General features: G+C 43.5%; 77 protein-coding genes and 6 pseudogenes (2 of these 83 only partly in view). 35 read left to right on the forward strand and 48 right to left on the reverse strand.

The features are described from left to right. On the reverse strand, nt 1–289 hold the 5' portion of the coding sequence (locus K6984_RS07135; protein WP_221894890.1) for an Ig-like domain-containing protein. The gene continues 212 nt to the left of window position 1, outside the view; the window shows 289 of its 501 coding nt (coding positions 1–289); the start codon lies at nt 287–289; the stop codon falls past the left edge of the window. Between the two features lie 373 nt (nt 290–662). Between K6984_RS07135 and K6984_RS07140 the strand changes: the two genes are divergently transcribed. After that, nucleotides 663–1,109: a hypothetical protein gene (locus tag K6984_RS07140; protein ID WP_221894891.1), complete on the forward strand. Its 447-nt coding sequence runs from the start codon at nt 663–665 to the stop codon at nt 1,107–1,109. On the opposite strand, the pseudogene K6984_RS07145 reads toward K6984_RS07140, so the two are convergent. Next, a pseudogene (locus K6984_RS07145) lies at nt 1,103–1,590 on the reverse strand (nucleoside deaminase). The gene K6984_RS07140 and the pseudogene K6984_RS07145 overlap by 7 nt on opposite strands. A 48-nt stretch (nt 1,591–1,638) precedes the next feature. Between K6984_RS07145 and K6984_RS32825 the strand changes: the two are divergent. Then, nucleotides 1,639–1,767 carry a hypothetical protein gene (locus tag K6984_RS32825; RefSeq protein ID WP_263458673.1) on the forward strand — a complete coding sequence of 43 codons (129 nt, stop codon included), beginning with the start codon at nt 1,639–1,641 and terminating at the stop codon, nt 1,765–1,767. A 201-nt stretch (nt 1,768–1,968) separates the two neighbouring features. On the opposite strand, the gene metA is transcribed toward K6984_RS32825, so the two are convergent. The 6 genes from metA to K6984_RS32835 all read right to left on the reverse strand — a co-directional run bounded on the left by metA (nt 1,969) and on the right by K6984_RS32835 (nt 5,273). Further along, entirely contained in the window at nt 1,969–3,033 is a 1,065-nt protein-coding gene (gene metA, locus K6984_RS07150) for a homoserine O-succinyltransferase MetA (RefSeq protein WP_221894892.1), read from the reverse strand. A gap of 7 nt (nt 3,034–3,040) precedes the next feature. After that, the gene (locus K6984_RS07155; RefSeq protein WP_221894893.1) at nt 3,041–3,889 is read right to left on the reverse strand and encodes an ATPase; all 849 of its coding nucleotides are present in this window, start codon (nt 3,887–3,889) and stop codon (nt 3,041–3,043) included. Between the two features lie 131 nt (nt 3,890–4,020). Then, a complete protein-coding gene (locus K6984_RS07160) occupies nt 4,021–4,311 on the reverse strand; it encodes a DUF6763 family protein (RefSeq protein WP_221894894.1) in 291 nt (96 codons plus the stop codon). A gap of 325 nt (nt 4,312–4,636) precedes the next feature. Beyond that, nucleotides 4,637–4,834: a hypothetical protein gene (locus K6984_RS07165; protein ID WP_221894617.1), complete on the reverse strand. Its 198-nt coding sequence runs from the start codon at nt 4,832–4,834 to the stop codon at nt 4,637–4,639. Between the two features lie 162 nt (nt 4,835–4,996). Then, the gene (locus K6984_RS32830) at nt 4,997–5,122 is read right to left on the reverse strand and encodes a hypothetical protein (protein WP_263458605.1); all 126 of its coding nucleotides are present in this window, start codon (nt 5,120–5,122) and stop codon (nt 4,997–4,999) included. Between the two features lie 16 nt (nt 5,123–5,138). Further along, complete coding sequence (locus tag K6984_RS32835; RefSeq protein ID WP_263458674.1) at nt 5,139–5,273, reverse strand: hypothetical protein; 135 nt, start codon at nt 5,271–5,273, stop codon at nt 5,139–5,141. Between the two features lie 371 nt (nt 5,274–5,644). Here K6984_RS32835 and K6984_RS07170 point away from each other — a divergent pair, with 371 nt between their 5' ends. After that, nucleotides 5,645–6,763, forward strand: coding sequence for an IS630 family transposase (locus K6984_RS07170; RefSeq protein WP_221894895.1), 1,119 nt, complete (start codon nt 5,645–5,647; stop codon nt 6,761–6,763). A gap of 42 nt (nt 6,764–6,805) precedes the next feature. After that, nucleotides 6,806–8,107, forward strand: a pseudogene (tnpC, locus tag K6984_RS07175) (IS66 family transposase); the annotation flags it as partial. Between the two features lie 356 nt (nt 8,108–8,463). Here the strand turns inward: tnpC and K6984_RS07180 are convergent. Further along, a complete protein-coding gene (locus K6984_RS07180) occupies nt 8,464–8,715 on the reverse strand; it encodes a hypothetical protein (RefSeq protein WP_221894896.1) in 252 nt (83 codons plus the stop codon). On the opposite strand from K6984_RS07180, the gene K6984_RS07185 reads away from it, so the two are divergent. Further along, entirely contained in the window at nt 8,672–8,830 is a 159-nt protein-coding gene (locus K6984_RS07185) for a hypothetical protein (RefSeq protein ID WP_221894897.1), read from the forward strand. The two genes, K6984_RS07180 and K6984_RS07185, sit on opposite strands and share 44 nt — an antisense overlap. On the opposite strand, the gene lpxA is transcribed toward K6984_RS07185, so the two are convergent. From lpxA to pap, 4 genes are all read right to left on the reverse strand, one after another. Beyond that, entirely contained in the window at nt 8,808–9,584 is a 777-nt protein-coding gene (gene lpxA, locus K6984_RS07190) for an acyl-ACP--UDP-N-acetylglucosamine O-acyltransferase (RefSeq protein WP_221894898.1), read from the reverse strand. The two genes, K6984_RS07185 and lpxA, sit on opposite strands and share 23 nt — an antisense overlap. A 9-nt stretch (nt 9,585–9,593) precedes the next feature. After that, nucleotides 9,594–10,478 (reverse strand): site-specific tyrosine recombinase XerD, encoded by an 885-nt coding sequence (xerD, locus tag K6984_RS07195; protein WP_221894899.1) that lies wholly within the window; start codon nt 10,476–10,478, stop codon nt 9,594–9,596. After that, nucleotides 10,468–10,890: a methylated-DNA--[protein]-cysteine S-methyltransferase gene (locus tag K6984_RS07200; protein WP_221894900.1), complete on the reverse strand. Its 423-nt coding sequence runs from the start codon at nt 10,888–10,890 to the stop codon at nt 10,468–10,470. Before K6984_RS07200 ends, xerD begins: the two co-directional genes overlap by 11 nt. Nucleotides 10,891–11,201: 311 nt before the next feature. Beyond that, nucleotides 11,202–12,686, reverse strand: coding sequence for a polyphosphate:AMP phosphotransferase (gene pap, locus K6984_RS07205; protein ID WP_221894901.1), 1,485 nt, complete (start codon nt 12,684–12,686; stop codon nt 11,202–11,204). Nucleotides 12,687–12,795: 109 nt separating this feature from the next. On the opposite strand from pap, the gene K6984_RS07210 reads away from it, so the two are divergent. The 4 genes from K6984_RS07210 (at nt 12,796) to fdxA (ending at nt 14,977) form a co-directional block, all read left to right on the forward strand. Beyond that, nucleotides 12,796–13,224, forward strand: coding sequence for a YeeE/YedE family protein (locus K6984_RS07210; protein WP_221894902.1), 429 nt, complete (start codon nt 12,796–12,798; stop codon nt 13,222–13,224). Further along, complete coding sequence (locus tag K6984_RS07215; RefSeq protein WP_221894903.1) at nt 13,224–13,637, forward strand: DUF6691 family protein; 414 nt, start codon at nt 13,224–13,226, stop codon at nt 13,635–13,637. The genes K6984_RS07210 and K6984_RS07215 overlap by 1 nt, the downstream gene beginning before the upstream one ends. A gap of 7 nt (nt 13,638–13,644) precedes the next feature. After that, nucleotides 13,645–14,469, forward strand: coding sequence for a sulfite exporter TauE/SafE family protein (locus K6984_RS07220; RefSeq protein ID WP_221894904.1), 825 nt, complete (start codon nt 13,645–13,647; stop codon nt 14,467–14,469). A gap of 184 nt (nt 14,470–14,653) precedes the next feature. Then, a complete protein-coding gene (gene fdxA, locus K6984_RS07225) occupies nt 14,654–14,977 on the forward strand; it encodes a ferredoxin FdxA (RefSeq protein WP_221894905.1) in 324 nt (107 codons plus the stop codon). A 36-nt stretch (nt 14,978–15,013) separates the two neighbouring features. On the opposite strand, the gene K6984_RS07230 is transcribed toward fdxA, so the two are convergent. The 5 genes from K6984_RS07230 to K6984_RS07245 form a co-directional block, all read right to left on the reverse strand. Beyond that, nucleotides 15,014–15,544: a gamma carbonic anhydrase family protein gene (locus tag K6984_RS07230; RefSeq protein WP_221894906.1), complete on the reverse strand. Its 531-nt coding sequence runs from the start codon at nt 15,542–15,544 to the stop codon at nt 15,014–15,016. 492 nt (nt 15,545–16,036) lie between these two features. After that, nucleotides 16,037–16,870 carry a transposase gene (locus K6984_RS07235; RefSeq protein ID WP_221894907.1) on the reverse strand — a complete coding sequence of 278 codons (834 nt, stop codon included), beginning with the start codon at nt 16,868–16,870 and terminating at the stop codon, nt 16,037–16,039. After that, the gene (locus K6984_RS07240; protein WP_221894908.1) at nt 16,867–17,082 is read right to left on the reverse strand and encodes a hypothetical protein; all 216 of its coding nucleotides are present in this window, start codon (nt 17,080–17,082) and stop codon (nt 16,867–16,869) included. The genes K6984_RS07235 and K6984_RS07240 overlap by 4 nt, the downstream gene beginning before the upstream one ends. Before the next feature lie 27 nt (nt 17,083–17,109). After that, a complete protein-coding gene (locus K6984_RS32840; RefSeq protein ID WP_263458596.1) occupies nt 17,110–17,238 on the reverse strand; it encodes a hypothetical protein in 129 nt (42 codons plus the stop codon). Then, entirely contained in the window at nt 17,187–17,630 is a 444-nt protein-coding gene (locus tag K6984_RS07245) for a hypothetical protein (RefSeq protein ID WP_221894909.1), read from the reverse strand. The genes K6984_RS32840 and K6984_RS07245 overlap by 52 nt, the downstream gene beginning before the upstream one ends. A gap of 218 nt (nt 17,631–17,848) precedes the next feature. On the opposite strand from K6984_RS07245, the gene K6984_RS07250 reads away from it, so the two are divergent. Continuing rightward, entirely contained in the window at nt 17,849–18,370 is a 522-nt protein-coding gene (locus K6984_RS07250; RefSeq protein ID WP_221894910.1) for a zf-TFIIB domain-containing protein, read from the forward strand. Nucleotides 18,371–18,403: 33 nt separating this feature from the next. Here K6984_RS07250 and K6984_RS07255 read toward each other — a convergent pair whose 3' ends face one another. The 3 genes from K6984_RS07255 to K6984_RS07265 form a co-directional block, all read right to left on the reverse strand. Then, nucleotides 18,404–18,994: a hypothetical protein gene (locus K6984_RS07255; protein ID WP_221894911.1), complete on the reverse strand. Its 591-nt coding sequence runs from the start codon at nt 18,992–18,994 to the stop codon at nt 18,404–18,406. Nucleotides 18,995–19,132: 138 nt separating this feature from the next. Continuing rightward, nucleotides 19,133–19,444, reverse strand: a complete 312-nt coding sequence (locus K6984_RS07260; protein WP_221894912.1) for a hypothetical protein — start codon at nt 19,442–19,444, stop codon at nt 19,133–19,135. 69 nt (nt 19,445–19,513) lie between these two features. Further along, nucleotides 19,514–19,756 carry a hypothetical protein gene (locus K6984_RS07265; protein WP_221894913.1) on the reverse strand — a complete coding sequence of 81 codons (243 nt, stop codon included), beginning with the start codon at nt 19,754–19,756 and terminating at the stop codon, nt 19,514–19,516. A gap of 77 nt (nt 19,757–19,833) precedes the next feature. On the opposite strand from K6984_RS07265, the gene K6984_RS07270 reads away from it, so the two are divergent. The 4 genes from K6984_RS07270 to K6984_RS07280 are packed head-to-tail and all read left to right on the forward strand — an operon-like array spanning nt 19,834 to nt 21,635. After that, nucleotides 19,834–20,988 (forward strand): transposase, encoded by a 1,155-nt coding sequence (locus K6984_RS07270; protein WP_221894914.1) that lies wholly within the window; start codon nt 19,834–19,836, stop codon nt 20,986–20,988. Between the two features lie 51 nt (nt 20,989–21,039). Then, on the forward strand, nt 21,040–21,168 hold the full coding sequence (locus tag K6984_RS32845) for a hypothetical protein (RefSeq protein ID WP_263458596.1): 129 nt from the start codon (nt 21,040–21,042) through the stop codon (nt 21,166–21,168). Nucleotides 21,169–21,195: 27 nt separating this feature from the next. Then, entirely contained in the window at nt 21,196–21,339 is a 144-nt protein-coding gene (locus tag K6984_RS07275; RefSeq protein WP_221894915.1) for a hypothetical protein, read from the forward strand. A gap of 11 nt (nt 21,340–21,350) precedes the next feature. Then, entirely contained in the window at nt 21,351–21,635 is a 285-nt protein-coding gene (locus K6984_RS07280) for a hypothetical protein (protein WP_221894916.1), read from the forward strand. A gap of 81 nt (nt 21,636–21,716) precedes the next feature. On the opposite strand, the gene ubiD is transcribed toward K6984_RS07280, so the two are convergent. Together ubiD and prlC are read right to left on the reverse strand one after the other, a co-directional pair. Further along, on the reverse strand, nt 21,717–23,183 hold the full coding sequence (ubiD, locus tag K6984_RS07285) for a 4-hydroxy-3-polyprenylbenzoate decarboxylase (protein WP_221894917.1): 1,467 nt from the start codon (nt 23,181–23,183) through the stop codon (nt 21,717–21,719). Next, nucleotides 23,180–25,216, reverse strand: coding sequence for an oligopeptidase A (gene prlC / locus K6984_RS07290; RefSeq protein ID WP_221894918.1), 2,037 nt, complete (start codon nt 25,214–25,216; stop codon nt 23,180–23,182). Before prlC ends, ubiD begins: the two co-directional genes overlap by 4 nt. 344 nt (nt 25,217–25,560) lie before the next feature. Between prlC and K6984_RS07295 the strand changes: the two genes are divergently transcribed. After that, complete coding sequence (locus K6984_RS07295) at nt 25,561–25,836, forward strand: hypothetical protein (RefSeq protein ID WP_221894919.1); 276 nt, start codon at nt 25,561–25,563, stop codon at nt 25,834–25,836. A 146-nt stretch (nt 25,837–25,982) separates the two neighbouring features. Here K6984_RS07295 and K6984_RS07300 read toward each other — a convergent pair whose 3' ends face one another. After that, complete coding sequence (locus K6984_RS07300; RefSeq protein ID WP_221894920.1) at nt 25,983–26,126, reverse strand: hypothetical protein; 144 nt, start codon at nt 26,124–26,126, stop codon at nt 25,983–25,985. A 12-nt stretch (nt 26,127–26,138) separates the two neighbouring features. Here K6984_RS07300 and K6984_RS07305 point away from each other — a divergent pair, with 12 nt between their 5' ends. Continuing rightward, a complete protein-coding gene (locus tag K6984_RS07305) occupies nt 26,139–26,306 on the forward strand; it encodes a hypothetical protein (protein WP_221894921.1) in 168 nt (55 codons plus the stop codon). 132 nt (nt 26,307–26,438) lie between these two features. Here K6984_RS07305 and K6984_RS07310 read toward each other — a convergent pair whose 3' ends face one another. Then, entirely contained in the window at nt 26,439–26,765 is a 327-nt protein-coding gene (locus tag K6984_RS07310; RefSeq protein ID WP_221894922.1) for a hypothetical protein, read from the reverse strand. Between K6984_RS07310 and K6984_RS07315 the strand changes: the two genes are divergently transcribed. Further along, nucleotides 26,722–26,922 (forward strand): hypothetical protein, encoded by a 201-nt coding sequence (locus K6984_RS07315; RefSeq protein ID WP_221894923.1) that lies wholly within the window; start codon nt 26,722–26,724, stop codon nt 26,920–26,922. The two genes, K6984_RS07310 and K6984_RS07315, sit on opposite strands and share 44 nt — an antisense overlap. A gap of 87 nt (nt 26,923–27,009) precedes the next feature. On the opposite strand, the gene K6984_RS07320 is transcribed toward K6984_RS07315, so the two are convergent. The 7 genes from K6984_RS07320 to purE form a co-directional block, all read right to left on the reverse strand. Continuing rightward, nucleotides 27,010–27,159 carry a hypothetical protein gene (locus K6984_RS07320; RefSeq protein WP_221894924.1) on the reverse strand — a complete coding sequence of 50 codons (150 nt, stop codon included), beginning with the start codon at nt 27,157–27,159 and terminating at the stop codon, nt 27,010–27,012. A 27-nt stretch (nt 27,160–27,186) separates the two neighbouring features. After that, nucleotides 27,187–27,315 (reverse strand): hypothetical protein, encoded by a 129-nt coding sequence (locus tag K6984_RS32850; protein ID WP_263458596.1) that lies wholly within the window; start codon nt 27,313–27,315, stop codon nt 27,187–27,189. After that, complete coding sequence (locus tag K6984_RS07325) at nt 27,264–28,037, reverse strand: transposase (protein WP_221894925.1); 774 nt, start codon at nt 28,035–28,037, stop codon at nt 27,264–27,266. The genes K6984_RS32850 and K6984_RS07325 overlap by 52 nt, the downstream gene beginning before the upstream one ends. A 109-nt stretch (nt 28,038–28,146) precedes the next feature. Further along, nucleotides 28,147–28,617 (reverse strand): NUDIX domain-containing protein, encoded by a 471-nt coding sequence (locus tag K6984_RS07330; RefSeq protein WP_221894926.1) that lies wholly within the window; start codon nt 28,615–28,617, stop codon nt 28,147–28,149. A gap of 77 nt (nt 28,618–28,694) precedes the next feature. After that, nucleotides 28,695–29,174, reverse strand: coding sequence for an FKBP-type peptidyl-prolyl cis-trans isomerase (locus K6984_RS07335; protein WP_221894927.1), 480 nt, complete (start codon nt 29,172–29,174; stop codon nt 28,695–28,697). 192 nt (nt 29,175–29,366) lie between these two features. Next, nucleotides 29,367–30,461, reverse strand: a complete 1,095-nt coding sequence (locus K6984_RS07340) for a 5-(carboxyamino)imidazole ribonucleotide synthase (RefSeq protein WP_221894928.1) — start codon at nt 30,459–30,461, stop codon at nt 29,367–29,369. Continuing rightward, complete coding sequence (gene purE / locus K6984_RS07345; protein WP_221894929.1) at nt 30,461–30,955, reverse strand: 5-(carboxyamino)imidazole ribonucleotide mutase; 495 nt, start codon at nt 30,953–30,955, stop codon at nt 30,461–30,463. Before purE ends, K6984_RS07340 begins: the two co-directional genes overlap by 1 nt. A gap of 311 nt (nt 30,956–31,266) precedes the next feature. Between purE and K6984_RS07350 the strand changes: the two genes are divergently transcribed. Beyond that, complete coding sequence (locus K6984_RS07350) at nt 31,267–31,647, forward strand: hypothetical protein (protein ID WP_221894930.1); 381 nt, start codon at nt 31,267–31,269, stop codon at nt 31,645–31,647. A 64-nt stretch (nt 31,648–31,711) separates the two neighbouring features. Here K6984_RS07350 and K6984_RS07355 read toward each other — a convergent pair whose 3' ends face one another. From K6984_RS07355 to K6984_RS32855, 4 genes are all read right to left on the reverse strand, one after another. Continuing rightward, entirely contained in the window at nt 31,712–33,010 is a 1,299-nt protein-coding gene (locus K6984_RS07355) for a transposase (RefSeq protein ID WP_221894931.1), read from the reverse strand. A gap of 438 nt (nt 33,011–33,448) precedes the next feature. Next, the gene (tsaC, locus tag K6984_RS07360; RefSeq protein ID WP_221894932.1) at nt 33,449–34,012 is read right to left on the reverse strand and encodes an L-threonylcarbamoyladenylate synthase type 1 TsaC; all 564 of its coding nucleotides are present in this window, start codon (nt 34,010–34,012) and stop codon (nt 33,449–33,451) included. Further along, entirely contained in the window at nt 34,009–34,782 is a 774-nt protein-coding gene (lgt, locus tag K6984_RS07365; protein ID WP_221894933.1) for a prolipoprotein diacylglyceryl transferase, read from the reverse strand. The genes tsaC and lgt overlap by 4 nt, the downstream gene beginning before the upstream one ends. Nucleotides 34,783–34,891: 109 nt before the next feature. After that, a complete protein-coding gene (locus K6984_RS32855) occupies nt 34,892–35,140 on the reverse strand; it encodes a DUF302 domain-containing protein (RefSeq protein ID WP_338024473.1) in 249 nt (82 codons plus the stop codon). Nucleotides 35,141–35,157: 17 nt separating this feature from the next. Here K6984_RS32855 and K6984_RS07375 point away from each other — a divergent pair, with 17 nt between their 5' ends. Continuing rightward, on the forward strand, nt 35,158–36,579 hold the full coding sequence (locus tag K6984_RS07375) for a transposase (RefSeq protein WP_221894935.1): 1,422 nt from the start codon (nt 35,158–35,160) through the stop codon (nt 36,577–36,579). 112 nt (nt 36,580–36,691) lie between these two features. Here K6984_RS07375 and K6984_RS32860 read toward each other — a convergent pair whose 3' ends face one another. Further along, a complete protein-coding gene (locus tag K6984_RS32860) occupies nt 36,692–36,820 on the reverse strand; it encodes a hypothetical protein (RefSeq protein WP_263458685.1) in 129 nt (42 codons plus the stop codon). An 830-nt stretch (nt 36,821–37,650) separates the two neighbouring features. Here K6984_RS32860 and K6984_RS07380 point away from each other — a divergent pair. The 3 genes from K6984_RS07380 to K6984_RS07390 are packed head-to-tail and all read left to right on the forward strand — an operon-like array spanning nt 37,651 to nt 41,644. Further along, entirely contained in the window at nt 37,651–38,985 is a 1,335-nt protein-coding gene (locus K6984_RS07380) for a cytochrome P450 (RefSeq protein WP_221894936.1), read from the forward strand. A gap of 4 nt (nt 38,986–38,989) precedes the next feature. After that, nucleotides 38,990–40,957, forward strand: a complete 1,968-nt coding sequence (locus K6984_RS07385) for a non-ribosomal peptide synthetase (protein ID WP_221894937.1) — start codon at nt 38,990–38,992, stop codon at nt 40,955–40,957. A 12-nt stretch (nt 40,958–40,969) separates the two neighbouring features. Further along, entirely contained in the window at nt 40,970–41,644 is a 675-nt protein-coding gene (locus K6984_RS07390; protein ID WP_221894938.1) for a lysophospholipid acyltransferase family protein, read from the forward strand. A 144-nt stretch (nt 41,645–41,788) separates the two neighbouring features. Here the strand turns inward: K6984_RS07390 and K6984_RS07395 are convergent, their stop codons facing one another. Beyond that, complete coding sequence (locus K6984_RS07395) at nt 41,789–42,172, reverse strand: hypothetical protein (RefSeq protein ID WP_221894939.1); 384 nt, start codon at nt 42,170–42,172, stop codon at nt 41,789–41,791. A 436-nt stretch (nt 42,173–42,608) separates the two neighbouring features. Here K6984_RS07395 and mobA point away from each other — a divergent pair, with 436 nt between their 5' ends. From mobA to dcd, 3 genes are all read left to right on the forward strand, one after another. After that, nucleotides 42,609–43,199, forward strand: a complete 591-nt coding sequence (gene mobA, locus K6984_RS07400) for a molybdenum cofactor guanylyltransferase MobA (RefSeq protein WP_221894940.1) — start codon at nt 42,609–42,611, stop codon at nt 43,197–43,199. After that, entirely contained in the window at nt 43,196–44,005 is an 810-nt protein-coding gene (locus K6984_RS07405) for a formate dehydrogenase accessory sulfurtransferase FdhD (RefSeq protein WP_221894941.1), read from the forward strand. The genes mobA and K6984_RS07405 overlap by 4 nt, the downstream gene beginning before the upstream one ends. A gap of 93 nt (nt 44,006–44,098) precedes the next feature. Further along, nucleotides 44,099–44,665 (forward strand): dCTP deaminase, encoded by a 567-nt coding sequence (gene dcd / locus K6984_RS07410; RefSeq protein WP_221894942.1) that lies wholly within the window; start codon nt 44,099–44,101, stop codon nt 44,663–44,665. Between the two features lie 28 nt (nt 44,666–44,693). On the opposite strand, the gene K6984_RS07415 is transcribed toward dcd, so the two are convergent. Beyond that, nucleotides 44,694–44,951: a YcgL domain-containing protein gene (locus K6984_RS07415; protein WP_221894943.1), complete on the reverse strand. Its 258-nt coding sequence runs from the start codon at nt 44,949–44,951 to the stop codon at nt 44,694–44,696. Between the two features lie 390 nt (nt 44,952–45,341). Between K6984_RS07415 and K6984_RS07420 the strand changes: the two genes are divergently transcribed. Together K6984_RS07420 and K6984_RS07425 are read left to right on the forward strand one after the other, a co-directional pair. Next, nucleotides 45,342–45,848 carry a CPBP family intramembrane glutamic endopeptidase gene (locus K6984_RS07420; RefSeq protein WP_338024468.1) on the forward strand — a complete coding sequence of 169 codons (507 nt, stop codon included), beginning with the start codon at nt 45,342–45,344 and terminating at the stop codon, nt 45,846–45,848. Beyond that, entirely contained in the window at nt 45,849–46,316 is a 468-nt protein-coding gene (locus K6984_RS07425; protein ID WP_221894945.1) for a hypothetical protein, read from the forward strand. A 143-nt stretch (nt 46,317–46,459) separates the two neighbouring features. Here the strand turns inward: K6984_RS07425 and K6984_RS07430 are convergent, their stop codons facing one another. The 3 genes and pseudogenes from K6984_RS07430 to K6984_RS30760 all read right to left on the reverse strand — a co-directional run bounded on the left by K6984_RS07430 (nt 46,460) and on the right by K6984_RS30760 (nt 47,806). Next, on the reverse strand, nt 46,460–46,849 hold the full coding sequence (locus K6984_RS07430; RefSeq protein ID WP_221894946.1) for a hypothetical protein: 390 nt from the start codon (nt 46,847–46,849) through the stop codon (nt 46,460–46,462). A gap of 313 nt (nt 46,850–47,162) precedes the next feature. Then, nucleotides 47,163–47,597: pseudogene (locus K6984_RS07435) on the reverse strand (IS6 family transposase); the annotation flags it as partial. After that, the gene (locus K6984_RS30760) at nt 47,519–47,806 is read right to left on the reverse strand and encodes a hypothetical protein (protein WP_230987974.1); all 288 of its coding nucleotides are present in this window, start codon (nt 47,804–47,806) and stop codon (nt 47,519–47,521) included. The gene K6984_RS30760 and the pseudogene K6984_RS07435, both read right to left, overlap by 79 nt. Here K6984_RS30760 and K6984_RS32865 point away from each other — a divergent pair. After that, entirely contained in the window at nt 47,763–47,885 is a 123-nt protein-coding gene (locus tag K6984_RS32865; RefSeq protein ID WP_263458675.1) for a hypothetical protein, read from the forward strand. The genes K6984_RS30760 and K6984_RS32865 overlap by 44 nt on opposite strands. Here K6984_RS32865 and K6984_RS07440 read toward each other — a convergent pair. The 3 genes and pseudogenes from K6984_RS07440 to K6984_RS07450 all read right to left on the reverse strand — a co-directional run. Then, nucleotides 47,878–48,021 (reverse strand): annotated as a pseudogene (locus K6984_RS07440) (IS6 family transposase); the annotation flags it as partial. The gene K6984_RS32865 and the pseudogene K6984_RS07440 sit on opposite strands and share 8 nt — an antisense overlap. Continuing rightward, a complete protein-coding gene (locus K6984_RS07445; RefSeq protein ID WP_221895153.1) occupies nt 48,002–48,235 on the reverse strand; it encodes a hypothetical protein in 234 nt (77 codons plus the stop codon). The gene K6984_RS07445 and the pseudogene K6984_RS07440, both read right to left, overlap by 20 nt. A 60-nt stretch (nt 48,236–48,295) precedes the next feature. Continuing rightward, nucleotides 48,296–48,409: pseudogene (locus K6984_RS07450) on the reverse strand (IS6 family transposase); the annotation flags it as partial. 62 nt (nt 48,410–48,471) lie between these two features. Between K6984_RS07450 and K6984_RS07455 the strand changes: the two are divergent. Continuing rightward, nucleotides 48,472–48,783 carry an IS66 family transposase gene (locus K6984_RS07455; protein ID WP_221894948.1) on the forward strand — a complete coding sequence of 104 codons (312 nt, stop codon included), beginning with the start codon at nt 48,472–48,474 and terminating at the stop codon, nt 48,781–48,783. Between the two features lie 144 nt (nt 48,784–48,927). Beyond that, complete coding sequence (locus tag K6984_RS07460; protein WP_221894949.1) at nt 48,928–49,803, forward strand: transposase; 876 nt, start codon at nt 48,928–48,930, stop codon at nt 49,801–49,803. Here the strand turns inward: K6984_RS07460 and K6984_RS07465 are convergent. Continuing rightward, on the reverse strand, nt 49,734–49,961 hold the full coding sequence (locus K6984_RS07465) for a hypothetical protein (protein ID WP_221894950.1): 228 nt from the start codon (nt 49,959–49,961) through the stop codon (nt 49,734–49,736). The genes K6984_RS07460 and K6984_RS07465 overlap by 70 nt on opposite strands. On the opposite strand from K6984_RS07465, the gene K6984_RS32870 reads away from it, so the two are divergent. The 3 genes and pseudogenes from K6984_RS32870 to K6984_RS07475 form a co-directional block, all read left to right on the forward strand. Further along, the gene (locus tag K6984_RS32870; RefSeq protein ID WP_263458676.1) at nt 49,918–50,052 is read left to right on the forward strand and encodes a hypothetical protein; all 135 of its coding nucleotides are present in this window, start codon (nt 49,918–49,920) and stop codon (nt 50,050–50,052) included. The two genes, K6984_RS07465 and K6984_RS32870, sit on opposite strands and share 44 nt — an antisense overlap. 25 nt (nt 50,053–50,077) lie before the next feature. Further along, complete coding sequence (locus tag K6984_RS07470) at nt 50,078–50,527, forward strand: hypothetical protein (RefSeq protein ID WP_221894951.1); 450 nt, start codon at nt 50,078–50,080, stop codon at nt 50,525–50,527. A gap of 38 nt (nt 50,528–50,565) precedes the next feature. After that, a pseudogene (locus K6984_RS07475) lies at nt 50,566–50,893 on the forward strand (IS66 family transposase); the annotation flags it as partial. Here the strand turns inward: K6984_RS07475 and K6984_RS07480 are convergent. Beyond that, nucleotides 50,885–51,109, reverse strand: coding sequence for a hypothetical protein (locus K6984_RS07480; protein WP_221894952.1), 225 nt, complete (start codon nt 51,107–51,109; stop codon nt 50,885–50,887). The pseudogene K6984_RS07475 and the gene K6984_RS07480 sit on opposite strands and share 9 nt — an antisense overlap. Here K6984_RS07480 and K6984_RS32875 point away from each other — a divergent pair. After that, the gene (locus tag K6984_RS32875) at nt 51,087–51,215 is read left to right on the forward strand and encodes a hypothetical protein (protein ID WP_263458596.1); all 129 of its coding nucleotides are present in this window, start codon (nt 51,087–51,089) and stop codon (nt 51,213–51,215) included. The genes K6984_RS07480 and K6984_RS32875 overlap by 23 nt on opposite strands. 27 nt (nt 51,216–51,242) lie before the next feature. Next, nucleotides 51,243–51,371, forward strand: a complete 129-nt coding sequence (locus tag K6984_RS32880) for a hypothetical protein (RefSeq protein WP_263458677.1) — start codon at nt 51,243–51,245, stop codon at nt 51,369–51,371. Nucleotides 51,372–51,764: 393 nt separating this feature from the next. Here K6984_RS32880 and K6984_RS07485 read toward each other — a convergent pair whose 3' ends face one another. Next, a protein-coding gene (locus K6984_RS07485) for an NAD(P)/FAD-dependent oxidoreductase (RefSeq protein ID WP_221894953.1) crosses the window boundary here: on the reverse strand, nt 51,765–52,883 show its 3' portion. The gene runs 72 nt beyond the window's last position; the window shows 1,119 of its 1,191 coding nt (coding positions 73–1,191); its start codon lies off the right edge, out of view; it ends in the stop codon at nt 51,765–51,767.

The raw sequence follows: 52,883 nt of genomic DNA on the forward strand, positions 1-52,883 counted from the left end.
AAAGCTGGTAGGTATATTCGCCATCAGAGTCGAAAGAGGTAATTAGCCCATACTGGCCAACCCATGATTGCTCAAGCGTAGCGATAGTACCATTAATATCATTGCTTATAACATTGCCTTCAGCAACTATATAAACGCCAGCTACTGCAGAAATATGATCATCTCTCGCATTAGGATAGCTATTAGATGGAACAGAGGGAGTAGTCCCGCCCCTAAGTTGTAGGGCAAAGACATTGACTGAGCTGACTAAAAGAAGAGCTGCTAATATGGATGTGTGTTTTATATGCATAAGGGGATATGTGTCTAAGACTGTGCAAGCAATTAGTATTGCTTAGAAGTTTAGTTTGTTTTTTTATATAGTCAAGCGCTACACCTGTGCCTGGGGGTTGTTATATTAAAAAAATATTATGATATCAGTTATATAGATTCTTTCCGCCGCTTGTGCAGCAGCTATTGTAGTATCATGGGGTACGTGACTTAATATTTTTGTTAAATCAGGCGTTTAAAACGCGTTTATCCTTCAAAACAACACGGTGCTGCACGAACTTAATTATTACTCATTTTGCTAAAAAATTAATGATAGAATGCATAATTGCACAATCATCGTTTTGGTAGACTGAAGTCCGCCCTACATTATTGCTTGAAACAAAGAGGACATAATAATGATAAAAAAATCTTTAAAAATAGCTTGTTTATTTGTCAGTATTGGCTTTGCGGGTTCTGCATTTGCTTATAATGCAGGAAATACCGAGCGCAAGTGCCAGGATCCAAAATTTAAAACGTTTGTCCCTGCGCATAAATCAGAAGTCGATCCTGAATCAGAAATTTCATTTACGGTTTCCGGGTATGCTGATCCAACGACGATTAAGGCAACGGCTAAAAATGTGCCATTAGAGCTGACTATCGTTGATAAAAATAGTTTTTATGCTGTTTCGGCGAAGTTGCATGCATCTTTAACCGGGAAATATGCGCGGATTCATGTTAGAGCACATAATTCTGTGGAATGTAAATCTAAGGATGGCTGGTTGATTAAAATCAGGGATAAGCCAGCGAGCGCAGAAGCAGTTGAGACAGGTGCCATTGTAGAAGAGAGTGAGCAGGTTCAATAAGGAATTTTATTTTCCAGTGCCTGCCATGCAATAAAAGGGCTAAGTGATTCGCTTAGTTGTAAATGGTGTATGGGTATTTCTCGTTTTTCAGGTGCTAGGGAAATTTTCTCATAGATAAAACTATCATCAAAACCTGCCTGCGCAGCATCAACGTGACTGCAGGCAAAAAAACCTGTTTAAGCCTTGCCCAGTAAATCGCGCCAAGACACATAGGGCAAGGCTCGCAACTACTGTAAAGTATGCAGTCAGCCAATTGAAAGGTATTTAATTGCTTACATGCTGTACGAATAGCAACTATTTCTGCATGAGCGGTAGGGTCATTACAGCAAGTGACGGTGTTGGTGCAGGCAGAGATGATCTTTCGCTGAAAATCATGGAAACGGAGCTTAGCGAAGTGGTGATTTTTAGTCCCTGATAGGCGACAGGGCAATTCGCTGATTCGACGTGTGCTAGCAGCACGCGAGAGGAGCAAGAATTGCATTCCGAATAGCCGTCCAGCCAGTGAGGTAGTAATGACGAAGCGGCTTTTGTGCGTAGTCGTTGCGGACGCAGGGCGTTCAGGGCATCTCCCATCCGCTGCGTAGGTGAACGAATTATGGCGACAGGAGTCCCGGAATTTCGTGAGGTAGCATGGCGCGCCTGTGATCTAAACAGATAATAGCAGCAAAGGGACCACCTTTTTTTGTGGCAACATTTTCTTTGGCTAAATCGACAGCTTGTTGTAAAAATTCTGTATGCATTGTTTAGTCATCTGAAACACACCAACAAAGCTTTGATGCAATAGTCATACCTTCAAGTCCTTCATGCTTTTCATGGTAAAAAACAATAAAGATTTAGAGCCGGCACGCTACACACTAGGCTATAAATCTAGCGGATTATCGGGATTAACCCCGGGCATAAAAGGTAGGCGCCTATCTTGGTTAGTTATCTGATAGACTTTTCCTAGCCAGTTATTAAACACGGCTTTTGCTGTGTCGCGCCAGGTGTTGTCTAAAAATTCCTCGATTTCCTGTTCCGGGAAAGGCAAAATAGCGTGCTTATTTTTTAGAGCATTTTTTACATGTCTGGCATAAGTGTTGAAAATAGCTTGTACTTCAGTATTAAAATAGTGCTCTGGAAAAGGCGGGTACAGGTTAGTTTCCTGATTAATAAAACGCATGACTTCGCGCTTATATTCCTTCATCAGGCTAATGGCATCATATTCAGGGTGTCCCTGAAAATAGACGATACGAAAGCCGTCAGGGCTAACAGCCAGATGAACCCCTGCTTCGGGGCTGGCAACCAGAATTTTAACCCCCCGTTGCTGTAAGTCTGAGGCAAACACTTCATTAAAGCGTGAGTGTGGTACATCAAACCGGGTATTGATTTCAGCGATAAGTGGATGCGTGCGGTCGATGACTTTATGCGCATAAACTCCCCAGCGCTTGCCCGGTAAACGGGTGCGTTCAATGCCATAGCAAAACTGAATCAAGGCGTGAGTGGCAAGGCAGGAGCAAAGAATGGAGGTCACATTGTGCTTGGCCCATTCAAATACTTCGGTTAACGGCTGCCAGAAATCCTCATCTTGTAGATGCTCATGAGTAACATTAGCGCCACTGATAATGAGTGCATCCAGGCCATCCAGTTTAAGCTGCTCAAAGGTTTCATAGTATTGATCGATATGTGCCTGTGCTGCTGCATCTCTGGGCAAACCTTTAATCGTAAACGGGTGAACATGGAACTGGGCGATTTGATTACATGCGCCAATCAGGCGAAAAAACTGTCTTTCGGTCGCTTCTAGTGCGGCATCCGGCATAATATTGAGAAAGCCGATATGTAATTCGCGGATGTGCTGATGTGTGGCGCGATCCGGGTTAAGAATATCCTCGCCTTCTTCTTGTAGGCGCTGGAATGTAGGTAATTGTGTGTGAGCAACTAAAGGCATGGCATTTCTAGGGTGTTTGCTGGTCTATTGCAGCGGCAATAAGCTGAATAAAATCGGTCTCATTCGTAACTCTCGCAACAGCGCAGGCATCAAGAGTATAACCATATTCATCGGCAATTGCCTGATAGCGCGGCAAGCGGCATGTAAATAAACGGGGGAAAACCCAGTTGACAAACTCATCAGGGGGGATGGTGTCGGGGTCAGTATAATTATTTTCGCGCATAAATACTGCCAATTGCTGGTCTAAAAACTCTTCGCGATAATACAATGGTTTGGGTGAAGTTTTAGAGCGCTCGATAATGGTTGCGTTTAATTCTGGCGAGGTTTTGATATAGATAATCAGTGTGTGTTTTGCCAGGTGTTCTAATACCTTTTCATCATCTAGCTCGCAAACACTTCCCCCCGCATCATTGATAAAATGCTTATAGCCGTAAATACTCTCCGCTTTATGGATAAACTCACTGACATCATACATTGCAGCTATTTCCGCTTTATGATGTAACTTCTGTCTGCGTTTAAATTCATCGAGTGGCAGACCACCTAGCTTGCGGTCACCAATTTTTCCTAAAAAGCTGGAAACAGGTGCAAGATTATCTACCGAGACGTTGTTGCAAATATAAATTGAGTCAGAAAGTAACAGATCCTTTAAAAACGGGACTTCCATGGCCTGTTGTTTGATATTATCCAGTATTGGTTCGCCTAAGTATTTGGTGCCGATGCGGTAATCTCCCGAATAATGAAACCACTTGTCTCGGGGTAATTTGTTTGCCAGTGTGGTTTTTCCTGCGCCAGACATGGCTAACAGCGTGATGCTTTTGGAGCCCCAGTCTAGGAACTCCCGAGAACTCATTTTCATGCAAATTTTTTCCTGGTGCAACAATTGCTTTCCTTTGTTGAAAGGAGCTATGTTTACGTTTGTGTATTAACAAGAGGTTTAGTCGGATGCCAGGTTTATCTGTCTTGTAAATCTGTTATCCGAGTACAGCGTTAGTCGAGAAAGTCCTTGAGTGGCGTGTCGTCCATATCACTACGGCGGGTGTCCGAGTTAGAATAGCCTAAATCATCTGGCTCAAGATCATCAAATGGCGCATTCCAGTCTTCGGGAGCCTCTACAAAGTCAAAAGTTGAGTTATACCAGCTGTCGTTATCAAATTCGGTTATATCGCCATTATGATATTGCACTTCGATGCTGTCGTCACTCTCTTCAATGGCAACGACCTTAAACAATAAATTATCTTTATACCATTGGTCGATTACGGGGTCTGTTATGGTAGTCATGATTAATTCCTTGTTCAGTATGTGCAGGTAAATAATTTAGCCTTGGAAAAAACACAAGTAGCTTGTTTTAATCCTTTTTTATAGCTGTATTTCATATTGCGTAGAAGGTTTATTTGTCTCTAGGGTTAATACGATATTATGCCTATGGGTTGCAGATTGCAAGGTCTGAATATGGATTTGTGTAAATGCAATAAGCAGGTGTTTTTAAGCGCCTGCATTATAAACTGAAGTTTCCCAATTATTGAGTAGCTGAAATACACAATGCTGGTGTATCGAGGTTTATTTGTAACTACTCAGCGTACGCTTAAAATCAGGGAAACGGAGCCTAAGCGGAGTGATGATTTTTAGTCTCTGGTAGGCGACAGGGCAATTCGCTGATCCGAAGTGCGCTAGTAGCGCGCGAGGGAGGCAAGAATTGCATTCCGAATAGCCGTCCAGCCATTTGAGGTAGACTTAACTGAGCAGGGTTTTGTGCGTAGTTGAGTAGTTGAGACGGACGCAGGGCGACCAGGGCATCTCCCATTCGCTGCGTAGGCGAATGAATGTTGGTGACAGGAGTCCCAGAATGTTGTGAGGTAGCATGGCGCGCCTGAATAATTAAAAAAGTTCTTGACAGGGTTTTAGTCTGGTTTTTGTGATTTTTAGTAAACTGCCCAACAGTCGATTAATCCACGCTTTATTGCTTCTATCGCTGAAAATCAGGGAAACGTAGCCTAAGCGAAGTGATGATTTTTAGTCCGCGATAGCCGTAGGGCCGTTGTTTTGTCGGAGTCTGAGCGTTAGCGAAGGTGGAGACAAAATAAAAGGCCATCCGACACGGCGTCAAGTCATTTGGAGCCTATGTTCCGACCCCTTGTCGGGACGAGGTGACGAGGACGAATCGGGGCCGCCGGAGGCATAAGTGGTCGCGTTAAGTTTTTGCTGCTTGCTTGGGCTGGGATGCCCAAAACAAGCTTTCGCAAAAATAGCGACTCCCCGCCGCTATAGTCATCACAAAATGTCCCCTTAAACATCTACGACCTCGAAGAACTTTTTTATTCGCCTTACAATCGCTTAAAACAAGGAAAATTCGGGATTTAAAACCCATGAGATAATAAGCCTGTCCTTAAAGCAATACAGGTTACCCTTTGAAAATAGACTTCATCGATGTTGATTCCGCAATCAGTCATGCCAAACAGTTACTTGAAACTGAGCGTGATATATCGCCTGCGCTAAAATCAGCACTGGAAGTGATTCTATAGACTTTCAGAAGATTAATTTCCGAACAAACAAAAACGACAGAGGGGAAACTGGCTTATAATTTTCGTCCCAACACTAACGGAAACAGTCAAAAATGGTATCCCTCACTTTTTCAAAGTCAATTGTAGACCGACTAAAAAAAAATATGGCGACAGCTCTCAAGCTAAGTAATATTCGTTTATATCGATTAACTCAAGCTCTACTCTGGTTCAGTGAATGCATGGGAATCAAAGAAATAGCACGCCTAATGGGAGTCTGTGAAAAAACCATTATAAATTGGCTGAAAACATTCATGCATAAAGGTGTCGGTTGGTTAATAGGGCAACACTATCAAGGACGTGGTCGGAAGTCAAAGTTAACTAAAGACCAGAAAAATAGATTGGTTGAGTTGATAAAGAAAGGCCCAGAAGACAATGGATTTCATTGTGGAATATGGAATACTGCGATGATTGCCGAGCTTATTTGGTTAAAATTTGAAGTTCGTTATAACTTGAACTATTTATCAAGCCTAATGAAAAAACTGGGCTTCAGTTATCAAAAAGCTCGTTTTGTGACTGATCGCCAAGAAGAAGAAAAGTACGAGCTTGAAAGAAAAACGTGGCTGGAAGAAAAGAGTGTCGTTTTATTCGGTGATGAGGTGTCATTTGCTATGTGGGGTTCATTGGCACGAACCTGGGCTCCAATAGGAGAGCAACCCACAGTGAAAACATCAGGGATTCGAAAAGGGTTGAAAATGTTTGGTACGATCGAACTCGAAGGAGGGAGTTTTCAATACCGAGAATCATTGGCTTATGAGATAAAACCAAAGTCACTTAGACTTTTAAAAGAAGCTGGGCTGCCTCAAGAATTTTTAGCTATTCTTAAAAGCTTAAAAAATGAGAAATATCCAACACAGAAGCTTTTTATGGAAGCGATATATTCTATTGCCGACAACGTCTTAATCGAGAGTTATAAGCCAATGATATTACAACACGCTGAAACATCTGGGCGTTTTAATGGTGAAAGCTATGTTGAGTTTTTAACACAATTGCTGGCTTATTATAAAGGCAAGATTATTCTAATTGAAGATGGTGCCCCTCATATGAAGTATTTTAAAACTTTTGAAGATCTTCATGATTCAGTTGTGCAAGCTTTTAACACTTATATGCATGATGCCAGTAAAGTGATTTGTGTTATGCAAAAATTGCGGGAAGATTTCGTTGTTACCGCCTAAGTTTAAGCGCTCCAAATTTGGAAATTATTTATCTGAGAAACTATATTATTAGTCACGGTATTACTCAATCGAGTGACACTGAACAGCAAAAATAGCAGTAAACCACCTGCAAGTGATCCCAAACGTAAAAAAGGGAATCGAAAAAAATCAGATAAGCCTTCTGGCGGACAAAAATCGCATGTCGGCACGACACTTCAAAAAATAGATGACCCGGATGAAATCGAGATCATTACCATTGATCGCCGTACCTTGCCAAAAGGGCGATACACGGCAGATGGCTTTGAAACACGCCAGGTATTCGATATTGATATCTCAAGGGTAGTGACAGAATACCAGGCGCAACGGTTGATAAATGAAAAAGGGCAGTGTTTTATCGCTCCTTTTCCAGATGAGGTTACTAAGGCTGCGCAATATGGTAATGGGATAAAAGCCCATGTGGTTTATCTTTCGCAATATCAGTTATTGCCCTACAACCGAATACAGGAGTATTTCGCTGATCAATTAGGTATGCCGATTAGTGAAGGCTCTATCTATAATTTCAATGAACTGGCCTATGAGAAGTTGGCTGGGTTTGAAACTATCAGTAAAGAACACTTAGTCGAATCAGCGTGCATTCATGCGGATGAAACAGGCATTAATATTAATGGTAAGCGCCATTGGCTACATGGGGCCTCCAATGTTCAGTGGACACACTTCTTTCCCCATGCGAAACGTGGCACAGAGGCAATGAATGACATTGGTATTTTACCCCATTTTCATGGGATTTTATGTCATGATCATTGGAAGCCCTACTATAAATATGATTGTACTCATTCGCTTTGTAATGCACATCATTTGAGGGAATTAACGCGCGCCTGGGAGCAGGATAAACAGGAGTGGGCGCTTGAAATGAAACGACTACTTGAAAAAATGAATGATGCCGTCAATGAAGCAGGTGGCATGCTACTACATAAAGAAGCAGAAAAATGGAAGGTACAATACAGAGAATTACTTGGCAAAGCGGAGATCGAATGCCCACCACCCGATAAGCCTAAAGAAGTAAAACGGGAGCGAATAAAACGCAGTAAAGCTAGAAACTTACTGGAAAGGCTGATTAATTATGAAGAGGATGTCTTGCGCTTCATGACAAATGCCTGGGTGCCATTTACCAATAATGCCGCAGAAAATTCGATTCGGATGACCAAGGTTCAACAGAAAATATCCGGCTGCTTTCGTAGTACCAAGGGTGCAGAGATATTTTGTCGTGTCAGAGGGTATTTATCAACGTGCCGTAAACAAGGTCTAAGTGCAACTCAGGCAATGACCTTGGTCTTTGAGGGAAAGTTACCTGAATTTGCTTTATAATTTCATTGAACTACTCAGCTTCGCTGAGTAGTTACGTTTATTTTAGGTAGTTTTGCCATGTTTATAGCAAACCCTTACTTAATTCCCCTTAGGCAATAGCATTTGAAACGAATGAAAAGACTATTTTTTTCATATGGTTGTAGCATAGTTTCAATTTTACCATAAATAATTATTGGGAAACTTCAGTTATAAAAAATACGGGATAAAATACCAGCTGATTTGAGCATAACCCTGCGGTTGTATCTAGTTCCAGGGTTGACTCCTAAGGAACCAGAATTAAATAACATATTAGGTAGGGTGTGCTGAGGTACGAAGCGCACCAATGTGTGATGCGCTTCGTGCCTCAGCACATCTTATTAATTTGCGGTTTTTACATAATCCTCAACCCTAAAGCCCTCGCTGAAAATCATGGAAACGGAGCTTAGCGAAGTGGTGATTTTTAGTCCCTGATAGGCGACAGGGCAATTCGCTGATTCGACGTGTGCTAGCAGCACGCGAGAGGAGCAAGAATTGCATTCCGAATAGCCGTCCAGCCAGTGAGGTAGTAATGACGAAGCGGCTTTTGTGCGTAGTCGTTGCGGACGCAGGGCGTTCAGGGCATCTCCCATCCGCTGCGTAGGTGAACGAATTATGGTGACAGGAGTCCCGGAATTTCGTGAGGTAGCATGGCGCGCCTGTAATAGTTACTGCTTTTGTGAGCCTACTTCCGCTCCAGTTCCATAAATCCATGCAGGCCTCGCTTGGACTTAACCGCAAGCCATTGTTTAAGGTATTTGATCTCTTCAGTGTCTTCCAGGTGTTCAATACTTTTGTTTTGCCGAAGTAATCTAAATGCCGTTGAGATAACTTTATAGCGCTCTCCGGTAATGCCAGAACGTTTTATGCCTATGGTGTTCAAACGATAGTGCTTTGCCGGATAACCCGCAATCAGGCAGAATGGCAAAACATCTTTATTTAGTCCGGTAGTGCCCTGAACAATGGCATAAGAGCCAATGCGGCAGAATTGATGCGCTACAACACTGCCGCCCATAAATACACGGTCATCAATTTGCACAAAACCGCCTATCGCAACATTATTGGCAAATATCGTATGGTTGCCAATCTGGCAGTCATGCGCTACATGGCTTTTATTCATAAAAAAGCAGTGAGAGCCGATGCGGGTGATACTGTTTTCCGTGGCGGCTCGGTGCGCAGTAAAGCCCTCTCTAAAGGTATTATTGTCGCCAATCTCCAGCCACGAAATTGTTGCTTCTTTAAAGCTGGTATCTTGCGGTAAATCGCCTAAAACAACATGGGCATGCACAGTATTGCCCGCACCCATTTTTGTGTAGGGACGGATAACAGCATGAGCCCCAATGCGACAGTTATCGCCTATTTGAGTATGCTCTTCGAGCACCGCAAATGGGCCAATTGTGACATTTTTGCCTATATTGGCGTGTGCTGAGATATAGGCGCTAGGATGTATGTTTTGTGTCATGTGGGGGATTTAGCCTCGTGGATGATATTGTGTATGCAGGTCTTTTAAACGCTCGTTGGCGATATGCGTATAAATCTGTGTGGTAGATAGGTCGCTATGACCTAATAGTAATTGCACTACGCGCAAATCTGCACCGTGATTTAATAAGTGTGTGGCAAATGCATGGCGCAGGGTATGTGGCGATAGTTCTTTACTGATGCCTGCCTTTTTTGCATAGCGCTTAATAATATGCCAAAAAGCCTGACGTGTCATGCCAGCGCCCCGATTGGTTACAAAAATAGTATTGCAGGGGCGCCCAGATAGTAGCGCTATACGACTGTGCTGCAGATAAGTTGCCAGGCTATCCATGGCTTGCTCACCCATAGGCGTCAGGCGTTCTTTATTGCCTTTACCGGTGATGCGTAATACCCCCATACGTAGATTAACCTGGCTAATAGTTAAAGCGACCAGCTCGGAAACCCGCAGACCTGTCGCATAGAGTATCTCTAGCATAGCTTGATCACGCGCACCTAGCACAGACGATGGTTCTGGCGCATTAAGCAATCGCTCAACATCGTATTCTGATAAAGAGCTAGGTAAGGGGCGTCCGATACGCGGGGTATCTATTAAAGCAGTAGGGTCGCTGTGAATATGATTTTCGCGTAGTAAATAAGTATAGAAGCGCCGTAGGCTGGACAAAATTCTAGCGGAAGAGCGAGAGCTAACGCCTTGTTCATAGCGCTGGCTCAGAAATAACGCAATATCAGTATTAGTCGCCTGCTGTATAGGTTTTTTTTCCAGGCTTTTGTTGAAAATACGCAAGTCGCTGGCATAGGCGCTGAGCGTATTTTGGCTGAGGCCATTTTCTACCCATAAAGCATCGATAAAAGTGTCGATTAATTGCTTAGAGCTCATGAGCCAGCATTTTTTCATGTTGTAATAAAGCGATTTTTATATCGACCAGTTTTCCAGTTGTTGCGCCTGCATAGCCGCCAAGACCTGTTTTAGAAAGCACTCGATGACAAGGGATTATCAAGGGAAACGGGTTTTTACGGCAGGCATTAGCCAGGGCTCTAGAGCCGGTGTTTAATTCTTTGGCTAATTCGCCATAGGTTTTTGTTTGTCCCACTGGTATCTGACAGAGAGCATGCCAGATTTTTCGCTGAAACTCGGTGCCTTGTTTTAACATGCCTGTGTGCATCGTCATTTTGCCTGTGAGCCAGTACTGGTTAATTTGTTGTTCCAGGGCAGTGGGTAGCTCAGTATGTTGAGTGTCTATTCCTGGTCTAATGACCCACTGGAGTGTGGATAAAAATTCACCCAGCATTTGTACCTCTAGTGTCCCAGTAGCTGAAGTTTCCCAATTATTGAGTAGCTGAAATACACAATGCTGGTGTATCGAGGTTTATTTTAGGTGGTTTTGCCATGTTTATAGCAAACCCCTACTTAATTCCCCTTAGGCAATAGCATTTGAAACGAATGAAAAGACTATTTTTTTCATATAGTTGTAGCATAGTTTCAATTTTACCATAAATAATTATTGGGAAACTTCAGTCCCAGTAGGTGTCTGGTAATAATAGCATTGTATGGCTTGTGGCTTATCAAGAGTCTGCCAGTTAATTTGAGCCTCTGGCATATTTAGTCCAACGCTTTTTCAAGTGCCTTGCAGTATGTTTTAATGACTTTGATCCGCGCATAGCGCTTGTTATTAGCTTCTATCAGGCTCCAGAGTGCTGCCTGTGAACTGGTGCGGGAAACCATGTCATTCACGGCCAGCGAGTACTCAGCCCATTTTTCCCGGTTGCGATAATCTTCTTCGGTAATTTTATGCTGCTTATAACTGATTTGCTCGCGCTCCTGGAAGCGGCGTAATTGTTCATCTGGATCTATATGTAACCAGAATTTTAATAGCACGATGCCGTGCTCGGTTAAAGCCTGTTCAAAATTGACGATTTCAGCGTAGGCGCGAGTCCACTGCTGTTCAGAGGCAAAGCCTTCAACGCGCTCGACCAGCACCCGTCCGTACCAGCTGCGGTCATAAATAGTGATGCGTCCAGCGCGTGGCATATGTCGCCAGAAGCGCCATAAATAATGTTGTACGCGTTCTTCATCTGTGGGTGCTGCAATGGGGGTAACCTGATAGTTTCTCGCATCGAGCGCATGGGTGAGTCGCCTGATTGCGCCGCCTTTGCCACCTGCATCCCAGCCTTCGAAAACCAGAATGCTGGATATTTTTTTCTGTTGTGCTTGGCGTGCCAGTTTATTTAATTTGCCTTGATATAAGTTTAATTGCGTGCTGTATGTCTTTTTATTCAGCTCCAGGCTAAGATCCAGTGAGTCTAAAATTCTGGGCTGATTGCCATGAATAATCTTTGAATGTTGGGTAGGTGCAGGCTGCTGATGTTTTAATTCATGTTTTGTGATATGCGCCTGGATTTTGTCCAGTACACATTGACCAACCGTCAGGCTGCTGTAGCGAATATCTGAGCCATCAATTATGTGCCAGGGATTTTGTGTGCTACTGGTTTCCTGTAGCACGGTTTCCGCAACACGCACAAAATCATCATACAATTTAAGGTGCAGTTTATCGCGCTCTGTGACTTGCCAGGCTGTTTCCGGGGTTTTTTTCAGTTGCTTCAAGCGTTTTTTTTGCTGCTCTTTTTTCAAGTGCAACCAGCATTTGATGATTAACGTGCCGTCATCAGCGAGCTCCTGCTCTAACTCCTTAATTTGCGTCAGTTGATGCTGTAGTTCAGCATCTTTTGTGTCATTGTGCACACGTTGTGCAATAGGTAGACTATACCAGGAGCCCACATAAATACCAATGCTGCCTTTTGCTGGCATAGTACGCCAGAAACGCCAGAATTTTGGGCGCTCACGTTCTTCATCACTAGGCGAATCATACGCATTGGTGAGCATAAAGCGAGGATCTAGCCACTCATTTAATAAGTTAACCACATCGCCTTTACCGCCACCATCAACGCCTGAAATCAGAATAATGACCGAAAAATCATATTTTCTGAGTTGCTGCTGCTGTGTCAGTAAATGCGTGCGTAAACCGGGAATTTTTTCATTATAGTCAGCTTTATTGACTTTGTGCCCTAATTCAGCTATTTCAAACATATTGGTATAAATGGTTAGTTTTTTAAATGCTCAGAGACAGGTGTTTGCTACCAGACCACGCAAGCCCTTATAATGACGCAATTTTACATTAATTTCAATGGGTAAGTCTTTGGAGAATTTTACACCTATTTCTGCGTTGGCAGGCGGTGCATTAATTGGCTTAAGTGTCAGTTTGCTACTTTTGTTCAATGGCCGTATAGCGGGCATTAGCGGTATTATGAACGGTTTGTTTCTTGCGCCTAAAAGGGAAAAAACATGGCGCGGCCTGTTTTTAACAGGCTTGATTCTCGGCGCCTTTATTTTTCAGTTATTAACTAATGATAGTTTGCAATTACGTCAGGACTACCCGCTCTCGCTGATTGTGTTAGGTGGTTTTCTGGTCGGTTTTGGCACTAGAATGGGTGGGGGTTGCACCAGTGGACACGGGATTTGCGGAATAGCACGTTTTTCCATTCGCTCGATCGTTGCAACAATGACCTTTATGTTGAGTGGTATGGTGACCGTTTTTATACTTAAGCATCTGATAGGGGGTGCTTAATGAAAAACAATTTAGTGGCATTAATATCGGGCGTTATTTTTGGCCTGGGTTTAGCATTATCGCAAATGGTAGCCCCCAATAAGGTGATAAACTTTCTTGATGTAAGCGGGAACTGGGATCCAAGTCTGGCGTTTGTGATGATGGGTGCATTAGCAGTGAGCATGCTGAGCTTTCGGGTTATTTTAAAGCGTTCTACTCCGCTGCTAGAGCCTGGCTTTCATGTGTCCAGACAGGCGCGTATTAGCCGACCTTTATTAATAGGCGCAGGGCTTTTTTGTGTGGGCTGGGGAATGACCGGTTATTGCCCGGGACCTGCTGTCGCTAGTTTAGGCCTGTTTTCGCTGGAAGGAATGATTATGGTTGCAGCCATCTACGCTGGTTTTTTTAGTCAGCGCTGGCTAGCTAATAAATAAGACAGAAATGGAATTTTTAGAGACGGTTGTATCCTTTTTTCTGGGGTTTGAGTTAATTCATATTGCTGCAGGGAGTCTGGTTGGCTTTGTAATTGGCTTAACAGGTGTAGGCGGCGGCTCATTGATGACGCCGATTCTGGTGCTGGGCTTCGGTATTGCACCAGCTATCGCGGTAGGGACTGATTTATTGTACGCAGCGCTGACAAAATACAGCGGGGTTTTTTTCCATCATAGAAATAAAACAGTAGACTGGCGGATTGTAGGGTTATTGGCCGCAGGCAGTGTGCCTAGCTCGATAATCACCGTTGCCTTGCTGGAGCAAATTAAAGCGGCGGGCTTTAATTCTGATAAGCTGATGATGCTGACCTTAAGTGTGATGCTGGTGCTGACATCGTTTATTATTTTAATCAAGGGTCGGCTGGTTTCTTATGTGAGTCATCGACACGGTAACTCAAGATTTGTGCGCCTGCTTAAAGCTTATCGATCTCATATTACGGTGCTTTCGGGAGTTGCACTGGGCATACTGGTGACTATTTCTTCGGTGGGCGCCGGAGCAATCGGTTCGGCTATTTTGTTTTTGCTTTATCCGCGTAAAAAGCCTGTGGCTATAGTGGGCACTGATATTGCCCATGCAGTGCCTTTAACAGCGATTGCCGGGATGGGACATATGCATTTTGGCTCGGTAGACTATGATTTGCTATTTGGCTTATTAGCTGGTGGGGTTCCCGCGATTTATTTGGGCAGCCTGGTAGGCAGGTATATTCCGGATCATTGGCTGAGGGTGGCGATTGCTTGCTTATTGTTTGCCATGGGCGTAAAGCTGGCGCTGTAAAGAGTGGTTGATTACTTTTGTAGCTAAAGTAATTTAATAATCTGCATTTTCTGATCTCTTTCTGATAGAATGCCCAGTTAATTCAATTTTGGACTGAGTTTGGGCTTTGTAAGTGTTGTGCGGGCATGCTCAGAGCATAAAATTGAACACATAATTTTTAATAAATTTTAAAAGGTATTTTAGTATGACTTTCGTCGTTACCGAAAACTGCATCAAATGTAAATTTACCGATTGCGTTGATGTATGTCCTGTAGACTGCTTTCATGAAGGCCCTAACTTTCTGGTTATTGACCCTGATGAGTGTATTGATTGCACATTGTGTGAGCCTGAGTGTCCGGCAGAGGCAATTTTCTCGGAAGATGAATTGCCAGAAGGTCAAGAGCAGTTTATCGAAATTAATGCAGAATTAGCACAGACCTGGCCGGTGATTACTGATATCAAGGAGCCTGATGCAGACGCCGAAGAATGGAATGGCAAGCCAGGTAAACTAGACTTGCTAGAAAGATAAAAGCTATAGAAAACCCAGGCAAGTAAGCATGCTTACTTACTTGCCTAAATACTCATCTTTAAGCTGCACATAATGTGCCGCTGAATATTCTAAAAATTCTCTTTCATCTTCACTTAAAGCGCGTGTCTTTTTGGCGGGTACTCCGATATAAAGGAAGCCACTTTCCAGCACCTTTCCTGGCGGCACTAATGCTCCAGCACCGAGCATTACGTAATCTTCCAGCACCGCATTATCCAGAATAATGGCACCGATACCGATTAGGCAATAATCACCCACGGTACAGGCATGTACCACCGCCCGATGTCCTATGGTAACCCCTTTGCCAACATTTAGTGGTGCTTCTTCCGGGGCATAATCGCCTGCATGTGAGACATGCAAAATTGAACCATCCTGAATATTGGTTTCCGCACCTATGCTTATACTGCTGACATCCCCGCGTATTACGACAGTGGGCCAGACAGACACATGATCTGCTATAGTGACATCACCGATAATAACAGCACTTTCGTCTATATACGTTGCCTCGCCTATTTGTGGGAGGATGTTATTAAATGATCGAAGAGGCATAAGGTGTTCCTGTAGTCTGTAAATATTAAATAATATGATACTGCGATTCAGGATATTATTCAGCTCTTTGTATTAGCCCATGATTTTTCCGTGTGTGGGGTTTGCTCAGTGAGTTTAATGATGTAAAAAGCTAAACTTTATGCCTGGGTATTATAGGAGCAAGTCTTATCCTAAAAACCGCAATTGACCGCTAAAATGCTATAAGTTACTGAATATTAAAATATAATGATTGTATATACTTATCATCTGCTGAGCGAATATACCACGCTACACGGTTTTGTGAATAAATTCGTGTCCAACTACGGTTTCTAGCATTATGGCGCAATGTAAAAGTTGCTCTGCACCGCTACTGGCAAATGGCAAATACCAATCGTTGTCAGTATTGCGGTGTGCGCAACGATGTGGATTTGCAGGATAAGCATGCTGTTACAAGCCTTACCCAAGCCTCCGACCGGCAGTGTCCAAATTGTGAAAAGTCTTTGCAATCAATCATCAGTGTTCCCCTATCAATTGAGGCGGTAAAACTAACCTCGCCACAAGAGAGCTCATAAAGCACTGTAAAGACATTCCTGTTATTATTGCGTTTTGAACTGCTCGAATGGTATACGAGCTGATACGAGATATTCTTGCCTGGAAAAATAATGGATTCACAAAACGATCTCGTTTTTGGGCCTGTTGCTGCCTAATCTCCAGAGCCTCGCTATATTTTTTATCCGATGGATGAATCAATTCTGGCTGTTGTGTTTTTGAAATCTCTTCAAACACGCGCATTAAATTATAGCTCATTGCAGTCAGGCGCATTTGATTTTCAAGTGAGCGGGTATTGGAAGACCAAGCTTTAGTTTCCTTGAAATTACTTTTAGTGTTATTGAATGTCTTTTCAATCGTCCATCGCTTGAAATACAGCATGGCAATGGTTCCAGGGTTAATAGTCATTGGCAAGGTTGTCACAAACCGGTGAAGTTTTCCGGTTTCTGGATCACGGTAATCCACCACGTTAAATTTGATGCCCTTGTTTTCGTACACACTGTATGCTTCAACCCCTGTATTGATCTCATGGAGGGAGTCAAAAGGGATAGACTCAACCAGAGTCGCAATTGAATTTTCTTTTAGCATTGAAATCATGTGATTAGCATGTCGTTTCTGCCGATCCCACCAGACAAAGCCGGTGACGGCTTTATCGTAGACATAGAGATGTTTCTGAGAGCTGTTATTTCCATTGTTTTGCTTTTCAATATGATCTCGTAACACAGGTATTTCTTGATGTCTCTGAGTTCCGTTTGTCACCAGACAAAGAAATCTGAGCAACCCACTTCTGAGATTCAACGCGTAAATCCCCCCGGCCGCATAAACTTTCCCCTTGCTGTTTTTTTCAGTATGGCAGGCATGATCAATAAAATGTCCATCCGCTGCTTCCGCTGAAAATCCTGGAAACGGAGCTTTAGCGAAGTGATGATTTTTAGTCCGCGATAGCCGTAGGGCCGTTGTTTTGTCGGAGTCTGAGCGTTAGGGAAGGTGGAGACAAAATAAAAGGCCATCCGACACGGCGTCAAGTCATTTGGAGCCTATGTTCCGACCCCTTGTTGGGTCGGGACGAGGTGACGAGGACGAATCGGGGCCGCCGGAGGCATAAGTGGTCGCGTTAAGTTTTTGCTGCTTGCTTGGGCTGGGATGCCCAAAACAAGCTTTCGCAAAAATAGCGACTCCCCGACATGGTGTATTCGTCAAGTTCCGGGAATGATTTAAGATAATCAATGCCTTGCGATAGCAGTGTTTCAGCGTGAAGATGATAGCTCTGCTGTTCAAATGCCTCAAGCATACTTGTTCGTCTATGCGACTTCAGTGATTTAAAATACGTTGAGTGGGGAAGCAGCTGGCCATAAATCTGTTCATTGGTTTGGAGGAAATGGCGACCACTATCGACTACACTGATACAGCGTAATAACCCAAGGCGAATAAAGTCGATATCCTTCAACTCTGGGCATGAGCGAGCCCACAAAGGATGACGCTCTGCTAACAGGGCACGTTCCATACTTTCATTGCAGTGTTGGTGAATATGTTCAGAGAGTGGTAGGTCTTTAAGCATGGGTGATATCCGTTTATGAGGTGATTAAAACGGAAATTTTTAGAAAAATTTTTTCGGCAATTGCAAGCTTTATTTGAAATTATTTGTTGTTTTTTTACGGTGCCTACAGAGTGTTTATTTGCTGTTATAAGTGATTAAAATCAAAAAGATGGAAATATTCAAGTGGTGCTACCTTCAGGTAGGTCATAGGCTGCTTTGTTTAGGTACTTCTTCTTTCAATGGGAACACTGATGCAATCAATACAAATACAGTTAGATGCCCCACTTTCTATCGAGCGTTGTCCAGATTGTTTTGGTATGTTTTTTGACAAGGGAGAACTAGAGGTCTTGTTAAATCATGCTGTGCAACATGTAGCATTTATAAATCTGGCGCATCTGAATAATATAAATGCGGATCGATTTCGTGTCGAACAGCGGGTTAAATATATTAAGTGCCCGGTTTGTTTAAAGTTTATGCACCGCAGCAATTTTGCGCTAAAAAGTGGTGTTATTGTGGGCATTTGCCGCGTTCATGGTCTGTGGTTAGATAATGGTGAAGTAACTCATCTGATGGAATGGAAAAAGGCGGGTGGGCAGTTGTTGTATCGGCAGGAACAACAGAAAAAACAGCCTAAACTGAGAAAAACGCAAGCGGGTCGTTCTGATAGGCTGTGGGGCGATGCACTACAAAAAGATACACTTAGCCTGGAAACAGATTTACTTGAGCTGTTAGCATCTGTCGTGGGAAAAATATTTTTGTGAAGGGCTAGCTAGTGCAGCACTAGGCGCTTTATGTTATTGCATAACTTTGGAATTAAACAGTTCAATATGCGTCGCGGCTGAACTTAGATGTAACAACTTGTTTAAACGGCAGGCAACAGGCTCGATATTAGCACGGTGCAGGTTAACAAATTCACTCGGCTGAAACTTACTATCATTAAAAAGTAGACTGTCTGCGGAATCCAGCGCTTTTATACCCGGCAGGAAAATTGCCCATGCATAAATGGAGTCATGATTAGGGAGAGAGATATAGGATAGTTCAGACTCCAGTGCTAACAGCTTGATGCCCAATTCCAGCTTATGCCCGGTCAACTGCGATATTCTGCAAATAATACCGATTTCCTGGGTATTGTTATTAGCGATCGCAATAATATCGCCAATCTGTACGGTAGATTGATTGACCTTGGTATCAGAAATAATTTTGTAGCCTTTGATACTGCTGTCGATGATATTAAATTTATCCGGATTATCAGGTCGGTCTTGCAATAACTTGTTCTCAGGATTTGCCCAGATATTTTTACTCTGTGAGTTTTTCAGCGCCTGATCAATTCTGCTCTGTTCTTCTCTTAACTGAAGTTTCCCAATTATTGAGTAGCTGAAATACACAATGCTGGTGTATCGAGGTTTATTTTAGGTGGTTTTGCCATGTTTATAGCAAGCCCCTACTTAATTCCCCTTAGGCAATAGCATTTGAAACGAATGAAAAGACTATTTTTTTCATATAGTTGTAGCATAGTTTCAATTTTACCATAAATAATTATTGGGAAACTTCAGTTCTCTTAATAGTCCCATATGCTGGCGACTTTTATTCATGGCATCTAGTGACTCATAACCCTCTGTGACTAATTCGATGTTGGGTACTATCCTCCCACCAGCAACCCTAGGGTCTATTGGGTCTATGCCTTGCTTGCCTAGTGCTTCAGTATTTAAAGGGCTGCTGTTATGTAGTTGTTGAATGATAGCACAAAAGCCGATTAAGCCATGGTGTTGGTTTTTCTCGTTAAAGCGGGTGAATTTACGTTTTTGCGATAAGCTTAGCGTTTTTGCTGCCAACAATATATTTTCGCGATTTATTGATTTGATAATCCCGGTTCCAGGTGCATCGTGAGCGGCATTTTTATTGATTTATAATGCAGATGAATAAGCAGAAAAAAACCGTATGGCACTTTTTTCGGATTGTTTCAGGCGGTTTAAATTACTAGGTGGCTTATCCACGGTTAAGTCAAAGCCAGAGTAGCGGGCAGTTTTTGCAACAAGAAATTTTTTGCCCAGTAGCATGGTTGAAGTGTATTTTTCTACACAGTCAGAAACAGTCAGCATATCGCGTGGGCGAAATTGTTCCAGGTTACAGTGGAAGAGTGCTAACACTCGATGTTCAAGTTTTTGATATTGAGAAGGTAAAATCAGGTATTCTGAGGTTGTTGTAATTTTATCGGTGTAATCCCATGTTAATGAATGCCCCAGCCACCTTTATCCAAAGCTATATTGACGATTTAAATGATGCGCTCAATCAGCTAAAACCCGGAGCGGCTTTGACACGTATTCAAGCCGCTTGGTTGGGCGCTTGTTTAACGTGCATACTGCTAATGAACTCTGTTTGCTGGGCTAAGTTTGAGCGAGCAAGCCTTGGAGATTGCAAAGTAGCCGCATTATCCTGGGTGTTTCGTAAAGCAAGTATACCCTGGGACTGGTTGCTACGGGTGAGTGTGGTCTTAATTTTAAAACGTTATGGCATTACTGAAGGTGTGTTGGCCTTTGATGAATCAGACCGAGCACGATCTAAGTCTACAAAACGTATTTATAAGGTTTACAAGCAGAAACACAAAGGCTCCGGCGGGTATGTTAATGGACAAACGATAGTATTATTGCTGCTAGTTACCTCATCCATTACAGTGCCTGTCGGTTTTTTCTTTTATATGCCGGATCCAGCCTTAAAGCAGTGGGATAAAGAAGATAAACGGTTGAAAAAGAGCGGTATAGCAAAAAAAGATCGGCCTATTAAGCCTGAACGTGACAGTGCCTACCCGACCAAAACAGAGATTGCATTAGGCTTATTAAAAGAGTTTAAAGTTGCGCATAGCCTGATTAAAATTAAAGGCGTACTGGCTGATGCGCTGTATGGTGAAAAAGCCTTTATGGACGAAGCCGCTAAAGAATCTGGAGGCTCGCAGGTGATTAGCCAATTACGTAAAAACCAAAATATTGAATATAGAGGTAGAATAAGGTCAGTCGAGAGCTACTTTAATTCGATTAACAAAGGCATTGATCAGATAATACGTGTACGTGGCGGCAAAGAGATTAAAGTGACTGTCAGCAGTGCACGATTAAAGGTGAGTTCACACAGTAAAAAACGCTTTGTCATTGCCTTAAAATATGACGGTGAAAACGACTATCGCTATTTAGTGGCGACAGACCTGACTTGGCGCACACAAGATATTATTCAAGCCTATACGTTGAGATGGCTGATTGAGGTTTTCTTTCAGGCGCGCCATGCTACCTCACGAAATTCCGGGACTCCTGTCGCCTATCGGGGACTAAAAATCACCACTTCGCTAAGCTCCGTTTCCATGATTTTCAGCGGAGGACTGGAAGCTTTATGAAGGATGGGGGCGTGAGGCCAAACAATTAGATGAATTGGGGAGTCGCTATTTTTGCGAAAGCTTGTTTTGGGCATCCCAGCCCAAGCAAGCAGCAAAAACTTAACGCGACCACTTATGCCTCCGGCGGCCCCGATTCGTCCTCGTCACCTCGTCCCGACCCAACAAGGGGTCGGAACATAGGCTCCAAATGACTTGACGCCGTGTCGGATGGCCTTTTATTTTGTCTCCACCTTCGCTAACGCTCAGACTCCGACAAAACAACGGCCCTACGGCTATCGCGGACTAAAAATCTTCACTTCGCTAAAGCTCCGTTTCCAGGATTTTCAGCGGAGGGATCAAGCCGTGGCCTGATTCTGAGTCTTTTGTTTGACCATTGCCTTCTCCTTCACCCAGAGCAAATAGCCCGCATTGAAAGCAAACTACCTGCGTATACCGTAGGAAGCTTACAGCGCAAGTCTCAAATGGATGTACTGCTTGAGTTCATCACGTCATTGCTAGAGTTTCCAGATCCTGGTGATAAGCTGAAAGAGTTAGGTGAATTAATAAAGGATGTGTTTCAACTGATGCCATCAGGAAAACATATGATTGGCAGAGATTTAGGGCGCTTAGGGCCAACAGCATCATTAAAGTATTGTTCTGCTGGGTGAAGGTAAGAGTTTGATGGCAATGGGATGGAAAAACTTGAACATCGAGTAATAGAGCTTCGTGCAAGCTAAGACCTACTCCCCCTACATTATTCCCAGGCTCTCCCACATTTCATCGACTTTTTTTACCACATCTTCAGACATAGCAATAACACGCCCCCACTCGCGCGTCGTTTCTCCAGGCCATTTATTGGTCGCATCAAAGCCCACTTTAGAACCTAGTCCTGAAGCTGGCGAAGCAAAGTCCAGATAATCAATCGGGGTATTTTCCAGTATGGTTAAGTCGCGCGCTGGATCCATACGCGTGGTAATTGCCCAGATGACTTCCTGCCAATTATGTACGTCAATATCATCATCGACGACAATCACGAATTTGGTATACATAAACTGGCGTAAATAAGACCAGGTTCCCAGCATCACCCGCTTGGCATGCCCTGCATATTGTTTTTTCATACTGATCACCGCCATACGATAGGAACAACCCTCAGGCGGTAAATAAAAATCAGTAATCTCAGGAAATTGCTTTTGCAGAATCGGCACAAACACTTCATTTAAAGCCACACCTAAAACTGCGGGCTCATCGGGAGGTTTACCCGTGTAGGTACTATGGTATATAGGTGCCTGACGCTGGGTAATACGCTCAATGGTAAATACCGGAAATTCATCCACTTCATTATAATAACCGGTATGATCGCCAAACGGCCCTTCAGGCGCCGTTTCCCCCGGATATAAAAAACCCTCTAAAACAATTTCTGCACTGGCGGGCACTTGTAAATCATTAGTCATGGATTTTGCCACCTCTGTTTTACTGCCGCGCAATAATCCCGCAAAAGCATATTCTGACAGCGTATCGGGTACTGGCGTAACAGCGGCTAAAATCGTCGCAGGGTCTGCCCCTAATGCAACCGAGATGGGAAATGGCTCGCCCGGATGCTTTTCCTGCCATTCTCTATAATCCAGCGCCCCACCTCGATGTGCCAGCCAGCGCATGATCACCTTATTTTTAGCAATCACCTGCAAGCGATAAATACCTAGATTCTGGCGCTCTTTATAAGACCCTTTGGTAATTACTAAGGGCCAGGTAATTAACGGCCCGGCATCATCCGGCCAGCAAGTTTGTATCGGATATTGGCCTAAGTCAATTTCATCACCGATGCGAAATATTTCCTGACAGGGAGGATTTTTTACCAGCTTAGGCGCCATATTCAGCACATTTTTAAACACCGGGATTTTATCCATCGCATCTTTCATGCCTTTAGGCGGCTCAGGCTCCTTTAATTGCGATAATAATTCACCCACGCCGCGTAGGGCTGTAACAGATGTTTCGCCCATGCCCATCGCAACCCGGTCTGGCGTGCCAAATAAATTAGCTAGCACAGGAATATTATAGCCTTTGGGATTTTCAAATAATAAGGCAGCCCCCCCTTGCTTTAAAGTGCGATCACTGATTTCTGTCATTTCCAGCACCGGATCCACTTCCTGCGTAACCCGTACCAGCTCACCTTTTTTTTCTAGCTGAGCAATAAAATCTCTTAGGTCTTTATATTTCATGCGGCTATCCCACTATGCCTTAATAAGGCATCAATTTTCGGCTCGCGCCCTCTGAATTTAACGAATAACTCCATAGCATCTGCGCTGCCGCCAGCTTCCAATATATGAGTCAAAAATTTTTCCCCAGTCTTTTGATCAAAGATACCGTTTTCTTCAAACAATGAATAGGCATCGCTGGATAATACTTCTGCCCATTTATAGCTGTAATAGCCTGCCGCGTAGCCACCGGCAAAAATATGCGCAAAGCTGTGCGCAAAGCGGTTAAAGTCTGGGGGAATCATCACTGATACTTTTTCCCGGATAGCATTAAGCTGCTGATAGATCTTCGCACCATGCTCAGGCGTATAGTCCTGATGCATTTTAAAATCAAATAGGCTAAATTCTAATTGGCGCACCATAATCATACCCGCCTGGAAATTTTTCGCCGCGAGCATTTTATTAAACAACGCTTCAGGCAAGGCCTCACCAGTTTGATAATGACCGGAAATCAAAGCCAGACCTTCTTTTTCCCAGCACCAGTTTTCCATAAACTGACTTGGCAATTCCACCGCATCCCATTCCACGCCATTAATACCGGACACCCCCAGATAATCCACTTTGGTTAGCATATGCTGCAGACCATGGCCGAATTCATGGAACAAGGTCAACACTTCATCATGGGTTAATAGCGCCGGGGCATTGCCAGCTGGCGGTGTAAAATTACAGGTCAGAAAAGCGACCGGGATCTGTATGCTAACCCCCATTTTTCTACGGCCAACACAATCATCCATCCATGCGCCACCGCGCTTTTTAGGGCGCGCATACAAGTCGATATAAAATTTACCGCGTAACTCTCCAGCTTTATCTTTAATCTGAAAAAAACGTACATCTTTATGCCAGGTATCTACATCCTTAAGCTCTGATATATTCAGGCCATACAGCTTTGCAACCACATCAAACAAACCTTGTATTACGCGTGACGCTGGAAAGTACTGCTTTACTTCTTCTTGCGATAAATCATAGGCATGCTGGCGCATTTTCTCTGAATAATAACCAGTATCCCAGGCATGTAACTTTGCGATGCCATACTGCTGTTGTGCAAATTCTACGAGTTCAGCCAGGTCTTTGCGCGCTTGTGGCAGGGATTTTTCCGCTAATTCCTCTAAAAAGTCTGTTACCTGGCGGGTAGAGTCTGCCATTTTTGTCGCCAGCGATAACTCCGCATAATTTTTAAAGCCTAATAACTGTGCTTTTTCGTGCCGCAATGCAATGGTCTTTTCCATAATATCGGTATTATCCCAGTCACTGTTAACACCTAGCTCGGATGCCCGGGTCGAAAAAGCCTTATACATATCAGCGCGTAACTGGCGATCATCAGCATAGGTCATCACCGCAATATAAGACGGGAATTGCAAACTGAGCAACCAGCCTTTCATTCCTTCCTGCTCTGCCGCCTGCTTTGCCTGCTGTAATGCGGAGTCGGGCAAACCTGCCAGATCACTTTTTTTAATGATTAGCTTTTGCCATGCATTGGTTGCATCCAGCAGATTTTCCTCATATTTACTGGAAAGCTGTGACAGTTCAAGGCTAATCTGCTTAAACCGCGCTTGTTTATCTTGATTAAGATCTATCCCCGATAAACGAAACCCACGCAAGGCATTTTGTATCACTTTTTTTTGGGCTGGCTCTAATTGCTCATAATCATCACTGCCCGCGATGGACTCATACGCGTTAAACAGCCCCTTATGCTGACCCATTTCAGTGGAGTAGGCGCTGAGTTTTGGCAAACAGGCATTATACGCATCGCGTAGTTCATCATTGTTTACCACTGAATTCATATGGCTTACAGGCGACCAGGCTTTATTAATCCGGTCCTCCGCCTCATCTAGCGGTGCGATAAGGTTTTCCCAGGTGTATACATTATTTGCAGCTAAAAGCTGCTCTACGCTTGCCCGCGCATTGTTTAATAGTTGCTCAATAGCGGGCTCTATATGTTCAGCCTTAATATGTGAAAATAAAGGCAGTTCACTGTTTTCTAGTAAGGGGTTAGTCATTGCTTTTCGTGTGTAGGTTTTGGTGTGTTAAGGGTTTATTCAAGTTTAGGCTAATATTATCGTGACCTTAATGCACTAATTAGCGCTAGTTCTAATATAGCTTGTATACCTAAACTGCTCCTTAACAATATACTTTCTGGGTAGAATTATAATACAGTTAGCCTACAATATATTAGATGGAACAACTAATAATAAGTTTTCCGCCTGCTTTTCAACTATAAGCCTATGATTTTATTAAATCTCCTATGGATACTTTAATATTTAAAACGACATCTCAGGCGCGCCATGCTACCTCACAACATTCTGGGACTCCTGTCACCAACATTCATTCGCCTACGCAGCGAATGGGAGATGCCCTGGTCGCCCTGCGTCCGTCTCAACTACGCACAAAACCCTGCTCCGTTAAAGACTACCTCAAATGGCTGGAAGGCTATTCGGAATGCAATTCTTGCCTCCCTCGCGCGCTACTAGCGCACTTCGGATCAGCGAATTGCACTGTCGCCTACCAGGGACTAAAAATCATCACTCCGCTTAGGCTCCGTTTCCCTGATTTTAAGCGACGGATGCTGACTTCCAGATTCCTTTTAAATTATCTGCCGAAGCATTTAATCACTGGCTAGCGACTCTGGAAAATAACTCCAGCAACGAACAAAGTTACCTGGTTTTATTAGCTGTACGCGCTGTAAACCAGCAAGGTACTTTATCCCGGGAGCAAAAATCACTGCTGTTGCAAAACATTTACCAATCCATGCTGGTTTTGTTAACATCATTTGTCAACCGCTGTCAGCCCCGGACGGGCTGATAGTCTCCAGAAGGCGCAGGGAAATTTGCCAATCCGAAGTGCGCGATAGCGCGCGAGGTAGGCTGAAATTTTATCCCGAATAGCCGTAGAGCCATTTGTGGTAGCCATGACTGAGCTGCTTTGTGCTCAGTCTGTGGCGGACGCAGGGCGGCTGGAGCATCTCCTATTCGCTGCGTAGGTGAACGAATTACGGCGACAGGAGTCCCGGAATTTCGTGAGGTAGCATGGCGCGCCTGTTTGTGCCGTTTACCAACAAGTCTACCCCAAGTTCTGGAAGCAAAGTTATAAATTCTACGGCCTGGCATACAAGCTAAATATCCAGGATTTAAATATTGAGCAACATGGTTATCATAGCAATACGATTAGTAAAACATTTAAACACCTGTTACTCGATGTTTAAGTTTTTCCATCCCATTGCCATCAAACTCTTACCTTCACCCAGTAGAACAATACTTTAATGATGCTGTTGGCCCTAAGCGCCCTAAATCTCTGCCAATCATATGTTTTCCTGATGGCATCAGTTGAAACACATCTTTCGCTGAAAATCATGGAAACGGAGCTTAGCGAAGTGGTGATTTTTAGTCCCTGATAGGCGACAGGGCAATTCGCTGATTCGACGTGTGCTAGCAGCACGCGAGAGGAGCAAGAATTGCATTCCGAATAGCCGTCCAGCCAGTGAGGTAGTAATGACGAAGCGGCTTTTGTGCGTAGTCGTTGCGGACGCAGGGCGTTCAGGGCATCTCCCATCCGCTGCGTAGGTGAACGAATTATGGCGACAGGAGTCCCGGAATTTCGTGAGGTAGCATGGCGCGCCTGTATTAATTCACCTAACTCTTTCAGCTTATCACCAGGATCTGGAAACTCTAGCAATGACGTGATGAACTCAAGCAGTACATCCATTTGAGACTTGCGCTGTAAGCTTCCTACGGTATACGCAGGTAGTTTACTTTCAATGCGGGCTATTTGCTCTGGGTGAAGGAGAAGGCAATGGTCAAACAAAAGACTCAGAATCAGGCCACCGCTGAAAATCAGGGAAACGGAGCCTAAGCGAAGTGATGATTTTTAGTCCGCGATAGCCGTAGGGCCGTTGTTTTTTCGGAGTCTGAGCGTTAGCGAAGGTGGAGACAAAATAAAAGGCCATCCGACACGGCGTCAAGTCATTTGGAGCCTATGTTCCGACCCCTTGTTGGGTCGGGACGAGGTGACGAGGACGAATCGGGGCCGCCGGAGGCATAAGTGGTCGCGTTAAGTTTTTGCTGCTTGCTTGGGCTGGGATGCCCAAAACAAGCTTTCGCAAAAATAGCGACTCCCCGAAGCGGCTTCGTCCATAAAGGCTTTTTCACCATACAGCGCATCAGCCAGTACGCCTTTAATTTTAATAAGGCTATGCGCAACTTTAAACTCTTTTAATAAGCCTAATGCAATCTCTGTTTTGGTCGGGTAGGCACTGTCACGTTCAGGCTTAATAGGCCGATCTTTTTTTGCTATACCGCTCTTTTTCAACCGTTTATCTTCTTTATCCCACTGCTTTAAGGCTGGATCCGGCATATAAAAGAAAAAACCGACAGGCACTGTAATGGATGAGGTAACTAGCAGCAATAATACTATCGTTTGTCCATTAACATACCCGCCGGAGCCTTTGTGTTTCTGCTTGTAAACCTTATAAATACGTTTTGTAGACTTAGATCGTGCTCGGTCTGATTCATCAAAGGCCAACACACCTTCAGTAATGCCATAACGTTTTAAAATTAAGACCACACTCACCCGTAGCAACCAGTCCCAGGGTATACTTGCTTTACGAAACACCCTGGATAATACGGCTACTTTGCAATCTCCAAGGCTTGCTCGCTCAAACTTAGCCCAGCAAACAGAGTTCATTAGCAGTATGCCCGTTAAACAAGTGCCCAACCAAGCGGCTTGAATCCGTGTCAAAGCGGCTCCGAGTTTTAGCTGATTGAGCGCATCATTTAAATCGTCAATATAGCTTTGGATAAAGGTGGCTGGGGCATTCATTAACATGGGCTTACACCGATAAAATTACAACAACCTCAGAATACCTGATTTTACCTTCTCAATATCAAAAACTTGAACATCGAGTATTAGGAATGAGCGCATTTCTTACTTGCTGCTAAGATACCGAGCCTACATAAATATTATGCTGCTGACTATGCAAATTCAGTAACAGCTCGGCAAAAAAAATAGGTGAAATGGTATGCTGCGATAGTTCCTTAACCGGCAGCCATTCAACCCCGACCTGATGCTTGTCAGGATCAGGCCCAGAAGCTGGAATATAGTTATCGGGTGTCTGGCATTGAATTAATACTTCTAGCTGATGGCGGGTATAGGGCTCTGGGTCAAACTTGGGGATAAAGAAATCAGCAATATGCAGCACATCAAAAGCATCTACGGCGGTATTGATTTCTTCTAGACATTCTCTAATAACCGCCTGATGCAAGGTCTCTCCCGATTCCAAAGCGCCGCCGGGTAAAGTGTAGCGTACACCTTCGTCCTGGCTGTCTTTTTTGATTAATAGGATGTTACCATTTTGCACAATAACCGCGCGTACCGTTATGCGTATGCCTGACTGTAATTTATCCATTTGTCTAGTTGAGTGCTTGGGCGAAAGCCACGCCCTACCGATCGGATCTGAATAGCTTAAAGATTACCAGTGCTGCACTAGTGATTACAACCAGCGCCATGGATATGGCCATGTTCGATTTCAGTTGCAGTCGCTGGACGGATATCCATTACTTCAACGTCAAATGTTAATTGTTCGCCCGCTAGGGGATGGTTGCCGTCTATAGTGATATTGTCGCCGTCAATCTCAGTAACAGTCACAATGGCAGGGCCGTTACTTGAGTCAGCCTGGAATTGCATGCCGACTTCAACTTTATCCATGCCCTGGAACATGTCTTTAGAGACGGTTTGCATTTGCGCTTCATTGTGCTCGCCATAAGCATCAGCTGCTTCGATAGTCACCGTTAATTTATCGCCGACAGATGTCTCACTTAATGCTCTTTCAAGACCTGGAATAATGTTTCCTGCACCTTGTAAATAGCTTAGAGGTTCGCCACCAATAGAGCTACCCAGCTTTTCACCCGCTTTGTTAGTTAGCGTGTAATGGATAGCAACAACAGGATTTTCAGTATTTTTCATGTTTAATAAATGTAAAAAGTTAAAGGAAGGGGTTTTAGGTGATTTCTGTCAAAGAACATACCGCCTTACGGGGCTTTTGTGCGTATTCTGCGTTGCGACAGCAGTTACATAGAGTGATTATGTGTCTTGTATCGCGCCTTGAAGACAAACGAAAACCCTGCGCAATCTGGCGTATTCTTTTCTGGCAATCACCTAAGAATCATCACTTTGTATTGCAAGTTCGGTGAGTGAATTAATTAAATCTGTGAAAGTTTCCAGACTATCTGTTCTGACCGTAGCATGAGCAAGTTTGCGTCCTTTGCGCGCGGCTTTATCATATAGATGCAGATGTACCTGCTCTAAAGATAATAGTGTTTTGCTTTTAGGGACATTGCCGATAAAATTCTGCATGGCTGCATAGCCTAGAGAATGAGTGGAGCCCAGAGGCATACCCATAATCGCGCGCAGGTGATTTTCAAACTGGCAGGTTTCGGATCCTTCGATAGTCCAGTGGCCGGAGTTATGTACTCTTGGGGCAAACTCATTGGCAATTAGTTGGTCACCTACGGCAAACAGCTCCAGTGCTATTGTGCCAACATAATCAAGCGCGTTCAGGATGGCGGTAATATAATTTTCTGCTTGCCCCTGTAATGGGTCATTTCGGGTGTTTTTAGCCAGACGCAAGATACCTTTATGATGCTCATTTTCAGAGAGTGGGTAGTAGACGGTTTCACCCGCAATATTACGGCTGGCAATAATAGAAATTTCCCTGTCAAAAGGCACAAAGCCTTCGACTACGCATGAAGCATTATTAACTGCCTGCCATGCCTCAGCTAAATCCTGAGCATTTTTAAGTACCACCTGGCCTTTGCCATCATAACCAAAGCGGCGTGTTTTAAGAATGGCTGGATAGCCAATCTCCACCATTGCCAGTTGTAATTCATCCAGACTGGAGACCGCTGCAAATGGTGCGGTAGCAATGCCCAGATCCTGCAAAAATGTTTTTTCAGTAATGCGATCCTGGCCTATCAATAAGGCTCTTCCAGGTGGATAAACAGGTGTGCTTCGATTGAGAAAGTCGATGATTTCCACCGGCACATTCTCAAATTCATATGTGATAACATCAGACTCTTCTGCAAGCTGAGTTAGCAGCGTTTTATCAGTGTATTCGCCTATCAGATGCTTACCTATATCAGCAGCGCAGGCAATGGGAGTCGGATCTAAAAAGATAAATTTAAGACCTAAAGGTTTTCCTGCCAATGCAAGCATCCGGGCTAGTTGCCCGGCACCTAAAATGCCAATAACCATTACGTAAACTCCCTGGGGTCTGAATTAGCAAGTACTGTCTCGGTTTGCTGCTGTCGAAATGCATTCAGCGGCGCTTTATATTCAGTGTGTTTGTTAGCAATAATGGCTGCGGCTAACAGTGCCGCATTGGTTGCGCCCGCTTTGCCGATTGCTAGTGTGCCAACCGGGATTCCTGCAGGCATTTGTGCAATGGATAATAATGAATCCATGCCATTCAGTGCTTTGGATTGCACCGGCACGCCTAATACGGGTAAACAGGTTTTTGCTGCGGTCATGCCAGGCAAATGTGCTGCGCCACCTGCGCCTGCAATAATGACTTCCAGGCCTTTGCCCTCCGCGCTTTCTGCATAGGTAAACAGCTTATCCGGGGTGCGGTGCGCGGAGACAACTTCAACGTCAAAAGGAATGCCTAGTTGTTCTAGTTTTTCAGATGCAAAGCGCATGGTTTCCCAGTCCGAAGTTGAGCCCATGATAATACCCACTAATGCAGTCATGTATGTCCTTTTTATGCAAATAATTAGCTTACGTCGTAGCGATAAAACTGCTCGTTCGTTAGCAAAAGTAATTGATTATACTTAAGTTTATGACATTTTAAAATACAAGAATGTGCATAAAATTGCAGGAAGCTCAATATTTTGATTAAAAGCAGGAGGGGCGAGTCGGTATTAAGTCTCTGGGGAGTTGATGTTTTGCAACTTATTGCTAATTTGATTAGATATGTATGGCACTCGATGTTCAAGTTTTTGATATTGAGAAGGTAAAATCAGGTATTCTGAGGTTGTTGTAATTTTATCGGTGTAATCCCATGTTAATGAATGCCCCAGCCACCTTTATCCAAAGCTATATTGACGATTTAAATGATGCGCTCAATCAGCTAAAACCCGGAGCGGCTTTGACACGGATTCAAGCCGCTTGGTTGGGCGCTTGTTTAACGTGCATACTGCTAATGAACTCTGTTTGCTGGGCTAAGTTTGAGCGAGCAAGCCTTGGAGATTGCAAAGTAGCCGCATTATCCTGGGTGTTTCGTAAAGCAAGTATACCCTGGGACTGGTTGCTACGGGTGAGTGTGGTCTTAATTCTGAAACGTTATGGCATTACTGAAGGTGTGTTGGCCTTTGATGAATCAGACCGAGCACGATCTAAGTCTACAAAACGTATTTATAAGCTGAAGTTTCCCAATTATTGAGTGGCTGAAATACACAATGCTGGTGTATCGAGGTTTATTTTAGGTGGTTTTGCCATGTTTATCATCAGTGTTCCCCTATCAATTGAGGCCGTGAAACTAACCTCGCCACAAGAGAGCTCATAAAGCACTGTAAAGACATTCCTGTTATTATTGCGTTTTGAACTGCCCGAATGGTATACGAGCTGATACGAGATATTCTTGCCTGGAAAAATAATGGATTCACAAAACGATCTCGTTTTTGGGCCTGTTGCTGCCTAATCTCCAGAGCCTCGCTATATTTTTTATCCGATGGATGAATCAATTCTGGCTGTTGTGTTTTTGAAATCTCTTCAAACACGCGCATTAAATTATAGCTCATTGCAGTCAGGCGCATTTGATCTTCAAGTGAGCGGGTATTGGAAGACCAAGCTTTAGTTTCCTTGAAATTACTTTTAGTGTTATTGAATGTCTTTTCAATCGTCCATCGTTTGAAATATAGCATGGCAATGGCTCCAGGGTTAATAGTCATTGGCAAGGTTGCCACAAACCGGTAAAGTTTTCCGGTTTCTGGATCACGGTAATCCACCACGTTAAATTTGATGCCCTTGTTTTCGTACACACTGTATGCTTCAACTCCTGTATTGATCTCATGCTGGGAGTCAAAAGGGATAGACTCAACCAGAGTCGCAATTGAATTTTCTTTTAGCATTGAAATCATGTAATTAGCATGTCGTTTCTGCCGATCCCACCAGACAAAGCCGGTGACGGCTTTATCGTAGACATAGAGATGTTTCTGAGAGCTGTTATTTCCATTGTTTTGCTTTTCAATATGATCTCGTAACACAGGTATTTCTTGATGTCTCTGAGTTCCGTTTGTCACCAGACAAAGAAATCTGAGCAACCCACTTCTGAGATTCAACGCGTAAATCCCCCCGGCCGCATAAACTTTCCCCTTGCTGTTTTTTTCAGTATGGCAGGCATGATCAATAAAATGTCTATCCGCTGCTTCTATGGTGTATTCGTCAAGTTCTGGGAATGCTTTAAGATAATCAATGCCTTGCGATAGCAGTGTTTCAGCGTGAAGATGATAGCTCTGCTGTTCAAATGCCTCAAGGATACTTGTTCGTCTATGCGACTTCAGTGATTTAAAATACGTTGAGTGGGGAAGCAGCTGGCCATAAATCTGTTCATTGGTTTGGAGGAAATGACGACCACTATCGACTACACTGATACAGCGTAATAACCCAAGGCGAATAAAGTCGATATCCTTCAACTCTGGGCATGAACGAGCCCACAAAGGATGACGCTCTGCTAACAGGGCACGTTCCATACTTTCATTGCAGTGTTGGTGAATATGTTCAGAGAGTGGTAGGTCTTTAAGCATGGGTGATATCCGTTTATGAGGTGATTAAAACGGAAATTTTTAGAAAATTTTTTCGGCAATTGCAAGCTTTATTTGAAATTATTTGTTGTTTTTTTACGGTGCCTACAGAGTGTCTATTTGCTATTATAAGTGATTAAAATCAAAAAGATGGAAATATTCGAGTGGTGCTACCTTCAGGTAGGTTATAGGCTGCTTTGTTTAGGTACTTCTTCTTTCAATGGGAACACTGATGATGTTTATAGCAAACCCCTACTTAATTCCCCTTAGGCAATAGCATTTGAAACGAATGAAAAGACTATTTTTTTCATATAGTTGTAGCATAGTTTCAATTTTACCATAAATAATTATTGGGAAACTTCAGTTCTTAATGTGCAGCGGAAATATATCGAGATAAAAGACCTGCAGGGACTGCGTAAAATTTACATCGCTTGAGTCATTCTACGAGATACGCAGGCATTTTCCATCAAGCGCATTATAGATAGCGGTCGCTTGCTGCTGATGACCGGTTGCCCCAGCCAGAATATGGATGTTATTTGCATGGAATTTTTCACGTACCGCTAACGCAGAGCGGGCAGGTGTTTGACGGCTGATATTGGCACTGGTGGAAACAATAGCTCCAGCAAAGTCTGCACATAATCGCTGCACCAAGGGGTGCGCGCTAACCCGGACAGCCAGTGACGTATGTGCTCCGCTTAAATAAGCGGGTACCCAGGCTTGTGCAGGAATGATCCAGGTAATGGGACCCGGCCAGCTGGGCATAATACGCGCTAACATTTCTGTACTTGGCTTAATAAAAGGCTGCAGTTGAGAAAAATCGGATGCAATCAGAATCAGGCCTTTATGTACAGGGCGTTGCTTAATGCTTAATAAATGCATGACAGCGGCTTCATTCAGCGGGTCGCAACCTAAGCCATAGATAGCCTCGGTAGGGTAGGCAATGACTTTTCCCTGCTTCAGCGCATGGCTAGTCATGCGTATTTTTAATTGTGAATGAAAAGTCATAGCTTTTTCGCGCGGTAAAGGATATAGATGCCGACCAGCACAAAGGGAATGCTGAGCATTTGCCCGGTGCTAATCCATAAATCGGTAGCATAATGCACCAGGCTATCTTTATAAAACTCCAGGATAAAGCGCGTGCTAAAAATAAGTATTAAAAACCAGTCGCATAAGCGTCCCCTAAAATCGAAAGTAGGGCTGTTTTTATACAGATACAATAAGAACAGAAAAATACCTGCATAGCTTATTGCTTCGTATAGTTGTACCGGGTGTCTGGGGGTATTATCCAGCCGCTTAAAGATAACCGCCCAGGCAGCATTAGTCGCAGTTCCGGTAATTTCGGAGTTTAAGAAATTACCGATACGTACCAGGCAGCCGCTTAGCGATGCGGCAATCGCTGCCCTGTCCAGAATCCAGAAATAATTAAAGCTGGCTTTACGCTGATAAATATACAGTGAAATTAACACTCCGAACACGCCACCATGACTTGCCAGTCCCCCTTCCCAAATGGCAATAATCTTTTGTGGTTCGGCAAAATAATAGCCCGGATTATAAAATAAGATATGCCCCAGTCTAGCGCCTATAATTGAGCCGCCTATACAATACCAGAGCAAGCGATCTACATCTTCCGCTGTACCTAATTCACGCAGATAAACCCAGTGCATAAATAAATAATTACTGAGTAATGCGAGCGCAAACATGGCGCCATACCAATGTATGCGTAGGTATTTAAAGCTGGCTAAGACAGGATCAAAGTCCCAGATAAAATAGTCCATAGGGGGGGAGGAGGGGGTGTTGAGATTATTATTAATTTTACCATAAATAATTATTGGGAAACTTCAGTAGTAAGTACTTCATGACCTTCATGGTATTAAGTTTTTTACTTTACTCTTCCACCGCAAAATCTACGATGTCTTTTAGCATAATGTTCATCTTTTCGGCAAAGGCATTAAGCTCCGGGTTATCAGTATCGGTGGGCATTAAGTGAGTACGCACGATGGTTTTTCCGTTGAATTCATATGTCACTATATTGCACGGCATAAAGCGTACCGCATGGGGCGACATTAGTAACACTCGATGTTCAAGTTTCTGATATTGAGAAGGTAAAATCAGGTATTCTGAGGTTGTTGTAATTTTATCGGTGTAAGCCCATGTTAATGAATGCCTCGGCCACCTTTATCCAAAGCTATATTGACGATTTAAATGATGCGCTCAATCAGCTAAAACCCGGAGCCGCTTTGACACGGATTCAAGCCGCTTGGTTGGGCACTTGTTTAACGTGCATACTGCTAATGAACTCTGTTTGCTGGGCTAAGTTTGAGCGAGCAAGCCTTGGAGATTGCAAAGTAGCCGCATTATCCTGGGTGTTTCGTAAAGCAAGTATACCCTGGGACTGGTTGCTACGGGTGAGTGTGGTCTTAATTCTAAAACGTTATGGCATTACTGAAGGTGTGTTGGCCTTTGATGAATCAGACCGAGCACGATCTAAGTCTACAAAACGTATTTATAAGGTTTACAAGCAGAAACACAAAGGCTCCGGCGGGTATGTTAATGGACAAACGATAGTATTATTGCTGCTAGTTACCTCATCCATTACAGTGCCTGTCGGTTTTTTCTTTTATATGCCGGATCCAGCCTTAAAGCAGTGGGATAAAGAAGATAAACGGTTGAAAAAGAGCGGTATAGCAAAAAAAGATCGGCCTATTAAGCCTGAACGTGACAGTGCCTACCCGACCAAAACAGAGATTGCATTAGGCTTATTAAAAGAGTTTAAAGTTGCGCATAGCCTGATTAAAATTAAAGGCGTACTGGCTGATGCGCTGTATGGTGAAAAAGCCTTTATGGACGAAGCCGCTAAAGAATCTGGAGGCTCGCAGGTGATTAGCCAATTACGTAAAAACCAAAAAATTGAATATAGAGGTAGAATAAGGTCAGTCGAGAGCTACTTTAATTCGATTAACAAAGGCATTGATCAGATAATACGTGTACGTGGCGGAAAAGAGATTAAAGTGACTGTCAGCAGTGCACGATTAAAGGTGAGTTCTCACAGTAAAAAGCGCTTTGTCATTGCCTTAAAATATGACGGTGAAAACGACTATCGCTATTTAGTGGCGACAGACCTGACTTGGCGCACACAAGATATTATTCAAGCCTATACGTTGAGATGGCTGATTGAGGTTTTCTTTGAGGACTGGAAGATTTATGAAGGATGGGGGCGTGAGGCCAAACAATTAGATGAAGAGGGATCAAGCCGTGGCCTGATTCTGAGTCTTTTGTTTGACCATTGCCTTCTCCTTCACCCAGAGCAAATAGCCCGCATTGAAAGCAAACTACCTGCGTATACCGTAGGAAGCTTACAGCGCAAGTCTCAAATGGATGTACTGCTTGAGTTCATCACGTCATTGCTAGAGTTTCCAGATCCTGGTGATAAGCTGAAAGAGTTAGGTGAATTAATAAAGGATGTGTTTCAACTGATGCCATCAGGAAAACATATGATTGGCAGAGATTTAGGGCGCTTAGGGCCAACAGCATCATTCGCTGAAAATCCTGGAAACGGAGCTTTAGCGAAGTGAAGATTTTTAGTCCGCGATAGCCGTAGGGCCGTTGTTTTGTCGGAGTCTGAGCGTTAGCGAAGGTGGAGACAAAATAAAAGGCCATCCGACACGGCGTCAAGTCATTTGGAGCCTATGTTCCGACCCCTTGTTGGGTCGGGGCGAGGTGACGAGGACGAATCGGGGCCGCCGGAGGCATAAGTGGTCGCGTTAAGTTTTTGCTGCTTGCTTGGGCTGGGATGCCCAAAACAAGCTTTCGCAAAAATAGCGACTCCCCGAAAAGTATTGTTCTGCTGGGTGAAGGTAAGAGTTTGATGGCAATGGAATGGAAAAACTTGAACATCGAGTAACAGGGTTTTAGCGTGTGTCAGATTGCAAAATTGTAGGGTATCATATTCAGGAAAGTCTTTTGTACCCCGCTCGCGGATCACTTTCCCGACCCGGCTATGCCCCGTAATTCTAAAATTATGTTCTGAAATTGCTATTTCCAGTTCAGCGAGCACATCGGCATAGGGCTTTTCGGTATCTGCCTGGTAGTAGGGCAGATACTCGCCTTTAGGTTTTTGAACGCAACCGATCAAGATGCTCAGGCAAGTGATAAGCAATAAAACAACATTTTTTTTAAATAAAGTCATACGTCATTTTAACATTGCAAAATCAACTATCCAAAGTCACGGGTGATATTTAAATAGAGTAGTGGCTACTGTGCTAGAATTGCCCGTTGTTAAAGTCACCTCATATGTAAACTGAAGTTTCCCAATTATTGAGTAGCTGAAATACACAATGCTGGTGTATCGAGGTTTATTTTAGGTGGTTTTGCCATGTTTATACTCGATGTTCAAGTTTTCAGCTATAACTGGGCTAAGAAAAGTAAATTTTTACGGCTCTGTTTTATAAGTGATTGATTTACAATGATGTTGATGCTTTCTTTGTCAGTAAAATTGTCAATAAAATCAATCAGTTAAAAAACTTGAACATCGAGTTATAGCAAACCCCTACTTAATTCCCCTTAGGCAATAGCATTTGAAACGAATGAAAAGGCTATTTTTTCATATAGTTGTAGCATAGTTTCAATTTTACCATAAATAATTATTGGGAAACTTCAGTAAATACCTTATGTCTGATTCTACTGCACTAAGCCTGCCGCCTGGCGAGGACATTATTATTGATTACCATCAACTGGAACAGGTTTTGGCTAAACTTGAAAGCCTGGTGGGCACCAATGGTAATGTATTCAAGGCTAAATTTCCTGATCAGGATGACTGGGTGTATAACATCTGTGACCCGGAGATGGCAAAGCATATTCTGGTCACTAATTACAAAAATTATAAAAAAGGCGTGGGCATCAAGCAGATTAATGTCTTATTAGGCCGAGGCATTATCGTTAGCGAAGGTGACTTGTGGAAACGCCAGCGGAAAATGATGCAGCCGCTGTTTAGTAATAAATTGCTGACACATCAATTACCCTTAATGATTAGCTGTGCTGATAAGTTACTCGCCAGCTGGGATGATGATATTAAGACTGGCAAGCCGATTAATCTCACTGAGTCGATGAGCCAGACTGCGCTGGATTTTATTTTACATGCGTTATTTAGTGAAGACCTGGACCGGATTATCGAAGAAACCGGGGAGAACCCTTTTCTGATGGTAACCGATGATTCTGCCCGAGACTTGTTATTTGCCAGGCGTTTTCGTCAACTGACGCATCTGGTTAACGATATGATGCAGCGACGTCGTGCAGAAAATCGCCAGCCGTTTGATTTACTAACCATGGTGATGAACGCGACCGAGAAGCGTAGCGGTGAGGCGATGCCGGAGAAATTGCAAATCGATGAGATCTTGACGCTTATTATTGCCGGACATGAAACCACTGCAAGTGTTTTAAACTGGACCTGGTATTTGCTTGCCCAGCATAGTGAGATAGAGCAGCAGCTGTTAGCTGAAAGTCAGCAATTCTTGCCCGCCGATAAGATGCCGAGCATGGCTGATACCGAGCAACTGCACACAACACAACAGGTACTGGATGAATCGATGCGCTTATATCCACCTGTCTGGGTTATTACCCGACAAGCATTTGCGGATGATCACTTTAATGGTATTGATATTCCAGCAGGTACTGATATTTTGATACCGCCTTATCTGATGCATCGTAATCCAGCTTATTGGCCTGATCCAGAAAAGTTTGATCCACAGCGCTTTAGTCCGGAAAATAAAGAAAAGCAGCATATCGGAGCCTATTTGCCCTTTGCAATTGGTCCCCGGCGTTGCATCGGTGACAGTATGGCGATACAGGAAATGGCGGTACATATCAGCCGCATTATACAAAAGGTTCATTTTAAACTGGTGCCCGGGCAGACGGTTGAACTGGAGCCATTGGTCAATTTAAGACCCAGGCAAGATATTTTTATACAAGCAACTTATAGATAGGTATATGAGCGAAGCAACATTTTCCGCCACGCTAGTTGAGGCGCTACAGACCACTGCACAAGGTAATAAAAGCATTACCTATATTAAAGCGAAAAATGACGAACTGACGGTTAGTTATGCAGAACTATACAATCGTGCCCTGCACTTGTTATATCAATTACAAGCTGCGGGTGTAAAGCAAGGGGATGAGCTGATCCTGCTGGCAGAAAATAATGAACAGTTTGTCGATGTTTTCTGGGCAGCGATATTGGGAGGTATTATAGTTGTTCCACTTAATGCCGCGAACCAGAATACCGCACATAAACGCGTACTCTCGGTGTTTCAAAAACTAGACTCGCCATTTATCTGGACGACAGCGACATCACTGCAAGCTTTATTAGGCTATGCCGATGAGCAGCAGCTAGCGGCGTTAACGCCGCTATTACAGCAGCAGGCTTTACTCGCAGAACAACTGCTACCGGATCAGAACCAGGCGAAGGTGGCAACAGTTGCCCCGCAAGATACCGCTTTTATTCAGTTTTCGTCAGGCTCTACTGGCGAGCCTAAAGGCGTGGTGCTATCGCATCATAATTTAATGAGTAATATACGCTCAATCCTGAAGGGTAGTGAGGCGACTGCAGCAGATGTCAGTTTAAGCTGGATGCCGCTAACCCATGATATGGGTATCATCGGCTTTCATTTGTCCCCGCTGGTCTTAAATACAGATGTCTACCTGATGTCGCCGGAACTATTCGTGCGCAGACCTAATTTATGGCTGGATAAAATCAGTGAAAAAAAGGCCACAGTGTCAGCCGCGCCTAATTTTGCTTATCAGCATATTTTGAAATATTTTAAGCCAGAAAAGCAGGGGCACCTTGATCTCTCTGCGCTACGTTTAATGTTTAATGGCGCTGAGCAAATTTCAGCGGCATTATGCCGCGAGTTTAATCAGACTTTAAAGCCGTTTGGCTTTAAACAAACTGTTATTTTCCCAGTGTATGGTCTGGCAGAAGCCTCACTGGCCGCAGCGTTTACTCAGCCGACAGCAGAAGTGCAATCTATTTTTATCAACCGGCAGTATATGCAATTGGGCGATACCATTAGAGTGACTTCAGCAGAACAGGCGGACAGCCTGGAAATGGTGTTATTAGGAACGGCTGTGAGCGGCACTGGGTTGATTATTGCGAATACTGCTGGCGAAGAGTTGGCCGAGCTGACTTTAGGGCATGTTTTAATTCGCGGCGATAATGTCACGCACGGCTATTATGACGATCCTGCACTGACATCGGAAACTATTAATAACGCGGGCTGGCTAGATACTGGAGATATAGGCTTTATTTATCAGCAACAGCTGGTTTTAACCGGTCGCTTTAAAGACTTGATTATTGTGAATGGTCAAAACTATCATGCGCATGACCTAGAACAGATGTGTGAGGCGCTACCGGAGATAGGCGAGCAAAAAGTCGCTGCATGTACTATCCCCGGTAACAATGGCGAAGCACTTGCTCTGTTTGTCAACTATAAAGGGGAGTTAAGTGAGTTTGTGGCTATTGCGAATGCAATTCGCGCCATTCTAGCCAAAGATGCAGGCATAGAAGTAGCTGAGGTCATTCCTGTTTCTGCATTCCCTAAAACCACCAGTGGAAAAGTACAGCGCTTTAATCTGTCGAATCAGTTTATTGCTGGAGCGTACGCGGGTGTTATTGCACAACTCAGACAATTATCTGCAGCGGAAGCGGTTCAAAGCATAGGGCAAAGTGGGGCTGGCTCTATTGAGCAGCAGTTAATGGCGATTTGCAAAGAAGTGATTCCTGAGCGAGATATTGCACCTGATGATGATTTATTTGAAATTGGCATTAGCTCGCTGTCGTTAACGCAAATTCACGAGCGTCTGGATCAGCTGTTTCCTGATCAGGTCGAATTAACCGACTTGTTTGATTATCCAAGTATTCGCACTCTGGCTAGCTATCTTGAGCAAAATTCCCAGAGCTAAGGAGGCTATGTAATGAAATTATTGAATACATTTATTAAGCAAAAACTGGTGCCCTCCCTTATTTTCGGCTATGTAAAAATATTGCAAAAGACCTGCAAAGTGCAAATTACAGGTAGCGAACAGATACAGAGCTATATCGATGCAGACCAGCCGATGCTGCCGTGTTACTGGCACCAGCAAATGACGTTTGCGATCCATTTTTTGCTGGGATTATGTCAGCAAGGTGTGCATGCCACCGTGCTAGTAAGCCCTTCTAAAGATGGTAATATCGGTGATGCGGTATTAACAAAACTGGGAATAGGCGTACTGCGTGGTTCTGCGCATCGTACCGGGGCTATGGCTTTACGTGATGTTTACTTAACTGTCAGCAAAGAAAAATGCAGTGTCGGAGCCGCAGTCGATGGATCTTTGGGGCCTGCCAGAGAAGCTAAGGTAGGGTCAGTGGTCTTGGCACAGCTGAGTGGTGCGCCGATTATCCCCGTTGCCAATGCTTGTAGTCGCAAGATTTACTTAAATGGCTGGGATCATTTTTTTCTACCTTTGCCATTTAGCAAAGTACATATCATGATCGGGCAGCCTATTGAAGTTGGCAAGCGAGTCATGGAAGAAGAAATTACGCAATATCAGCAGCAATTAACCGATCAGCTTAATTATTTAAGCAAGCAGGCGGAACAGAGTTTTGATTGATAGCGTTAGAAGAGGGATGGGGTGTTGCAGAGAAGGATTGCGAATATATTTCCAGCTCTTGGTGAAAACGTACGTTGCTGGAGATAGGGTTAACGGGCGCAATGCCCATTAACCCCGATCTGACTTTAAGCTATAAGTCGCAGCTTAAAGCATTCTTTTAAGATCTGTAAATGCTTTTTCTGCCATACCTAAATGATCTTCACCACCTTGCATGTCACCTTTCTTAAATGCTGATCTGGCTTTTTTAAGGTGTGCGTTAGCGCGACCACGAGCTACATCAACTTTATCACTAGCATTAATTTCTTTGCTTGCTTTTAGCGCGGCTTTTGTATGTGCAATTGCTGCTGGGCCATTTTCTCCAGCTTCAACTGACTTCATGCCTTCAGCAATATGACCTAAAACAATATCAGTTGCCTGAGCAGGACCAAAGCAAGTTCTTCCATCTTCACAAGCAACAACCGCAGTTGAAAAAGAACCCAAAGAAAGTGTTAATGCAAACGCAATCAGTGCACTTTTTAATAATTTCATCTATGTAAACCTCATTGTTGTTATTTTGAATAACACGTTACCATTGTTAATAGGCACATGCTGATTATGATTCTAGCACAAACTATATGTGTATTGCATGAGCAGAAATGTAATTAATTAGGTTGACTTGGCCGTCTTTTGGGTGGTAAAGGTTTTGAAAATAATGTTGTGGACGGTGTAATATGGTTATACTTCGTGCGGTCACGGATGCGGAATTTATAGCGCACTGATTTTTGTCGAGGGCAAGGCGCTAAAACAGGCGCATAGCTGGCTATGCAACTGTTTTAGCAACGCCGCTATCGGCAAAAAGTCAGTCGTTAGAAATCCGTGGTCGTGACCGCGCGAAGTATAGATAATTGATGGCGCTAAATATCATTGATTAAATGACATAGACGTGTTTTTATGTCTGCTAATAAACAAACTAGCAAACAAAAGCATGAATAAACAAACAGGCGTTTCGGGAGTCATTCTGGCGGGTGGTTTAGCAAGGCGGATGAATAAACAGGATAAAGGTCTGGTTGCATTTAAGGGGCATGCAATGATTACTTATGCCATACAGGCAATGGTGCAGGTTGTGGATGAGTTAATTATTAATGCCAATCGCAATATCGAGCAATACCAGCAATTTAATTATCCGGTGATTAGCGATGCAAGCGATGATTTTCTCGGGCCATTAGCTGGGGTTTACGCAGCTTTACTCGCCTGTCACAAAGATATTTTACTGGTGACTCCCTGTGACTCCCCTTTTATGACAGCGACTGCTTTGCGGTTCTTGCTTGATGAGCGTCAGCGCTGTGCGGCTGATATTGCTGTTGCCTTTGATGGCGAGCGTATACACCCGGTTTTTATGGCGCTTAACAGCACGCTTAAACATAGCCTGCAAGATTACCTGGCGCAGGGTGAGCGCAAGATAGACCGCTGGTTTGATCAGCATCACTGGGTCAAAGTAGACTTTAGTGCTAATCCGGAACTTTTCTCTAATATTAATACGCTGCAGCAATTAGCGGATTTTTCCGCCAGGGAATGACGATGCAATTAGAAATGACTGATGCAGGATTAAGTGTTGCCAAAGCGGTTGTCGGAATTGATGAAACCGGTGCTACAAGAAATATCCAGTTAGTTGGCGAAAGGGCGATGACCATTTATGTGGATAAGCAGGAAATCGTAACCCTAATGACTATCGGCTCGCACCCTGAATTATTAACCCTGGGCTATTTAAAAAACCAGGTTTTTTTTGAGCATATAAATGAGATCAAAGTTGTGCAGGTCGACTGGGAAACCGAATCAGTCGCGGTGGTGACCAGCGAAGAAAGCAGTGATTTTAGCCAGCAAATGCAGCGCCGAACAGTGACGACAGGCTGTGGTCAGGGAACTGTATTTGGCCGCTTAATGGAAAAGTTACAGAAAATTCGTGTCCCCGAAAACCATGTGCGTCAATCTACTTTATATGCATTGTTAGATTCTGTCAGGGCTCATAATGAAGTCTATAAAAAAGCGGGCGCGGTACATGGTTGCGCTTTATATGCAGCAGATCAGCTAGAGATATTTGTCGAAGATGTGGGCCGGCATAATGCGGTGGATGCCATAGCCGGGCATATGTGGCTGCAGGGTATCTCTGGCGATAACAAAATTTTCTATACCACCGGGCGACTCACCTCGGAAATGGTGATAAAAATCTCGCAAATGGGTATTCCGGTTTTGCTATCACGTTCAGGTGCGACCCAGATGGGGCTGGAAATGGCGCAATTATCCGGCGTTACCTTGATTTCTCGATCCAAAGGCAAGCATTTTATGGTACTTAACGGCGCGCAGAATATTGAGTTCGACGTGTAAAGTAGGCTTTCTAAAGTTATTTCTGTGTCAGTGCAGAGATTAGGATAAAATTACCCGCATTTATTGAATCAAATACACTATAGCAAGACTAATATGAGCATAAAATCAGATACATGGATTCGTCGCAAAGCACAAGAGGAGGGCATGATCGAGCCTTTTGAGCCGGGGCAGGTTAGACACTCAGAGCAAGGTAAAGTTATTTCCTATGGCACATCGAGTTATGGCTATGATGTACGCTGTTCGGATGAATTTAAAATATTTACTAATATCAATTCTGCGATAGTTGACCCCAAGAATTTTAGTGATGGCAGCTTTGTAGATGTAAAATCTGATGTGTGTATTATTCCGCCCAATTCATTTGCGCTGGCAAGAACAGTGGAGTTTTTTCGTATTCCGCGGGATGTGTTAACCATTTGCCTGGGTAAATCGACCTATGCCCGCTGTGGGATCATTGTTAATGTCACGCCACTAGAGCCAGAATGGGAAGGACATGTGACGCTGGAATTCTCCAATACCACGCCATTGCCGGCAAAAATATATGCTAATGAAGGGGTTGCGCAAATGCTGTTTTTTGGTGGTGATGAGGTCTGTGAGGTTTCGTACAAAGACAGAGGTGGGAAGTATCAGGGGCAAAAAGGTGTGACCTTACCGAAAGCATAAGCACACCCTCATTTGGCATGGATGCTAATTATTGTAACTTTCCAGGGGCAGAATGCGTGGTCGGTGGCATTTGAATACAAAAACCATGATCCGCTATGCCCTTTAAAACATCCGTTGCTTTTTCACGTGCTAGTTCACGCTCGGGTGTAAGGTCTAGTTGCATAACAAATTCAGGTGGACCAATACTCTTAAATATCGCCTCTGGAATATCTGAGAAATCATCTTGCTTGGCTATATATAAATACAAACCGTCTTTTTTGCTACTTTTGTAAATAAAACACTGCACAGCATTAGCCCCCTAACGAACAAAGAAAGTCGTATTATCCTAGAAACCGCAGTTGACCGCTATAAAATACTAGAAGCTACTGAATATTGAATAAAATGAATGTTAATACTAGTCACCCGTTGGGTGAATGTTTCCCGCTTCACGGTTTTGTGAATAAATCTGAGCACGAAATACTGCGTTACAGCTCTCGCCAATGACTACGGCCATTGGCGAGAGCTGTGCCTTGTCTTTCGCGCTCAGATTTTCCACAACAGCGTGCTCAACTGCAGTTTCTAGGATTTATCGCACCAATTTACTATGAATGAACCCTCAATAAATCCTGATAATTTTTTCAAAACAGCCTGCTATTTTAAGAGTGCACTGGTTTTAGTCGCCATAGTCCTTGGCTGGATGGTAGATATTAATCCGTTTGAGTTTATTATATTTAATGAACAGGTAGTCATTAACGGTATTGTGGGAACCTTGCCACTATGTCTGATTTTTATCGCCTTAAATCAACTTCAGCTAGATTCCCTGCAAAAAATCAGGCAGGTGTTACATCAAACACTAGGGCCAAGTTTACACAAACATCACTGGGCTGATTTATTTGTTTTAGCCACTATCGCAGGTATCTCGGAAGAGATTTTGTTCCGCGGCGTAATTCAGCCCTGGATGGAAAATTCATGGGGAATGATGGCAGGCATACTGGTCAGTAGCATCATCTTTGGACTGGTGCATGCAGTGACTATCTTATATTTTGTGCTGGCGACAGCCGTTAGTATCTACCTGGGCTTATACCTGGATTATGATAGTTCTCGAAATCTGCTAACGCCTATAATTATTCATAGCGTATATGACTTCTTTGCATTTGTGCTTATCTTGCATAGCTATCGACTAGAGCAACAAAAGGATAAATAAATGACACTCTCAGAACAACAATTACAATCCGACCTGTTAATGGCGGGAGTTATTAGGGCGCTAGCATTGATGAGCTTAATTGCGCTGGTTGTAATCTGCCATACATACGGTAATAAAATACAGCTAGGTATGGATGAGCAGCAGCGTATTTTAATTAGAACTATTCTTTATGTCGTTGCCATTACGACATTTCCGCTAATGAAATTTATGCGCCATGTTTTATTACGATTGAATCAAACGGCAAAGGGTAATAAAACTGCAAAATCTCGCTACTTAGTAACAATTTTTGTCTCTATGACGGTTGCTGCTAGTATAGGAATATATGGCTTTGTGATGTTCATATTAGGCGATAGCTTTAATACACTTTATATATTCATATTATTATCCGCGCTGGTTATGTATTTATACCAGCCAAAAATCGAAGAGTACCAGGCTATTATTAAAAGTCTCGCAGCAAAGCCGTTATAGATCATAGTATTGTCTTTAAAGGTGAGCTGATGGTACTCTTGGCGTACACTGCTATTAAGTTAACCCATCTTCGTCACTTTTATCTTTCTAAGCTATTGATTCATCGGTTTAAGCGATTTTTTGTCGAAAAATTCTCTTTAAAATCAATGGTGTTTTTTTGAAAGTTTTATAGTGCCAGTTATATTATTTTTGTCGATAAATTCATTGACTTTTGTCAAAAAAATCATCATTATTTGAGTGTAATTTACATTTCGACAAAAATACTCTAAAAAATTCAACGTTTTATACAAAAAACACAAAATCTGTAGTGCCAACTGGCTTACGCTGAAAATCATGGAAACGTAGCTTAGCGAAGTGGTGATTTTTAGTCCCTGATAGGCGACAGGGCAATTTGCTGATTCGACGTGTGCTAGCAGCACGCGAGAGGAGCAAGAATTGCATTCCGAATAGCCGTCCAGCCAGTGAGGTAGTAATGACGAAGCGGCTTTTGTGCGTAGTCGTTGCGGACGCAGGGCGTTCAGGGCATCTCCCATCCGCTGCGTAGGTGAACGAATTATGGCGACAGGAGTCACGGCATTTCGTGAGGTAGCATGGCGCGCCTGTTTTTAAAATTTCAACCAATTGATTTATAACAACTACATCATCAATAGTGACGAAGATGGGTTAAGGAATATTTAATCAAATAACAAAATCATACAGCGTAGGCTGATGATATGGACTCCTCTCCCACCAACAGTGTCATAATGCACCTAAGAGTAATAACGGAGCAAAGAGGAGCCCGACATGAATAATAGGGTTCTGTCGCAAGAACTTATCGTGACGGCAAAACTTGGTTATAACTGACCTTTATGCAGCTAATGAATAAAACTGTCCTGCAGGAGACAAACCATCCCCTCCGAACATTTGTCCTTTTTTGATCATTTTCATTATCTCAATACCTGCTAATGTTTTTTGGGCCCTATGGAAGTTTTTAAAACCCAACATAGGGCGAGTTATTCGTTTAATGTTCCTATGATCTTGTTCGATAATATTATTCAAATATTTACATTGACGGATTACAATGGGTTCCACTTTAGGGGTATCTGAGTCTTCCTTATTGATGCTATTAAGCGCTGCTTTATTGGAACCACTCTTATCAATATTGACTAATTCAGGGCGGTCATTTCTCTTAATGGCTTTCTTAAAAAAGCGCTTGGCTGCTTTCATATCACGCTTTGCGGTGAGTAAGAAGTCAATGGTATTGCCTTCTTTATCAACGGCACGATAAAAATATTTCCACCGCTGAAAATCATGGAAACGGAGCTTAGCGAAGTGGTGATTTTTAGTCCCTGATAGGCGACAGGGCAATTCGCTGATTCGACGTGTGCTAGCAGCACGCGAGAGGAGCAAGAATTGCATTCCGAATAGCCGTCCAGCCAGTGAGGTAGTAATGACGAAGCGGCTTTTGTGCGTAGTCGTTGCGGACGCAGGGCGTTCAGGGCATCTCCCATCCGCTGCGTAGGTGAACGAGTTATGGCGACAGGAGTCCCGGAATTTCGTGAGGTAGCATGGCGCGCCTGTCTCCTTTGACTTTAATATAGGTTTCATCCATCCGCCACCGTCCATTAACAGGACGCTTCTTTTTATGAAATTCTTTCTCTAATTCAGGTGCATAATTTATCACCCACCGATTAAGGGTGCTGTGGTCAACATGATAGCCTCGTTCTTTCGCTGAAAATCATGGAAACGGAGCTTAGCGAAGTGGTGATTTTTAGTCCCTGATAGGCGACAGGGCAATTCGCTGATTCGACGTGTGCTAGCAGCACGCGAGAGGAGCAAGAATTGCATTCCGAATAGCCGTCCAGCCAGTGAGGTAGTAATGACGAAGCGGCTTTTGTGCGTAGTCGTTGCGGACGCAGGGCGTTCAGGGCATCTCCCATCCGCTGCGTAGGTGAACGAATTATGGCGACAGGAGTCCCGGAATTTCGTGAGGTAGCATGGCGCGCCTGAGCTATTTCCTCAAGATTGCGATAACTGAGTGGATAAGCCAAGTACCATCTGACATTTAGGAGAATGATTTCTTTTTCAAAATGACGCCATTTAAAACTAAGCATATGAACCTTATTTTATTCGAATTGAGACTCATGATAGCAGGTAACACGGAGAAGTGAACTTTATGCGACAGAACCGTATGGCACATGCGCGGCGTAAATTCGATGAAGCGCTAAAAGCCCTCCCTAAAGAGAGTCGCAAGAATAAAATGGGGCTGGCTCAAACCGCATTACGTAAGTTTGCCCGACTGTATGCACTTGAAAAACAGATCAAAGACCTGACGATAGAGCAACGTTATTTACAGCGTCAGGAAAAAAGCAAACCTTTACTGGAAGAGTTAAAGCAGTGGTGCGATAACAACCTTACCAAGACAGCAAAGGATAGCGCAATAGGTAAAGCCATTCGTTACACTATTACTCGATGTTCAAGTTTTTGATATTGAGAAGGTAAAATCAGGTATTCTGAGGTTGTTGTAATTTTATCGGTGTAAGCCCATGTTAATGAATGCCCAGCCACCTTTATCCAAAGCTATATTGACGATTTAAATGATGCGCTCAATCAGCTAAAACCCGGAGCCGCTTTGACACGGATTCAAGCCGTTTGGTTGGGCACTTGTTTAACGGGCATACTGCTAATGAACTCTGTTTGCTGGGCTAAGTTTGAGCGAGCAAGCCTTGGAGATTGCAAAGTAGCCGCATTATCCTGGGTGTTTCGTAAAGCAAGTATACCCTGGGACTGGTTGCTACGGGTGAGTGTGGTCTTAATTTTAAAACGTTATGGCATTACTGAAGGTGTGTTGGCCTTTGATGAATCAGACCGAGCACGATCTAAGTCTACAAAACGTATTTATAAGGTTTACAAGCAGAAACACAAAGGCTCCGGCGGGTATGTTAATGGACAAACGATAGTATTATTGCTGCTAGTTACCTCATCCATTACAGTGCCTGTCGGTTTTTTCTTTTATATGCCGGATCCAGCCTTAAAGCAGTGGGATAAAGAAGATAAACGGTTGAAAAAGAGCGGTATAGCAAAAAAAGATCGGCCTATTAAGCCTGAACGTGACAGTGCCTACCCGACCAAAACAGAGATTGCATTAGGCTTATTAAAAGAGTTTAAAGTTGCGCATAGCCTGATTAAAATTAAAGGCGTACTGGCTGATGCGCTGTATGGTGAAAAAGCCTTTATGGACGAAGCCGCTAAAGAATCTGGAGGCTCGCAGGTGATTAGCCAATTACGTAAAAACCAAAATATTGAATATAGAGGTAGAATAAGGTCAGTCGAGAGCTACTTTAATTCGATTAACAAAGGCATTGATCAGATAATACGTGTACGTGGCGGCAAAGAGATTAAAGTGACTGTCAGCAGTGCACGATTAAAGGTGAGTTCTCACAGTAAAAAACGCTCGCTGAAAATCATGGAAACGGAGCTTAGCGAAGTGGTGATTTTTAGTCCCTGATAGGCGACAGGGCAATTCGCTGATTCGACGTGTGCTAGCAGCACGCGAGAGGAGCAAGAATTGCATTCCGAATAGCCGTCCAGCCAGTGAGGTAGTAATGACGAAGCGGCTTTTGTGCGTAGTCGTTGCGGACGCAGGGCGTTCAGGGCATCTCCCATCCGCTGCGTAGGTGAACGAATTATGGCGACAGGAGTCCCGGAATTTCGTGAGGTAGCATGGCGCGCCTGTTGTCATTGCCTTAAAATATGACGGTGAAAACGACTATCGCTATTTAGTGGCGACAGACCTGACTTGGCGCACACAAGATATTATTCAAGCCTATACGTTGAGATGGCTGATTGAGGTTTTCTTTGAGGACTGGAAGCTTTATGAAGGATGGGGGCGTGAGGCCAAACAATTAGATGAAGAGGGATCAAGCCGTGGCCTGATTCTGAGTCTTTTGTTTGACCATTGCCTTCTCCTTCACCCAGAGCAAATAGCCCGCATTGAAAGCAAACTACCTGCGTATACCGTAGGAAGCTTACAGCGCAAGTCTCAAATAGATGTACTGCTTGAGTTCATCACGTCATTGCTAGAGTTTCCAGATCCTGGTGATAAGCTGAAAGAGTTAGGTGAATTAATAAAGGATGTGTTTCAACTGATGCCATCAGGAAAAAATATGATTGGCAGAGATTTAGGGCGCTTAGGGCCAACAGCATCATTAAAGTATTGTTCTACTGGGTGAAGGTAAGAGTTTGATGGCAATGGGATGGAAAAACTTGAACATCGAGTATTAACCAGTGGGGTAGCTTGATCCGCTATATTGATGACGGTAATATACAAATTGATAATAATGCAAGCTGAACGGCATATCAAACCGTTTGTGATTGGACGTAAAAACTGGCTGTTTAACCAGACACCACGCGGTGCAAATGCCAGCGCACTACTTTACAGTCTTGTGCAAACAGCCGTTGCTAATAACCTGGAGCCTTTTGATTACCTGAAATATCTATTAACTGAACTACCCAAGCTGGGTAGGCATTATAAACCAGAAGCACTGGATCAGTTTTTGCCCTGGAACTTGATTGAAAAAATTAAGCCTCTAAAGTAATTGGGGTAGCTTGTCTAGGTGGAGAGAATTGACGCTTACGATACAGCGTAATAACCCAAGGCGAATAAAGTCGATATCCTTCAACTCTGGGCATGAACGAGCCCACAAAGGATGACGCTCTGCTAACAGGGCACGTTCCATACTTTCATTGCAGTGTTGGTGAATATGTTCAGAGATCGGGGAGTCGCTATTTTTGCGAAAGCTTGTTTTGGGCATCCCAGCCCAAGCAAGCAGCAAAAACTTAACGCGACCACTTATGCCTCCGGCGGCCCCGATTCGTCCTCGTCACCTCGTCCCGACCCAACAAGGGGTCGGAACATAGGCTCCAAATGACTTGACGCCGTGTCGGATGGCCTTTTATTTTGTCTCCACCTTCGCTAACGCTCAGACTCCGACAAAACAACGGCCCTACGGCTATCGCGGACTAAAAATCTTCACTTCGCTAAAGCTCCGTTTCCAGGATTTCCAGCGGTGGTAGGTCTTTAAGCATGGGTGATATCCGTTTATGAGGTGATTAAAACGGAAATTTTTAGAAGAATTTTTTCGGCAATTGCAAGCTTTATTTGAAATTATTTGTTGTTTTTTACGGTGCCTACAGAGTGTCTATTTGCTGTTATAAGTGATTAAAATCAAAAAGATGGAAATATTCGAGTGGTGCTACCTTCAGGTAGGTTATAGGCTGCTTTGTTTAGGTACTTCTTCTTTCAATGGGAACACTGATGATTCTCTGGTAACTTATCAGACTTTGACCCGGTGATCTGGCAAGCTGTTAAACTAAAAAACATAAACAGCATTATTACTTGTATTAAACGTTGCATAATAATCTCCTACATAATAGTTTTAAAGAAACTACTCCCCAAGTGAGCATAAATTACCAATCTGTCTTACTTCTTCCGGTTAACAAGCCCTGTTGAAACGAATTATGCTCCTGCCATAAATCACCCGCAAGTAGTGCGACAATTTCCTCTTTTATATCCAGTTGCCGATCCGATTCAAAAAACAGGTTTTCGACTATATTAGAACAATAAAAGCGCTCAATTAATAAGTGCATAGTCTTAAACCCTTTTTGATAAAATGCATCCCCTTGCTGATGGAGGTATTCATCGCCCTCTTTACCCGAAGCCAAGCCCTTATGCAATTGATCGGCTATAAATTCCGCTGTTTTCACTGCAAAAAAGAAACCAGAGGAAAACACCGGATCTAAAAAACCTGCTGCATCACCACAACAGGCAAAGCGCTGACCATAACGTTGCGTGTTTCGATAGCTAAAATCTGCCTCGATTTGTACTTCCGAGAGTGTTTGCGCTGCTATTAAGAGTTCACTCATATAAGGTGAAGCCTGAAGACTTTGCTCAAAAAGTGCAGCCTGTTTCAAATCTCCAGAGGTGTTTTTTTGTACTACCAGGCCCACACTTAGACGACCATCGGTTAAAGGAATGCACCAAATCCAGCCTATACTGGATAATAGTATCTTAATATTACCATGCTTAAAAAGCTCATTGGCAGCATTATTGTCAGCTAGCTTATAATGTTTATAGAGGGCAAATTTACCCAGATTTTTTATTTTATCAATACTACGTAATTTTTTACCCATCAGAGTATCACGCCCGGTTGCATCGATAAAATACCGCCCCTGGTATTGCGCTTTATCTGTTTCAATACTCACGCGACTCGCTGAGCATTGCGCATTGACAACCTGCTCTTGCTGCCGTGCTATAACGCCATTTTCAATAGCATTATCAAACAGCCGTTTGTCAAACACCGAACGCTCAACTTGAAAGGTACGATATTTTCCCTGAAATGGAAAATAGGTATGCCGCCCTGAAACTTCATCAATAAAGTCAGCGCCACTTTTTTTTAAATTCCCTGTTTCCCAGTCTATACCCAACCGTTGCATCACCGTCTCGCTCATCGGCAGCATAGACTCACCAATATGAAAGCGTGGGTGCTGGTCGCGCTCAATTAATAAGACACTGTGCCCATATTGCGC

The organism is Bathymodiolus japonicus methanotrophic gill symbiont (assembly GCF_019721995.1).
Classification (GTDB): Bacteria; Pseudomonadota; Gammaproteobacteria; order Methylococcales; family Methylomonadaceae; genus Methyloprofundus.

Coding starts and splice junctions, on each gene's coding strand:
- K6984_RS07140 (WP_221894891.1), top strand. CDS start 663: ATGATAAAAAAATCTTTAAAAATAGCTTGTTTATTTGTCAGTATTGGC.
- metA (WP_221894892.1), bottom strand. CDS start 3,033: ATGCCTTTAGTTGCTCACACACAATTACCTACATTCCAGCGCCTACAA.
- K6984_RS07155 (WP_221894893.1), bottom strand. CDS start 3,889: ATGAAAATGAGTTCTCGGGAGTTCCTAGACTGGGGCTCCAAAAGCATC.
- K6984_RS07160 (WP_221894894.1), bottom strand. CDS start 4,311: ATGACTACCATAACAGACCCCGTAATCGACCAATGGTATAAAGATAAT.
- K6984_RS07165 (WP_221894617.1), bottom strand. CDS start 4,834: ATGGGAGATGCCCTGGTCGCCCTGCGTCCGTCTCAACTACTCAACTAC.
- K6984_RS32830 (WP_263458605.1), bottom strand. CDS start 5,122: ATGGCCTTTTATTTTGTCTCCACCTTCGCTAACGCTCAGACTCCGACA.
- K6984_RS07170 (WP_221894895.1), top strand. CDS start 5,645: ATGGTATCCCTCACTTTTTCAAAGTCAATTGTAGACCGACTAAAAAAA.
- K6984_RS07180 (WP_221894896.1), bottom strand. CDS start 8,715: ATGGGAGATGCCCTGAACGCCCTGCGTCCGCAACGACTACGCACAAAA.
- lpxA (WP_221894898.1), bottom strand. CDS start 9,584: ATGACACAAAACATACATCCTAGCGCCTATATCTCAGCACACGCCAAT.
- xerD (WP_221894899.1), bottom strand. CDS start 10,478: ATGAGCTCTAAGCAATTAATCGACACTTTTATCGATGCTTTATGGGTA.
- K6984_RS07200 (WP_221894900.1), bottom strand. CDS start 10,890: ATGCTGGGTGAATTTTTATCCACACTCCAGTGGGTCATTAGACCAGGA.
- pap (WP_221894901.1), bottom strand. CDS start 12,686: ATGTTTGAAATAGCTGAATTAGGGCACAAAGTCAATAAAGCTGACTAT.
- K6984_RS07215 (WP_221894903.1), top strand. CDS start 13,224: ATGAAAAACAATTTAGTGGCATTAATATCGGGCGTTATTTTTGGCCTG.
- K6984_RS07220 (WP_221894904.1), top strand. CDS start 13,645: ATGGAATTTTTAGAGACGGTTGTATCCTTTTTTCTGGGGTTTGAGTTA.
- fdxA (WP_221894905.1), top strand. CDS start 14,654: ATGACTTTCGTCGTTACCGAAAACTGCATCAAATGTAAATTTACCGAT.
- K6984_RS07230 (WP_221894906.1), bottom strand. CDS start 15,544: ATGCCTCTTCGATCATTTAATAACATCCTCCCACAAATAGGCGAGGCA.
- K6984_RS07240 (WP_221894908.1), bottom strand. CDS start 17,082: ATGGCCTTTTATTTTGTCTCCACCTTCCCTAACGCTCAGACTCCGACA.
- K6984_RS07245 (WP_221894909.1), bottom strand. CDS start 17,630: ATGCTTAAAGACCTACCACTCTCTGAACATATTCACCAACACTGCAAT.
- K6984_RS07250 (WP_221894910.1), top strand. CDS start 17,849: ATGGGAACACTGATGCAATCAATACAAATACAGTTAGATGCCCCACTT.
- K6984_RS07270 (WP_221894914.1), top strand. CDS start 19,834: ATGTTAATGAATGCCCCAGCCACCTTTATCCAAAGCTATATTGACGAT.
- K6984_RS07275 (WP_221894915.1), top strand. CDS start 21,196: ATGGCCTTTTATTTTGTCTCCACCTTCGCTAACGCTCAGACTCCGACA.
- ubiD (WP_221894917.1), bottom strand. CDS start 23,183: ATGAAATATAAAGACCTAAGAGATTTTATTGCTCAGCTAGAAAAAAAA.
- prlC (WP_221894918.1), bottom strand. CDS start 25,216: ATGACTAACCCCTTACTAGAAAACAGTGAACTGCCTTTATTTTCACAT.
- K6984_RS07295 (WP_221894919.1), top strand. CDS start 25,561: ATGGGAGATGCCCTGGTCGCCCTGCGTCCGTCTCAACTACGCACAAAA.
- K6984_RS07300 (WP_221894920.1), bottom strand. CDS start 26,126: ATGGCTACCACAAATGGCTCTACGGCTATTCGGGATAAAATTTCAGCC.
- K6984_RS07310 (WP_221894922.1), bottom strand. CDS start 26,765: ATGGGAGATGCCCTGAACGCCCTGCGTCCGCAACGACTACGCACAAAA.
- K6984_RS07320 (WP_221894924.1), bottom strand. CDS start 27,159: ATGGCCTTTTATTTTGTCTCCACCTTCGCTAACGCTCAGACTCCGAAA.
- K6984_RS07325 (WP_221894925.1), bottom strand. CDS start 28,037: ATGTTAATGAATGCCCCAGCCACCTTTATCCAAAGCTATATTGACGAT.
- K6984_RS07330 (WP_221894926.1), bottom strand. CDS start 28,617: ATGGATAAATTACAGTCAGGCATACGCATAACGGTACGCGCGGTTATT.
- K6984_RS07335 (WP_221894927.1), bottom strand. CDS start 29,174: ATGAAAAATACTGAAAATCCTGTTGTTGCTATCCATTACACGCTAACT.
- K6984_RS07340 (WP_221894928.1), bottom strand. CDS start 30,461: ATGGTTATTGGCATTTTAGGTGCCGGGCAACTAGCCCGGATGCTTGCA.
- purE (WP_221894929.1), bottom strand. CDS start 30,955: ATGACTGCATTAGTGGGTATTATCATGGGCTCAACTTCGGACTGGGAA.
- K6984_RS07350 (WP_221894930.1), top strand. CDS start 31,267: ATGTTAATGAATGCCCCAGCCACCTTTATCCAAAGCTATATTGACGAT.
- K6984_RS07355 (WP_221894931.1), bottom strand. CDS start 33,010: ATGCTTAAAGACCTACCACTCTCTGAACATATTCACCAACACTGCAAT.
- tsaC (WP_221894932.1), bottom strand. CDS start 34,012: ATGACTTTTCATTCACAATTAAAAATACGCATGACTAGCCATGCGCTG.
- lgt (WP_221894933.1), bottom strand. CDS start 34,782: ATGGACTATTTTATCTGGGACTTTGATCCTGTCTTAGCCAGCTTTAAA.
- K6984_RS07375 (WP_221894935.1), top strand. CDS start 35,158: ATGTTAATGAATGCCTCGGCCACCTTTATCCAAAGCTATATTGACGAT.
- K6984_RS07385 (WP_221894937.1), top strand. CDS start 38,990: ATGAGCGAAGCAACATTTTCCGCCACGCTAGTTGAGGCGCTACAGACC.
- K6984_RS07390 (WP_221894938.1), top strand. CDS start 40,970: ATGAAATTATTGAATACATTTATTAAGCAAAAACTGGTGCCCTCCCTT.
- K6984_RS07395 (WP_221894939.1), bottom strand. CDS start 42,172: ATGAAATTATTAAAAAGTGCACTGATTGCGTTTGCATTAACACTTTCT.
- mobA (WP_221894940.1), top strand. CDS start 42,609: ATGAATAAACAAACAGGCGTTTCGGGAGTCATTCTGGCGGGTGGTTTA.
- K6984_RS07405 (WP_221894941.1), top strand. CDS start 43,196: ATGACGATGCAATTAGAAATGACTGATGCAGGATTAAGTGTTGCCAAA.
- dcd (WP_221894942.1), top strand. CDS start 44,099: ATGAGCATAAAATCAGATACATGGATTCGTCGCAAAGCACAAGAGGAG.
- K6984_RS07420 (WP_338024468.1), top strand. CDS start 45,342: ATGGTAGATATTAATCCGTTTGAGTTTATTATATTTAATGAACAGGTA.
- K6984_RS07425 (WP_221894945.1), top strand. CDS start 45,849: ATGACACTCTCAGAACAACAATTACAATCCGACCTGTTAATGGCGGGA.
- K6984_RS07430 (WP_221894946.1), bottom strand. CDS start 46,849: ATGGGAGATGCCCTGAACGCCCTGCGTCCGCAACGACTACGCACAAAA.
- K6984_RS30760 (WP_230987974.1), bottom strand. CDS start 47,806: ATGGGAGATGCCCTGAACGCCCTGCGTCCGCAACGACTACGCACAAAA.
- K6984_RS07445 (WP_221895153.1), bottom strand. CDS start 48,235: ATGGGAGATGCCCTGAACGCCCTGCGTCCGCAACGACTACGCACAAAA.
- K6984_RS07455 (WP_221894948.1), top strand. CDS start 48,472: ATGCGACAGAACCGTATGGCACATGCGCGGCGTAAATTCGATGAAGCG.
- K6984_RS07465 (WP_221894950.1), bottom strand. CDS start 49,961: ATGGGAGATGCCCTGAACGCCCTGCGTCCGCAACGACTACGCACAAAA.
- K6984_RS07480 (WP_221894952.1), bottom strand. CDS start 51,109: ATGCCCAAAACAAGCTTTCGCAAAAATAGCGACTCCCCGATCTCTGAA.
- K6984_RS32880 (WP_263458677.1), top strand. CDS start 51,243: ATGGCCTTTTATTTTGTCTCCACCTTCGCTAACGCTCAGACTCCGACA.